Origin of the sequence: Bradyrhizobium sp. AUGA SZCCT0177, assembly GCF_018130125.1 — a bacterium.
In the GTDB taxonomy this organism is placed as follows: Bacteria; Pseudomonadota; Alphaproteobacteria; order Rhizobiales; family Xanthobacteraceae; genus Bradyrhizobium.
Map to the genome: position 1 here is coordinate 1 of NZ_JAFCMA010000021.1, position 56821 is coordinate 56821.

General features: G+C 62.9%; 52 protein-coding genes and 1 pseudogene. 31 read left to right on the forward strand and 22 right to left on the reverse strand.

The features are described 5' to 3' along the window. Positions 1-384: 384 nt before the first annotated feature. From maiA to metF, 3 genes are all read right to left on the reverse strand, one after another. A complete protein-coding gene (maiA, locus tag JQ597_RS23480) occupies positions 385-1047 on the reverse strand; it encodes a maleylacetoacetate isomerase (RefSeq protein ID WP_212267011.1) in 663 nt (220 codons plus the stop codon). Positions 1048-1206: 159 nt separating this feature from the next. Then, on the reverse strand, positions 1207-5061 hold the full coding sequence (gene metH / locus JQ597_RS23485) for a methionine synthase (RefSeq protein WP_212267273.1): 3855 nt from the start codon (positions 5059-5061) through the stop codon (positions 1207-1209). 4 nt (positions 5062-5065) lie between these two features. Further along, positions 5066-5980, reverse strand: coding sequence for a methylenetetrahydrofolate reductase [NAD(P)H] (metF, locus tag JQ597_RS23490; RefSeq protein ID WP_212267014.1), 915 nt, complete (start codon positions 5978-5980; stop codon positions 5066-5068). Between the two features lie 394 nt (positions 5981-6374). Here metF and JQ597_RS23495 point away from each other — a divergent pair, with 394 nt between their 5' ends. Continuing rightward, entirely contained in the window at positions 6375-7394 is a 1020-nt protein-coding gene (locus JQ597_RS23495) for an LLM class flavin-dependent oxidoreductase (protein ID WP_212267016.1), read from the forward strand. Positions 7395-7498: 104 nt separating this feature from the next. Here the strand turns inward: JQ597_RS23495 and JQ597_RS23500 are convergent, their stop codons facing one another. Then, positions 7499-8359, reverse strand: coding sequence for a prephenate dehydratase (locus JQ597_RS23500; RefSeq protein ID WP_212267019.1), 861 nt, complete (start codon positions 8357-8359; stop codon positions 7499-7501). A 31-nt stretch (positions 8360-8390) separates the two neighbouring features. Continuing rightward, positions 8391-9131 carry a 3-deoxy-manno-octulosonate cytidylyltransferase gene (locus JQ597_RS23505; RefSeq protein ID WP_212267021.1) on the reverse strand — a complete coding sequence of 247 codons (741 nt, stop codon included), beginning with the start codon at positions 9129-9131 and terminating at the stop codon, positions 8391-8393. 210 nt (positions 9132-9341) lie between these two features. On the opposite strand from JQ597_RS23505, the gene JQ597_RS23510 reads away from it, so the two are divergent. The 6 genes from JQ597_RS23510 (at position 9342) to JQ597_RS23535 (ending at position 17808) form a co-directional block, all read left to right on the forward strand. After that, complete coding sequence (locus tag JQ597_RS23510) at positions 9342-9890, forward strand: c-type cytochrome (RefSeq protein WP_212267023.1); 549 nt, start codon at positions 9342-9344, stop codon at positions 9888-9890. 212 nt (positions 9891-10102) lie between these two features. Continuing rightward, on the forward strand, positions 10103-12004 hold the full coding sequence (locus JQ597_RS23515; protein WP_212267025.1) for an extracellular solute-binding protein: 1902 nt from the start codon (positions 10103-10105) through the stop codon (positions 12002-12004). A gap of 8 nt (positions 12005-12012) precedes the next feature. Next, on the forward strand, positions 12013-13887 hold the full coding sequence (locus JQ597_RS23520) for an extracellular solute-binding protein (protein WP_212267275.1): 1875 nt from the start codon (positions 12013-12015) through the stop codon (positions 13885-13887). A 3-nt stretch (positions 13888-13890) separates the two neighbouring features. After that, positions 13891-14997, forward strand: a complete 1107-nt coding sequence (locus tag JQ597_RS23525; protein WP_212267027.1) for a microcin C ABC transporter permease YejB — start codon at positions 13891-13893, stop codon at positions 14995-14997. Continuing rightward, on the forward strand, positions 14997-16175 hold the full coding sequence (locus tag JQ597_RS23530) for an ABC transporter permease (protein WP_212267029.1): 1179 nt from the start codon (positions 14997-14999) through the stop codon (positions 16173-16175). The genes JQ597_RS23525 and JQ597_RS23530 overlap by 1 nt, the downstream gene beginning before the upstream one ends. A 7-nt stretch (positions 16176-16182) precedes the next feature. Continuing rightward, complete coding sequence (locus tag JQ597_RS23535) at positions 16183-17808, forward strand: ABC transporter ATP-binding protein (RefSeq protein WP_212267031.1); 1626 nt, start codon at positions 16183-16185, stop codon at positions 17806-17808. A 56-nt stretch (positions 17809-17864) separates the two neighbouring features. Here JQ597_RS23535 and JQ597_RS23540 read toward each other — a convergent pair whose 3' ends face one another. Together JQ597_RS23540 and JQ597_RS23545 are read right to left on the reverse strand one after the other, a co-directional pair. Beyond that, entirely contained in the window at positions 17865-18707 is an 843-nt protein-coding gene (locus tag JQ597_RS23540; RefSeq protein ID WP_212267033.1) for a C40 family peptidase, read from the reverse strand. After that, complete coding sequence (locus JQ597_RS23545) at positions 18700-20082, reverse strand: leucyl aminopeptidase family protein (RefSeq protein WP_212267034.1); 1383 nt, start codon at positions 20080-20082, stop codon at positions 18700-18702. Before JQ597_RS23545 ends, JQ597_RS23540 begins: the two co-directional genes overlap by 8 nt. A 212-nt stretch (positions 20083-20294) precedes the next feature. Between JQ597_RS23545 and JQ597_RS23550 the strand changes: the two genes are divergently transcribed. After that, the gene (locus JQ597_RS23550) at positions 20295-21122 is read left to right on the forward strand and encodes a tetratricopeptide repeat protein (RefSeq protein WP_212267036.1); all 828 of its coding nucleotides are present in this window, start codon (positions 20295-20297) and stop codon (positions 21120-21122) included. A gap of 235 nt (positions 21123-21357) precedes the next feature. Here the strand turns inward: JQ597_RS23550 and JQ597_RS23555 are convergent, their stop codons facing one another. From JQ597_RS23555 to JQ597_RS23595, 9 genes and pseudogenes are all read right to left on the reverse strand, one after another. Then, entirely contained in the window at positions 21358-22338 is a 981-nt protein-coding gene (locus tag JQ597_RS23555; protein WP_212267038.1) for a type II secretion system F family protein, read from the reverse strand. A gap of 9 nt (positions 22339-22347) precedes the next feature. Then, positions 22348-23325, reverse strand: a complete 978-nt coding sequence (locus tag JQ597_RS23560; RefSeq protein WP_212267041.1) for a type II secretion system F family protein — start codon at positions 23323-23325, stop codon at positions 22348-22350. Next, on the reverse strand, positions 23325-24794 hold the full coding sequence (locus tag JQ597_RS23565) for a TadA family conjugal transfer-associated ATPase (RefSeq protein ID WP_212267043.1): 1470 nt from the start codon (positions 24792-24794) through the stop codon (positions 23325-23327). The genes JQ597_RS23560 and JQ597_RS23565 overlap by 1 nt, the downstream gene beginning before the upstream one ends. 22 nt (positions 24795-24816) lie before the next feature. After that, on the reverse strand, positions 24817-26088 hold the full coding sequence (locus JQ597_RS23570) for a CpaE/TadZ family protein (protein ID WP_212267045.1): 1272 nt from the start codon (positions 26086-26088) through the stop codon (positions 24817-24819). Beyond that, positions 26085-26834 (reverse strand): CpaD family pilus assembly protein, encoded by a 750-nt coding sequence (locus JQ597_RS23575; protein WP_212267047.1) that lies wholly within the window; start codon positions 26832-26834, stop codon positions 26085-26087. Before JQ597_RS23575 ends, JQ597_RS23570 begins: the two co-directional genes overlap by 4 nt. Before the next feature lie 9 nt (positions 26835-26843). Then, the gene (locus JQ597_RS23580) at positions 26844-28328 is read right to left on the reverse strand and encodes a type II and III secretion system protein family protein (RefSeq protein ID WP_212267049.1); all 1485 of its coding nucleotides are present in this window, start codon (positions 28326-28328) and stop codon (positions 26844-26846) included. 158 nt (positions 28329-28486) lie between these two features. Continuing rightward, a pseudogene (locus JQ597_RS37745) lies at positions 28487-28684 on the reverse strand (Flp pilus assembly protein CpaB); the annotation flags it as partial. A 127-nt stretch (positions 28685-28811) separates the two neighbouring features. Beyond that, entirely contained in the window at positions 28812-29336 is a 525-nt protein-coding gene (locus tag JQ597_RS23590; protein WP_192737153.1) for an A24 family peptidase, read from the reverse strand. Between the two features lie 219 nt (positions 29337-29555). Beyond that, positions 29556-29720 (reverse strand): Flp family type IVb pilin, encoded by a 165-nt coding sequence (locus tag JQ597_RS23595; RefSeq protein ID WP_192737154.1) that lies wholly within the window; start codon positions 29718-29720, stop codon positions 29556-29558. 308 nt (positions 29721-30028) lie between these two features. Here JQ597_RS23595 and JQ597_RS23600 point away from each other — a divergent pair, with 308 nt between their 5' ends. The 5 genes from JQ597_RS23600 to JQ597_RS23620 all read left to right on the forward strand — a co-directional run bounded on the left by JQ597_RS23600 (position 30029) and on the right by JQ597_RS23620 (position 34116). Then, positions 30029-30856, forward strand: coding sequence for a sterol desaturase family protein (locus JQ597_RS23600; RefSeq protein WP_212267053.1), 828 nt, complete (start codon positions 30029-30031; stop codon positions 30854-30856). A gap of 207 nt (positions 30857-31063) precedes the next feature. Next, positions 31064-31891, forward strand: coding sequence for a sterol desaturase family protein (locus JQ597_RS23605; RefSeq protein ID WP_212267055.1), 828 nt, complete (start codon positions 31064-31066; stop codon positions 31889-31891). 156 nt (positions 31892-32047) lie between these two features. Further along, positions 32048-32863, forward strand: coding sequence for a Flp pilus assembly protein CpaB (gene cpaB / locus JQ597_RS23610; RefSeq protein ID WP_212267057.1), 816 nt, complete (start codon positions 32048-32050; stop codon positions 32861-32863). A gap of 115 nt (positions 32864-32978) precedes the next feature. Then, positions 32979-33512, forward strand: a complete 534-nt coding sequence (locus JQ597_RS23615; RefSeq protein WP_212267059.1) for a TadE/TadG family type IV pilus assembly protein — start codon at positions 32979-32981, stop codon at positions 33510-33512. Between the two features lie 19 nt (positions 33513-33531). Beyond that, positions 33532-34116, forward strand: coding sequence for a TadE/TadG family type IV pilus assembly protein (locus tag JQ597_RS23620; RefSeq protein WP_249133292.1), 585 nt, complete (start codon positions 33532-33534; stop codon positions 34114-34116). Positions 34117-34234: 118 nt separating this feature from the next. Here the strand turns inward: JQ597_RS23620 and JQ597_RS23625 are convergent, their stop codons facing one another. From JQ597_RS23625 to JQ597_RS23635, 3 genes are all read right to left on the reverse strand, one after another. Next, on the reverse strand, positions 34235-34447 hold the full coding sequence (locus JQ597_RS23625; protein WP_002714433.1) for a cold-shock protein: 213 nt from the start codon (positions 34445-34447) through the stop codon (positions 34235-34237). 267 nt (positions 34448-34714) lie between these two features. Further along, the gene (infA, locus tag JQ597_RS23630) at positions 34715-34999 is read right to left on the reverse strand and encodes a translation initiation factor IF-1 (protein ID WP_025588295.1); all 285 of its coding nucleotides are present in this window, start codon (positions 34997-34999) and stop codon (positions 34715-34717) included. A 23-nt stretch (positions 35000-35022) separates the two neighbouring features. Then, entirely contained in the window at positions 35023-36465 is a 1443-nt protein-coding gene (locus JQ597_RS23635; RefSeq protein WP_212267063.1) for a DEAD/DEAH box helicase, read from the reverse strand. Between the two features lie 573 nt (positions 36466-37038). On the opposite strand from JQ597_RS23635, the gene urtA reads away from it, so the two are divergent. From urtA to JQ597_RS23715, 16 genes are all read left to right on the forward strand, one after another. Next, the gene (gene urtA / locus JQ597_RS23640; RefSeq protein WP_212267066.1) at positions 37039-38358 is read left to right on the forward strand and encodes an urea ABC transporter substrate-binding protein; all 1320 of its coding nucleotides are present in this window, start codon (positions 37039-37041) and stop codon (positions 38356-38358) included. 110 nt (positions 38359-38468) lie between these two features. Beyond that, positions 38469-40082 carry an urea ABC transporter permease subunit UrtB gene (gene urtB / locus JQ597_RS23645; RefSeq protein WP_212267279.1) on the forward strand — a complete coding sequence of 538 codons (1614 nt, stop codon included), beginning with the start codon at positions 38469-38471 and terminating at the stop codon, positions 40080-40082. Then, positions 40079-41242, forward strand: coding sequence for an urea ABC transporter permease subunit UrtC (urtC, locus tag JQ597_RS23650; protein ID WP_212267069.1), 1164 nt, complete (start codon positions 40079-40081; stop codon positions 41240-41242). Before urtB ends, urtC begins: the two co-directional genes overlap by 4 nt. Before the next feature lie 4 nt (positions 41243-41246). Further along, positions 41247-42008: an urea ABC transporter ATP-binding protein UrtD gene (gene urtD, locus JQ597_RS23655; RefSeq protein WP_192737164.1), complete on the forward strand. Its 762-nt coding sequence runs from the start codon at positions 41247-41249 to the stop codon at positions 42006-42008. 4 nt (positions 42009-42012) lie between these two features. After that, entirely contained in the window at positions 42013-42708 is a 696-nt protein-coding gene (gene urtE, locus JQ597_RS23660; protein ID WP_192737165.1) for an urea ABC transporter ATP-binding subunit UrtE, read from the forward strand. Between the two features lie 43 nt (positions 42709-42751). Then, on the forward strand, positions 42752-43588 hold the full coding sequence (locus JQ597_RS23665) for an urease accessory protein UreD (RefSeq protein WP_212267072.1): 837 nt from the start codon (positions 42752-42754) through the stop codon (positions 43586-43588). Positions 43589-43632: 44 nt separating this feature from the next. Further along, the gene (locus tag JQ597_RS23670) at positions 43633-43935 is read left to right on the forward strand and encodes an urease subunit gamma (RefSeq protein ID WP_192737167.1); all 303 of its coding nucleotides are present in this window, start codon (positions 43633-43635) and stop codon (positions 43933-43935) included. 107 nt (positions 43936-44042) lie between these two features. After that, a complete protein-coding gene (locus tag JQ597_RS23675; RefSeq protein ID WP_212206313.1) occupies positions 44043-44348 on the forward strand; it encodes an urease subunit beta in 306 nt (101 codons plus the stop codon). An 11-nt stretch (positions 44349-44359) separates the two neighbouring features. Beyond that, on the forward strand, positions 44360-45487 hold the full coding sequence (locus JQ597_RS23680; RefSeq protein ID WP_212267075.1) for a patatin-like phospholipase family protein: 1128 nt from the start codon (positions 44360-44362) through the stop codon (positions 45485-45487). 13 nt (positions 45488-45500) lie between these two features. Continuing rightward, entirely contained in the window at positions 45501-47213 is a 1713-nt protein-coding gene (ureC, locus tag JQ597_RS23685) for an urease subunit alpha (protein ID WP_212267078.1), read from the forward strand. 50 nt (positions 47214-47263) lie between these two features. Beyond that, complete coding sequence (locus tag JQ597_RS23690; RefSeq protein ID WP_192737171.1) at positions 47264-47563, forward strand: putative quinol monooxygenase; 300 nt, start codon at positions 47264-47266, stop codon at positions 47561-47563. 26 nt (positions 47564-47589) lie between these two features. Then, positions 47590-47889 (forward strand): putative quinol monooxygenase, encoded by a 300-nt coding sequence (locus JQ597_RS23695; RefSeq protein ID WP_212267081.1) that lies wholly within the window; start codon positions 47590-47592, stop codon positions 47887-47889. A gap of 5 nt (positions 47890-47894) precedes the next feature. Beyond that, positions 47895-48479, forward strand: coding sequence for an urease accessory protein UreE (locus tag JQ597_RS23700; protein WP_212267085.1), 585 nt, complete (start codon positions 47895-47897; stop codon positions 48477-48479). Then, positions 48460-49188: an urease accessory protein UreF gene (locus JQ597_RS23705; protein ID WP_212267282.1), complete on the forward strand. Its 729-nt coding sequence runs from the start codon at positions 48460-48462 to the stop codon at positions 49186-49188. Before JQ597_RS23700 ends, JQ597_RS23705 begins: the two co-directional genes overlap by 20 nt. Before the next feature lie 239 nt (positions 49189-49427). After that, a complete protein-coding gene (gene ureG / locus JQ597_RS23710) occupies positions 49428-50066 on the forward strand; it encodes an urease accessory protein UreG (RefSeq protein WP_212206340.1) in 639 nt (212 codons plus the stop codon). 377 nt (positions 50067-50443) lie between these two features. Then, complete coding sequence (locus JQ597_RS23715) at positions 50444-52102, forward strand: CHASE domain-containing protein (RefSeq protein WP_212267088.1); 1659 nt, start codon at positions 50444-50446, stop codon at positions 52100-52102. Positions 52103-52483: 381 nt separating this feature from the next. On the opposite strand, the gene JQ597_RS23720 is transcribed toward JQ597_RS23715, so the two are convergent. Then, entirely contained in the window at positions 52484-53029 is a 546-nt protein-coding gene (locus tag JQ597_RS23720) for a sigma-70 family RNA polymerase sigma factor (RefSeq protein WP_211999750.1), read from the reverse strand. Then, complete coding sequence (locus JQ597_RS23725) at positions 53029-53232, reverse strand: NepR family anti-sigma factor (protein WP_212267284.1); 204 nt, start codon at positions 53230-53232, stop codon at positions 53029-53031. The genes JQ597_RS23720 and JQ597_RS23725 overlap by 1 nt, the downstream gene beginning before the upstream one ends. A 283-nt stretch (positions 53233-53515) precedes the next feature. Between JQ597_RS23725 and JQ597_RS23730 the strand changes: the two genes are divergently transcribed. Beyond that, the gene (locus JQ597_RS23730; protein WP_192737177.1) at positions 53516-54322 is read left to right on the forward strand and encodes a response regulator; all 807 of its coding nucleotides are present in this window, start codon (positions 53516-53518) and stop codon (positions 54320-54322) included. 220 nt (positions 54323-54542) lie between these two features. Here the strand turns inward: JQ597_RS23730 and JQ597_RS23735 are convergent, their stop codons facing one another. Next, positions 54543-55589 (reverse strand): threonine aldolase family protein, encoded by a 1047-nt coding sequence (locus JQ597_RS23735; protein ID WP_212267092.1) that lies wholly within the window; start codon positions 55587-55589, stop codon positions 54543-54545. Between the two features lie 188 nt (positions 55590-55777). Here JQ597_RS23735 and JQ597_RS23740 point away from each other — a divergent pair, with 188 nt between their 5' ends. Then, positions 55778-56731 carry a hypothetical protein gene (locus tag JQ597_RS23740; RefSeq protein ID WP_212267095.1) on the forward strand — a complete coding sequence of 318 codons (954 nt, stop codon included), beginning with the start codon at positions 55778-55780 and terminating at the stop codon, positions 56729-56731. Positions 56732-56821: the final 90 nt, after the last annotated feature.

Below are 56821 nucleotides of genomic sequence, written 5' to 3' on the forward strand. Positions count from 1 at the left end.
GATCACGGCATAAGCCGTAAAGCCATTGCGCAGGGAAGGCCGGGTGTTCTCCGCTGCCCTGTATGCTCGTGTGCAGCATTTCCTGTGCTAACCGCACACGAGACCGCGGGTGCAGCGCGCACCCGGTCTTCCCTGCGCCCTCTGTCTTCGAGGGCAAGGAACTTCTGGCAAAGCTCGGGCGTCGCAGGCCGCGAGATCGCGAAGGTGTGTTCAGTGCAGCAACAACAATGCTGTCGTCCCGGCCTTGAGCCGGGACCCATACGCCGCGGCCCATCGATTAGAGCGCTGGCGTTAGAGACCTTCTGCAAACCAACAGCCGCCGCGGCGTATGGGTCCCGGCGTTCGCCGGGACGACGAGTGGTGGTGATGAGACAGTGTGCCCGCTCACCCCTTCTTCCGCATCGCCTCCGGCGTATCGGGCTGCATCGATGGATGCGCGCTTGCAAATTCCGGCAGTGCCATCGCGGTCTCGAAGATGCGCTTCGCGGCCGGATAGGGCGCAAGGTCGATCTGCTGATTGACCGCGGCGGTGACGTGGGTGACCAGGCAGATGTCGGCCATGCCAGGCGCATCGCCGTGGCAGAAGCGCCCCGTGTCCTTGTGGCCGGCGAGATGGCCTTCCAGCGCCGCCAGCGTCTCGACCGTCCAGTGCCGCCGCCATGCCGCCTGCTGGGTGTCGCGCAAGTTCAGTTCGTGATCGAGATAGCGGCGTACCCGCGGCGTCAGCAGCGGATGGCCTTCGCAGGCGACCATTTGCGCCAGCCCGCGCACCCGGGCGCGGCCGCGCGGATCGGATGGCAGCAGCGGCGGGGCGGGGTGGGTCTCCTCGAGATATTCGAGGATCGCGAGCGACTGGAACAGCACGGTGCCGTCATCCAGCACCAGCGACGGCAGCGCCATCTGCGGATTGACGCGGCGATATTCTTCGCCGCGCTGCGCGTTGGCGTCGAGATCGATGAACACGACTTCGGCGGGGAGGTTCTTCAGATTGAGCGCGATGCGAACGCGAAAGCTCGCCAGCGATCGCCAGAAGGAGAAGAATTTCATGGGGCCTCGGCACACTCTGTCATGCCCGGACTTGATCCGGGCATCCATCAACCTTCGCAAGAGTCTCCTGAAGATGGATCACCGGGTCAAGCCCGGTGATGACGACGATGGTGAGGAGCTTTCTTACCCTCCCCTAGAGGGGGGAGGGTGAATAAACCGCTACGCCCCCACCGCCTTCTTGCGATACGCCAGATGCACCGCGCAGGTGCAGCCGGGCGGATGCGAGGCGACGTCGTTGGCGGGAACGGCTGCGATCGGCGCCGGCGCCGGTGCCGCCGGCTGGTCCTGCGACGGAATGTAATTCAACACCGGGGCCAGCCAGCGCTCGGTCTCGGCGACGCTCATGCCCTTGCGCGCGGCATAGTCCTCGACCTGGTCGCGCTCGATCTTGCCGACGCCGAAGTAAAAACTCTCGGCATGGCTGAAATAAAGCCCGGACACCGACGAGCCCGGCCACATCGCATAACTCTCGGTGAGCTTCACGCCCGCGGTATTCTCAGCGTCCAAGAGCCGGAACAGCGTCGCCTTCTCGGTGTGATCGGGCTGCGCGGGATAGCCGGGCGCCGGGCGAATGCCGGCATATTGTTCAAGGATCAGCTGATCCGGCGCCAGCGTCTCGTCCGGCGCGTAGCCCCAGAATTCCCGGCGCACGCGCGCATGCATGCGTTCGGCGAAGGCTTCGGCGAGGCGATCGGCCAGCGCCTTGCACAGGATCGAGGAGTAATCGTCATTGGCGTTCTTGAAGCGGTCGGCAACGACGTCCTCGCCGATCCCGGCGGTGACCACGAAGGCGCCGATATAGTCGGGCACGCCGGAAGAGGCCGGCGCGATGAAATCCGACAGCGCCGAATTGAAGCGGCCTTCGCGCTTCTCCAGCTGCTGGCGCAGCGTGTGGAAGGTCGCGATCTCGGTCTTGCGGGCATCGTCGGCGTACACCTTGATGTCGTCGCCGACAGCGTTGGCCGGCCAGAAGCCGATGGTGGCGCGCGCCGTGAACCATTTCTCCTTGACGATGAGATCGAGCATCTTGCGCGCGTCGTCATAGAGCGAGCGGGCGACTTCGCCGATCTTGGGATCGTCGAGAATAGCTGGAAAACGCCCGGTCAATTCCCAGGTCTGGAAGAACGGCGTCCAGTCGATGTATTCGGCGAGCTCCGCAAGGTCGTAAGCGTCAAAGCTACGGATGCCCAGGAATGCCGGCTTCTTCGGTGGCGTCTTGGCGAAGTCGATATTCACGGCGTTGGCGCGCGCATCCGCCAGCTTCAGCCGCTTCTTGTCGGCCTGGGCGCGGAAATGCGCCGCGGAAATCTTGGCGTATTCGGTCCTGATGTCGGCGGCATAGGCCTCGCGGCGGTCCGGCGACAGCAGCGACGACGCCACGCCGACAGCGCGGCTGGCGTCGTTGACATGCACCACCGGGCCGCCCTTGTAGTTCGGGTCGATCTTGACGGCGGTGTGGACGCGGCTGGTGGTGGCGCCGCCGATCAACAGCGGCATGTTCATGCCCTGCCGCTGCATCTCGCCGGCGAGAAAACTCATCTCGTCCAGCGAGGGCGTGATCAGGCCGGACAGCCCGATGATGTCGGCGCCCTCGGCCTTGGCCGTCTCGATGATCTTGGCCGCCGGCACCATGACGCCGAGGTCGATCACCTCGAAATTGTTACATTGCAGCACGATGCCGACGATGTTCTTGCCGATGTCGTGGACGTCGCCCTTCACGGTCGCGAGCACAATCTTGCCGGCGGCGTTGCGGCCGCCGCTGCTGGTGACGCCATTGGCGAGGTTGCGCGCCTTCTCCTCTTCCATGAACGGCATCAGATAGGCCACCGCCTGCTTCATCACGCGGGCGGACTTCACCACCTGCGGCAGGAACATCTTGCCGTCGCCGAAGAGGTCGCCGACGATGTTCATGCCGTCCATCAGCGGGCCTTCGATCACGTTGAGCGGCCGCTCGACGGTCTGCCGCACCGCTTCGGTGTCGGCCTCGATATATTCGGTGATGCCGTGCACCAGCGCGTGAGAAAGGCGCTTCTCGACCGGCCATTCGCGCCAGGCCAGATCCTGTTCCTTGGTCTGCTTCTCCTTGCCGCGGAATTTCTCCGCCAGCGCCAGCAGTTTTTCGGACGAACCGGGATCGCGGTTGAGGATGACGTCTTCGCACACCTGGCGCAGTTCGGGGTCGATGTCGTCATAGACGATCATCTGCCCGGCATTGACGATGCCCATGTCCATGCCGGCCTTGATGGCGTGATACAGGAACACCGAATGCATCGCCTCGCGCACCGGCTCATTGCCGCGGAACGAGAACGACAGGTTCGACACGCCGCCGGAAATATGCGCATGCGGCAGGTTCTGGCGGATCCAGCGCGTCGCCTCGATGAAGTCGACGCCGTAATTATTGTGCTCTTCCAGCCCGGTCGCGATCGCGAAGATGTTCGGGTCGAAGATGATGTCCTCGGGCGGGAAGCCGAGTTCGCCAACCAGGATGTCATAGGCGCGTTTGCAGATCTCGGTCTTGCGCGCAAACGTATCGGCCTGTCCCACCTCGTCGAACGCCATCACCACGACGGCGGCGCCATGGCGCTGCGCGATGCGGGCCTCGTGGATGAATTTCTCCACGCCCTCCTTCATCGAGATCGAATTCACCACCGGCTTGCCCTGAACGCATTTCAGGCCGGCCTCGATCACGCTGAATTTCGAGGAGTCCACCATCACAGGAACGCGGGCGATATCGGGCTCGGCGGCGACGAGGTTGAGGAACGTCACCATCGCGGCTTCGGAATCCAGCAAGCCTTCGTCCATGTTGACGTCGATGATCTGGGCGCCGTTCTCGACCTGGTCGCGCGCGACCTGAAGCGCGGCGGTGTAGTCACCGGCGGTGATCAGCTTGCGAAATTTCGCCGAACCCGTGACGTTGGTGCGCTCGCCGACGTTTACAAACGGGATCGCGGGCGTGAGCTCAAACGGCTCCAGGCCGGACAACCGCAGACGCGGCTCGATCTCGGGAACGATTCGGGGCTTGTGCGGGGCGACGGCCGCCGCAATCGCCGCGATGTGGGCGGGCGTGGTGCCGCAGCAGCCGCCGACGATATTGACGAGACCGGCAGCTGCGAACTCGCCGATCAGTCCGGCCATGAATTCCGGGCTCTCGTCATACTGGCCGAACTCATTGGGCAGGCCGGCGTTGGGATAGGCGCACACCAGCGCATCTGCGACGCGGCCGATGTCGGCGATATGGGCGCGCAGATCCTCGGCGCCGAGCGCGCAGTTGAAGCCGATCGTGATCGGCTTGGCGTGCCGCACCGAATTCCAGAATGCTTCCGGCAATTGCCCGGAGAGAAGACGGCCGGATTTATCGGTGATGGTGCCGGAGATCATCACGGGCACGTCGATGCCGCGTTGCTCGCAGATTTCCGAGATCGCGTAGAGCGCCGCCTTGGCGTTCAGTGTGTCAAAAATGGTTTCGACCAGCAGCAGGTCGGCGCCGCCGTCGAGCAAGCCGTTGATCTGTTCGCCATAGGACTTGCGCAGATCGTCAAAGGTGACGGCACGGTAGCCGGGGTTGGACACATCAGGCGAGATCGAGGCGGTGCGGTTGGTCGGGCCCAAGGCGCCTGCGACGAAACGCGGTTTGCCGTCCTCGGCGGTGACGCGTTCGGCCGCATTGCGGCAGAGCCGCGCGCCATCGCGGTTGAGTTCGTAGGCCAGGTCCGACATGTCGTAATCGGCCTGCGCGATCGAGGTCGAGGAGAAGGTGTTGGTCGCGACGATGTCGGCGCCGGCGCGCAAATAATCGGCGTGGATGTCCTCGATCGCCTGCGGCTGGGTCAGGATCAGCAGATCGTTGTTGCCGCGGACGTCGCGGTGGAAATCCTTGAAGCGTTCGCCGCGGAACGCCGCCTCGTCATATTGCAGGCCCTGGATCATGGTGCCCATGGCGCCGTCGAGCACCAGGATGCGTTCGCGGGCAGCCGCGAGCAGGGCGGTTCGCTTCGGGGACACAGCTACGGTCATCGGATCAGGCAGCTTTCTGTGCGCCATGGGGACGGATGCCCAGCAAATGGCTGATCGCGAACACAAGGTCCGCGCGGTTCATGGTGTAGAAGTGAAAGGTGTCGACGCCCTGTTTTGCCAGCTTCTGCACCTGCCCGGCGGCAACGGTAGCCGCGACGAGCTTTCGCGTCTCGGCGTCGTCGTCGAGCCCTTCGAATTTGTCCGCCAGCCAGGACGGCACCGTGGTGCCGGCGCGGGTCACGAAGTTGCGCGCCTGCTTGAAATTGTGCATCGGCATGATGCCGGGCACTACGGGGATGTTGATGCCGCGGGCGCGGACGCGATCGAGGTAACGCAGATAAAGGTCGTTATCGAAGAACACCTGGGTGATGGCGCGCGCCGCACCGGCATCGACCTTGGCCTGAAGCGTATCGATGTCGGCGTCGAGATCAGGGCTCTCCGGATGCTTCTCCGGATAGGCCGAGACCGAGATTTCAAAATCGGGGTAGCGCTTCTTGATGCCGGCGATCAGGTCGGGCGAGCTTTGATAGCCGTCGGGATGCGCGTTGTAGGCGGTGCCGATGCCGGTCGTGGGGTCGCCGCGCAGCGCCACGATGTGGCGAACGCCGATCTCGTGATAGCGCGCGACCACGTCGTCGATCTCGCCCTTCGGCGCGCCGACGCAGGTCAGATGCGCGGCCGGCGTCAAATTGGTCTCTTTCAGGATGCGGGCGATGGTCGCATGGGTGCGCTCCCGCGTGGATCCTCCGGCGCCATAGGTCACCGAGACGAAATTGGGGGCGAGCGGCGCCAGCCGGTTGATGGTTTCCCAGAGCGAGCGCTCCATCTCCTCGGTCTTCGGCGGAAAGAACTCAAAGGAAATTTTTGGCGATTGCAGCGCGCGGTGACTGTTGGACGCGGCGGACGTAACTTCGGTCATGGCACTCACAGGCTCCACAGGCGGACGGGCATCAGGCCTAGCGGCCATCAGCTAAAATAGGCCAAACGAGGCCATCCCAATAGCCCATCAAGGATGGGATTTTGCCCACTTATTGCGTGAGTAGTGAAATTTACGGCCATTATAATAGATTGGTGGGCAAAATGATCTTCGAACCAAATAACACAAAAATAGTTTATACTACAGTAGCTTGTGCTAGTTTCTAATTCCTGTGCGATCTTCAGCCAGTTGGTGGGCCGCGTCGATATCGAGGCGATGTATGTCATCATATCCCACGCTGCGAGTGTCGAGTTCTGGTCTCCGTCCCCGGAAGCGCGGGCCTGATCTGCGCACGCCAGGCCTTTGTCGCTTCCACCTGCCGCACTAGCTTAGTGCGATGATCCCGCTTTCAGTCCTCGACCTCTCCGTCGTCACCACAGGCACCAAACCCGCAGCGGCCTTGCGCAACAGCATCGATCTGGCACGCCATGTCGACGGGCTCGGCTATGTCAGGTACTGGCTCGCCGAGCATCACAACCTCGCCTCGGTCGCGAGCCCCGCGCCCGATCTGATGATCGGACAGATCGCGGCGGTGACGAAAAACATCCGCGTCGGCTCCGGCGGCGTGATGCTGCCCAATCACGCCCCGCTGGTGGTCGCCGAACGCTTCAAGATGCTGGAGGCGCTGTTCCCCGGCCGCATCGATCTCGGCCTTGGCCGCGCGCCGGGCACCGACGGCGCGACGGCGTATGCGCTGCGCAGCCGGCTCGATAAACGCGAGGGCGACGATTTCCTCGAACGGCTGCAGGAGCTGATCCTGTGGGAGACCCGCGATTTCCCGGCCGGCCATCCCTACAACAACGTGGTGGCGATGCCGGACGACTCGCCGCTGCCGCCGATCTGGCTGCTTGGCTCCAGCGATTACAGTTCGGAACTCGCCGCCCAGGTCGGCATGGGCTTCGCGTTCGCACATCACTTCGCTTCCTATGACGCGATCGAGGCGATGACGCATTACCGCGCGCGCTTCAAGCCATCGGGCTGGCGCCCGGCGCCGCACGGCATTCTGGCGATCGCAGCCGTTGCCGCCGAAACCGACGCGGAGGCCGAAAAGCTCGCCTCCTCGATGGATCTCAATCGCCTGCGCCGCGACCGCGGCCAGTATCTGCCACTGCCGAGCGTCGAGGAGGCGCTCGCCTATCCCTATTCGGACGCGGAGCGGGCCTCGATCACGCGCAACCGCTCGCGGCTGTTCGTCGGCAGCCCGGCGACGCTGATGGCCAAGCTGCGGCCGATGATCACGGCAAGCCAGCCGGATGAGCTGATGATCATCACCGCGGTCTACGACCACGACGCGCGCAAGAAATCGTATAGCCTGCTCGCGGATGCGTTCGGGCTCAGCAGCAAAGAGGCGGCGTAAAAAGTTTCCGTCGTCCCGGCCTAGTGCGCAATTGCGCACGGGGCCCGGGACCCAATGGGTCCCGGCGTGCGCCGGGACGACGCGTTGAGAGGCTGGGACCAATCCTAATCCGTCGCTTCGCTGAACGTCAGGCGGAACGGTTGCGCCGGGTAGACGCCGACGATGCGGAATTCGCGCGAGAAGAATTTCAGCTCCTCCAGCGCGAATGCGAGGCCCTTGTCCTCGGGATGGCCGTCGACATCAGCGTAGAATTGCGTGGCGGAGAATTCGCCGTCGACCATGTAGCTTTCCAGCTTGGTCATGTTGACGCCGTTGGTGGCAAAGCCGCCGAGCGCCTTGTAGAGCGCGGCGGGCAAATTGCGCACCCGGAAAACAAAAGTGGTGACCAGCGGCCCCGATCCCGCTTCAGCCCATTCGGCCTCGCGTGCCAGCACCACGAAGCGCGTGGTGTTATGGGTTTCGTCCTCGACGTCCTCGGCGAGGATATCGAGGCCGTAGATCTCGGCGGCGAGCCGGGACGCGATCGACGCGCAGCTCTTGTCGCCGCGTTCGGCGACGATGCGGGCTGAGCCTGCGGTGTCGCCCGAGACGATCGGCTTGATGCCGAGCTTGCGGATGATGCGCCGGCACTGGCCGAGTGCGTGGACGTGGCTCTCGACGGTCTTGATATCCGCGAGCTTGGCGCCGCGCGGCGCCATCATTTGGTGATGGATCGGCAAGAACCATTCGCCGACGATGACCAGTCCGGACTGCGGCAAGAGATGATGGACGTCAGCGACGCGGCCGGCGACCGAATTCTCGATCGGGATCATCCCCAGATCCGCATCCCCCGAGGCGATCGCGGCCAGCGCGTCCTCGAAGGTGGGGCACGGCAACGGCTCGGCGTCCGGATAGGCCTCGACAATGGCGATATGGGAGTTGGCGCCCGGTTCGCCCTGGAACGCGATTTTCAGCTTGCTTGTCATGTCGTCTTTCTGGGGGCCTTGTATCAGCCGTTCAGGTTTTGGCCAGTATCTGGCGGGCGGTTTCGAGGTCGGCCGGGGTATCGACGCCCCGCGGGACCGTGTCCACGATCATGACGTCGATGCGCATGCCGGCTTCCAGCGCCCGGAGCTGCTCGAGTTTCTCCTGCTGTTCGAGCGGCGAGGGCGGCAGCGCCACAAAACGCTCCAGCGCAGCGCGGCGGTAGGCGTAGAGGCCGATATGATGGTAGCGCGGCCCGACGCCGGTGGGCGCCGTTGCCCGTGTAAAATAAAGCGCGCGCAACCTTCGCGGGGCGATCGGCGAGCCGACCGCCTTCACCACATTCGGATTGTTGGCTTCTTCCTCGGTGTGAATCTCGGCCGCCAGCGTTGCGATATCGACCGCGGGGTCGGCAAGCGGCGGCAGCACGTCGCGGATGTTGTCGGTCGAAATGGTTGGAAAATCGCCCTGCAGATTGACCACGATCTCGACCTTGCCCTCGGGATCGAGGGTTCTCAGTGCCTCGTAAATCCGGTCCGATCCCGAAGGGTGTTCGGGGCGGGTCATGACGGCCAGGCCGCCATGGGACGTCACGGCGGCGGCGATTTCCGCCGTGTCGGTGGCGACCGCGACCCGGCCGATGTTGGCGGCTTCCGCCCGCCGCAGCACATGGACGATCATCGGCACCCCGCCGATGTCCAGCAGCGGCTTGCCGGGCAGCCTTGTGGCGGCCATGCGGGCGGGAATCAGCACCAGGTTGCGGGTTTCGGTCATCGGGCGCGAGGTCACGGGTTAGCGAAAACAGGCCGGAAATAATGGGGATTGGCGGAAAGTCGGGGCGTTTATACGGGTTGCCAGAGCCCGGGCAAACCGATATCTCAACCCTGCTGAGGGTGCGGCGCGAAAGCCTGATTCCTGAGGCTAAACCGCGGCCGTTTTGCCGGCCTTTAAGTCGATCCTTTAAGGCCTGGAGCCTGAGCCACTATGGACTCCTTCGAACTCAACAAGATCATCGGCGCCATTCTCGCCACCTGCATTCTCGTCCTGGTGACGAGCTTTGCCGCCAACGCGATTTTCGCGCCCCATCTGCCGGAAAAGCCGGGCTTCGAGATTGCCGTGAAGGAAGTGGCGCAGGGCGGGGCCAAGGAAGCCGCGGCGCCGTCCGAGCCGATCGAGAAATTGCTGCAGACCGCTTCGGTTGAAAAGGGCCTCGGCGCCGCCAAGAAGTGCGCGGCCTGCCACACCTTCGAAAAGGGCGGCCCCAACCGCGTCGGCCCGAACCTGTTCGGCGTCATCAATGAGAAGAAGGGCGAGGGGAAAGCCGGCTTCAACTTCTCGGCCGCGATGAAGGGCAAGGGCGGCACCTGGACCTTTGACGACCTCAACAAGTTCCTCGCCAATCCGAAGGCCTTTATTCCGGGCACCGCGATGGGCTTTGCCGGCATCAGCAAGGACAGCGAGCGCGCCGACGTGATTGCTTATCTGGCCACGCTGGCGGACAAGCCGGTCCCGCTGCCGACGGCGGCGAAATAACGTTTCGACAGTCCTGCACGGACTTCTGCGACACGACGGCCAGGCATTGCCTGGCCGTTTGCGTATGATGATCGCGTTGTTGTTATCGGGACGTTTCGCCGCACCGGCGTTGTTCCACGGTTGATATCATGAGGAAAAAGCAACGTAATTTGCCGAACCCTTGCCTTATATTGGGTCCTCAGTAGCGCTTCTCAGCAACAGGAATTCTGCCTTTGGCGATCACCCGACGACATCTCCTGCAAGGCGGCGCGGTCGCCGCGATGGCTCCGGCGCTGGGGCTCAACACAAATGTTTCCGCGATCGGAACGGCGCATGCGCAATCCGCGCCGGACGGACTGAAATGGCGGCACGGCGTATCGACCTTTGGCGACATCAAATACCCCGCCGATTTCAAACGTTACGACTACGTCAATCCCGACGCGCCCAAGGGCGGCGTCGTCCGCATGTTCGAACTCGGCACCTTCGACAACTTCAATCTTGTGGTCGATGGGCTGAAGGGATCACTGGCTGACGGGGTCAGGCTGATCTCCGAGACACTGACGACCCGGTCGCTCGATGAACCGTCGACCGCCTACGGATTGCTCGCGGAGGCTGCCGCCTACCCCGACGATTTTTCGTATGTCATCTACCGATTGCGCGCGACCGCGCGCTGGCACGATGGCAAGCCCGTGACGTCGGATGATGTCATCTACTCGTTCGAGGTGATGAAAAAGAACAGTCCGATGTACAGCGCGTACTACCAGCATATCGTCAAGGCCGAGCAGGTCGGCGACCGTGAGATCAAGTTTACCTTCGATGGTCCCGGGAATCGCGAGCTGCCAAGCATTGCCGGCGAACTTCCCGTGCTGCCCAAGCACTGGTGGGAAGGAAATGATCCCCAGGGACGCAAGCGCGACGTGACCGCGACCACGCTGGAGATTCCCCTGGGGTCGGGACCCTATCGCGTCAAGGAATTTGTCGCGAGCCGATCGGTCGTGCTGGAGCGCGTCCCCGACTATTGGGGCAAGGACGTTCCGGTATCGGTCGGAAAGAACAATTTCGAACAGATCCGGTATGAATTCTTTCGCGACGATACCGTCGGACGCGAGGCTTTCAAGGGCGACCAGCTGGACTGGTTTACCGAGCGTAGCGGCAAACAATGGTCGACCGCCTACGATTTTCCCGCGGTGAGCGACAAGCGGGTCATCAAGGAAAAATTCGTCAATTCGAGTTCGGGGGGGATGCAGGGTTACGCGTTCAACCTTCGCCGGCCGCTATTTGCCGATGTCAGGCTGCGCCGTGCTTTCAATTTTGCCTACGATTGGGAGACGTCGGACCGACTGCTCTCGAACGGGGAATACCACCGCGACAACAGCTATTTCGACGGTATCGCCGAATTCATGGCCACTGGTCTCCCGGAAGGCGCGGAACTGAAAATTCTCGAATCGCTGCGCGACAAGGTGCCTGCCGAACTGTTCACGACGCCGTACAAGAATCCGGTTGGCGGTAATGACGACGCGGCTCGCAACAATCTTCGTGAAGCCACGCGCCTCCTCAAGGAAGCAGGGTTTGAAACGCGCGATCGCAAGCTGGTCGATGCGGCAGGTCAGCCCGTCAGCGTCGAGTTCCTGAGCCAGGCCCAGGGTGACGAGCGCAGTATCCTCTTCTACAAGCCCTACCTTGAGCGGCTCGGCATCACCGTGAACATCCGCACGGTCGACAGCGTGCAATACCAGAACCGCTTGCGCAGTTTCGACTTCGACATCGTGACGACCGTTTGGGGACAGTCGCTGTCACCGGGCAACGAGCAGCGCGATTTCTTCGGGTCGGAATCCGCGGACCGGCCCGGTTCGCGCAATATTCCCGGCATCAAGAATCCCGCGGTCGATGCCCTGATCGAGCGCATTATCTTTGCAAAGGACCGCGCCGACCTGGTCGCGAGTTGCAAGGCGCTGGATCGGGTCTTGCTCTGGAACGCCTACGTCGTCCCGCAATTCGCCGGCGGATTTCAACGCGCCGCACGCTGGGACCGTTTCAGTCGTCCGGAGCCTTTGCCCAAATACGGGGTCACGGGCTTTCCTACGCTGTGGTGGTGGGACACAGCCAAGGCGGCCAAGACGGGTGGTCGATCTTGAACCGAATCATGCGCGGGCCGCTGTTGTCTCGCCGCCGGGCGCTCGGCCTCGGCGTTCTAGCCCTGAGTGCAGCAAAATTTCGTCCCGCGTCCGCCGACAATGGTGGCACCGAGATGCACGGCATGTCGGTCTTCGGCGACCTGAAATACCCGGCTGACTTCAAGCATTTCGACTACGTCAATCCGGATGCGCCGAAGGGTGGCTTGTTTTCCACGATCCCGTCCACCCGCGCCTACAATCAGTCCTTCCAGACGTTCAATTCGTTCAACGCCTTCGTCCTCAAGGGCGAAGGCGCCAAGGGCATGGAGCTGACCTTTGACGCGCTGATGGCGCGCGCCAATGATGAGCCCGACGCGATGTATGGCCTTGCGGCGAAGTCGGTGTGGATTTCATCCGACAAGCTCACCTACCGCTTCACCATGCGTCCCGAGGCTCGTTTTCGCGATGGCTCGAAGCTGACGGCGCATGACGTCGCCTTCTCGCTCAACACGCTGAAGGAAAAAGGCCATCCGCTGATTGTGGTCCAACTGCGCGACATGGTGAAGGCCGAGGCGCTCGACGATGCGACGGTGGCCGTGATGTTTGCACCAAACCGCGCGCGCGACGTACCGCTCTATGTCGCGAGCCTGCCGATCTTCTCCAAGGCCTATTACGCGACGCGGTCATTCGAGGAATCGACCACCGATATCCCGCTCGGCTCGGGACCGTACAAGGTCGGCAAATACGAGATCAACCGGTTCGTCGAGTACGAGCGCGTCAAGGATTGGTGGGCGGCCAATCTGGCCGTCAACCGCGGCAGCTACAATTTCGACGCCGTGCGCTATGAATTCTATCGCGACCGCGATGTCGCGTTCGAAGGCTTTACCGGCAAGAATTATCTCTACCGCGAGGAATTCACGGCGCGCATCTGGGCCACCCGTTACGATTTTCCCGCGATCAAGGACGGTCGGGTCAAGCGCGAGACCCTGCCGGATGAACTGCCCTCGGGTGGACAGGGCTGGTTCTTCAACACCCGTCGCGACAAGCTCAGGGATCCCAGGGTACGCGAAGCGGTCATCAACGCATTCGATTTCGAATGGACCAACAAGACCGTGATGTACGGCGCCTATGCGCGCACGGTTTCGCCGTTCCAGAATTCGGACATGGTGGCGACCGGGCTGCCGTCGCCTGAAGAGCTGAAGCTCCTCGAGCCGTTCCGCGGGCAGGTGCCCGACGAGGTGTTCGGTGAGCCGTTCGTGCCGCCCGTGTCGGATGGCTCCGGCCAGGACCGCACCTTGCTGCGCAAGGCCGGGCAGTTGCTGCAGGACGCGGGACTTGTAGTGAAGGACCGCAAGCGCCTGCTGCCGAACGGCGAGGTCTTGAAGATCGAGTTTCTGCTCGACGAGCCCTCGTTCAAGCCGCATCACGCGACCTTCATCAAGAACCTGGAACTGCTCGGGATCGAGGCAGAAATCCGGCTGATCGATGCCGTGCAGTATCGCGCTCGCGTGGAATCGTTCGACTTCGACATGACGACGATGCGCCTGAGCATGTCGCCGACGCCGGGCGACAGCCTGCGGCCTTACTTCACATCGCATGCGGCGGCCACCAAGGGATCGTACAATCTGGCGGGAGTAGCCAATCCTGCAATCGACGCGCTGGTCGACAAGGCCATCGGCGCCGAAACGCGTGCCGATCTGACGATCGCGTGCCGTGCGCTCGATCGGGTGTTTCGGGCCGGCCGCTATTGGGTGCCGCAGTGGTTTCGCACCAACCACCCGATCGCCTATTGGGATCAATTTGACCACCCGCTTAAGCCGGCACGCTACGCGCAAGGCACCGGGGCGCCGGAGAACTGGTGGTACGACCCCAACAAGGCTTTGAAACTCGAGCAGGCGAAATAATACATGGCCGCTTATATCGCCCGCCGTATTTTCCTGATGCTCCCGACGCTGCTCGGCATCCTGTTTGTGTCGTTCATCGTCGTGCAGTTCGCCCCCGGCGGTCCGGTCGAGCGCGTACTCGCGCAGCTCTCCGGCGCCGACACCGGTGGCACCTCCAGAATATCGGGCGGCGGCGGCGATATGGGCCCGCGCGGCCAGGTCGGCGCGTCGGCGGACGCGGTCAGCTCGAAATACCGCGGCGCGCAGGGGCTCGATCCGGAATTCATCAAGAAGCTGGAAGTGCAGTTCGGCTTCGACAAGCCGGCGTATGAGCGCTTCGCTCTGATGGTGTGGAATTTCGCGCGGTTCGATTTCGGCAAGAGCTATTTTCGCGATGTCAGCGTGATCCAGCTGATCAAGGAGAAACTGCCGGTCTCGATGTCGCTCGGGATCTGGATGATGCTGCTCACCTACCTGATCTCGATCCCGCTCGGCATCCGCAAGGCGGTGCAGGACGGTTCACGATTCGACACCTGGACCTCGGCGATCATCATCATAGGCTTTGCGATTCCCGGCTTCCTGTTCGCGATCCTGCTTATCATCCTGTTTGCCGGCGGCTCGTTCTTCAACATCTTTCCGCTGCGCGGCCTGACCTCGGACGGCTGGGCGCAGTTCCCCTGGTACTGGAAGATCATCGATTATTTCTGGCACATCACGCTGCCGTTGATCGCGATGGCACTCGGCGCCTTCGCCACCATGACGCTGCTGACCAAGAACTCGTTCCTCGACGAAATCCGCAAGCAATATGTGATGACGGCGCGCGCCAAGGGCTGCGGTGAACGGCAGGTGCTGTACAATCATATCTTCCGCAACGCCATGCTTATCGTGATCGCGGGTTTTCCGAGCGCGTTCATTCACGCCTTCTTCTCCGGCTCGCTGTTGATCGAGACCATTTTCTCGCTCGACGGGCTCGGCTTGCTCGGTTTCGAGAGCGTGCTGAACCGCGACTATCCCGTTGTGTTCGGTACGCTGTTCATCTTTTCGTTGGTCGGCCTCGTGGTCAACCTGATCTCCGACCTCGCCTATATGTGGGTCGACCCACGGATCGACTTCGAGGCGCGTGAAGTCTGATGACGATCACCGCGCCCCAGCCGGTCGAAGCCACGACGCAATCGCCGCTCGGCGAAGCCGTGCCGATGACGCGCCATGCCTTCACGCCGTCGCCGCTCAACCGCCGCCGCTGGCAGAATTTCAAGGCCAATCGCAGGGGTTACTGGTCGTTCTGGATCTTCATGGTCCTGTTCGTGATCTCGCTGTTTGCGGAGCTGATCGCCAACGACCGGCCGTTCCTGATCAAATATGAAGGCCATCTCTATTGGCCCGCCTTCTTCAGCTATTCGGAGACCACCTTTGGCGGCGATTTCGAGACCGCCGCCGACTACCGCGATCCGTACTTGCAGAAGCAGATCGCCGACAAGGGCGGCACCATCGTCTGGCCACTGATCCGCTACTCCTACACCACGCATAATCTCGACCTGCCGACGCCGGCGCCGTCGAAGCCGACCTGGATGCTTACCGAGGCCCAGTGCGCGGAGGTGGTGAAGAAGAAAGGCCTCAACGGCTGCAGCGACCTCGAATACAACTGGCTCGGCACCGACGACCAGGGCCGCGACGTGGTCGCACGTCTGATCTACGGCTTTCGCATCTCTGTCTTGTTCGGCCTGACCTTGACGATCTTCTCCTCGATCATCGGCATCGCCGCCGGCGGCGTGCAGGGTTATTTCGGCGGCATGACGGATCTGCTGTTTCAGCGCTTCATCGAGATCTGGAATGCGATTCCCTCGCTCTATCTGCTCCTGATCATCTCGGCGGTGCTGCCGCCGGGCTTCTTCATCCTGCTCGGCATTCTCCTGCTGTTCTCCTGGGTGTCGCTGGTGGGGCTGGTGCGCGCGGAGTTTTTGCGCGGCCGCAATTTCGAATACATCCAGGCCGCAAGGGCGCTCGGCGTCTCCAATGCCAGGATCATGTTCCGCCATCTGTTGCCGAATGCGATGGTGGCGACCATGACGTTCCTGCCGTTCATCGTGTCGTCGTCGGTGATGACGCTGACGGCGCTGGACTTTCTGGGCTTCGGCCTGCCGCCGGGCTCGGCGTCGCTGGGTGAAATGCTGTCGCAGGCAAAAGCCAATGTGCAGGCGCCCTGGCTCGGACTCACCGGATTCTTTTCGGTCGCGATCATGCTGACGCTGTTGATCTTCATCGGCGAGGCCGCACGCGACGCCTTCGATCCGCGCAAGACGTTCAGGTAAGGGCAGCATGGACGCCATCAACCAGCCTCTGCTCGATGTCCGCGATCTCTCGGTGGCGTTCGGCGACACCCTTGCGGTGGATCATGTCTCGTTTTCGATTCGGCGCGGCGAGTGCGTGGCCCTCGTCGGCGAATCCGGCTCCGGAAAATCCGTCAGTGCATTGTCGATCCTGAGGCTGCTGCCATACCCGACGGCCTCGCATCCTTCCGGCAGCATTCGCTTTCGCGGCCAGGATCTGTTGACGGCGCCCGAGAACGAGATGCGCGGAATCCGCGGCAACGACATCTCGATCATCTTCCAGGAGCCGATGACCTCGCTCAATCCGCTCCATACGATCGAGGCGCAGATCGGCGAGATACTGTCTCTCCACAACGGCGTCCGCGGCGCGATGGCGCGGGCGCGCACGCTCGAACTCCTGACCCAGGTCGGCATTCCTGATCCGGACCGGCGGCTGCAAAGCTATCCGCATCAATTGTCCGGCGGCCAGCGCCAGCGCGTCATGATCGCGATGGCGCTCGCCAACGAGCCGGACCTGTTGATCGCGGACGAACCGACCACGGCGCTGGATGTCACGGTGCAGGCCCAGATCCTGGCGCTGCTGGCCGAAATCCGCACGCGGCTCGGCATGAGCATGCTGTTCATCACCCACGATCTTGGCATCGTCCGCCGCATCGCCGACGTCGTCTGCGTCATGAATGGCGGCAAGATCGTCGAGCAGGGGCCGGTGGAACAGGTTTTTACGGCGCCGAAGCATTCATACACACGAGACTTGCTCGCGGCCGAACCAAAGCCCGACCCGGCGCCGCCGCGGCCCGATTCGCCGGTGGTGATGTCGGCGGATAATTTGAAGGTCTGGTTTCCGGTCAAGCGCGGCCTGCTGCGCCGAACGGTCGACCATATCAAGGCGGTGGATGGCGTCAGCCTTGCGGTGCGCAAGGGCGAGACGCTCGGCGTTGTCGGCGAGTCCGGTTCCGGCAAGACCACGCTCGGCCTCGCGCTGCTGCGGCTGATCTCGTCGGACGGGCCGATCGTGTTCCTCGGCAACAACATCCAGAGCCTGCGTTTCAAGGCGATGCTGCCGTTCCGCCGCGACATGCAGATCGTGTTTCAGGATCCGTTCGGCGCGCTCAGCCCGCGCATGTCGGTCGGCGATATCGTCGCCGAGGGTTTGAGCGTGCATCAGCCCAAGCTGACATATGAGGAGCGCGAGGCGCGCGTCATCAAGGCGCTCAGGGATGTCGGCCTCGACCCCAAGACCCGGTTTCGCTACCCGCATGAATTCTCCGGCGGGCAGCGCCAGCGCATTTCCATCGCGCGCGCGGTGGTGCTGGAGCCGGATTTCGTTGTGCTGGACGAGCCGACCAGCGCGCTCGACATGCTGTTCCAGGCCCAGATGGTCGACCTCTTGCGCGAGCTGCAGCGCAAGCGCGACCTCACCTACATGTTCATCTCGCATGATCTGCGCGTGGTCGCCTCATTGGCGAGCCATTTGATCGTGATGCGTCACGGCAAGGTGGTGGAAGAAGGGCCGGCGGCCGAGCTGTTCAAGAATCCGCAGAGCGACTACACCCGCGCGCTGTTCGCCGCCGCGTTCCGGATCGAAGCCGTGCCTGACGGGACGGTGGATATTTAGATAGCGTTTTCGAGCGAAGTGGACACCGGTTCGCGTAAAGAAAACGCGTCAAAGAACTAAAGCCGCTTGATCGCCGTGACTTCGCTGCCTGCCGCCTTGATGCGGGCGATGGCCTCCAGCGTATTTTCGATCGCCGTGGCCATGTGATGTGCATTGGCGTGCACCATGGTGTCGGCGTCGCGCACGATCGCGACATGGCCCTTCCAGAAGATCAAGTCGCCGCGTTGCAGCTTTTTGGTCTCGGAAGGATTCAAGGCGCGGCCGAGGCCGTCTTGCTGCATGTCGCTGTCGCGCGGGCAGCCGGTGCCGGCGGCGGTCAGCGCTATCTGCACCAGGCCGGAGCAATCGATGCCGAGGCTGCTCTTGCCGCCCCACAGATAGGGCGTGCCGACGAATTTTTCCGCGACCGCAACGAAATCCTTCTCCATCGTCGCCAGGCCGCCGACGTGGCGGCGCGGCAGGTACCAGCCTTCGCGCGTCACGGCGAACGCGTCGTCTTCGCGCGTCACCGTAAGCAGCGCGCCCATCGACAGCGTATCCACCGGCGGCAGCTTGATCGACGCAGCCGGAAACGCAAAGGTCCGCAACGCCGTGACCTTGTGGGTCGGTGCAGCGGATGGTTTGCCGAGCGCGGCGTCGGGGAGCCAGCCGACATAGCCGTCGCTGCCCAATTGGCCCCAGGCAAAACCTTCGCCGTTGCGGTCGTAGATCGTGACGCGTTCGCCTTTGAGCGCCTGCGTCAGCAACGCGGCATCGGCGGCCGGCGCCTCGCGCAGCGGGGCGATTGCATCGACCACACAGAATTCTTCGCCGGTCACAAAACGCGCCGCCTTGACCTTGCCTTCGAGATATTTGGCGGCCAGATCAGGGCGTGCCGGGGTCAGGCGTGGATCATCCATAGCGTTCACTCAGCAATTTGTAGATCGCGCGCGCGGCCTGGCATTCGCCGCCCTCGGGGCGCGCGGGTTTGGCCGAGGGGGTCCAGCCGTAGATATCGACATGCAGCCAGCTTGTGACGTCGGAGACGAAGCGCTGCAGGAACAGCGCGCATGTGATCGAACCGGCGAAACCGCCCGACGGCGCGTTGTTGATATCGGCGACTTTCGAATCCAGCCAGGAATCGTAAGCCGGCCACAGTGGCATGCGCCACAACGGATCCCGCTCCTCCACTGCGAAACGCGCAACGTCCTGCGCCAGCGTCTCATCATTGGTGTAAAAGGGCGGTAAATCCGGCCCCAATGCAACACGCGCCGCACCGGTCAGGGTTCCCAGATCGACCAGCAGATCCGGCTTCTCTTCGCAGGCAAAGGCCAGCGCGTCGGCGAGCACCAGCCGGCCCTCGGCGTCGGTGTTGCCGATTTCGACGTTAAGCCCCTTGCGCGACCTGAAGATGTCGAGCGGACGGAAGGCGTTGCCGGCGACCGCGTTTTCGACCGCGGGGATCAGCACCCGCAGCCGGACTTTCAGCTTGGCGTCCATCACCATCTGGGCCAGCGCCAGCACGTTGGCCGCACCTCCCATGTCCTTCTTCATGATCAACATGCCGCTGGAGGGTTTTAGGTCGAGCCCGCCGGTGTCGAAGCACACGCCCTTGCCGACCAGCGTCACCTTGGGATGCGCAGGATCGCCCCAGCTCATATCGATCAGCCGCGGCGCGCGCGTCGAGGCCATGCCGACGGCGTGGATCAGCGGGAAATTCTGCTCAATCAGTTCGTCGCCGACGATGGCCTTGAAGCTGGCGCCGAAGCGAGCCGCGAGGTGCCCGGCGGCTGCCGCCAGCTCCTCCGGTCCCATGTCGTTCGATGGCGTATTGATGAGGTCGCGCGCCAGCGAGGCCGCTTCTGCCATCCGCGCGATGTCTGATATGTCGACGCCATCGGGCGGCACCAGCCGAACATCGGGGCGGTCCGCCTTGCGATAGCGGCCGAAGCGATAGCTTCCGAGCGCGAAAGCGAGCGTGGCGAGGCGCGTGTCGTGCGGCGCATTGGCGAAGTGATAGACGCCCGGTGGCAGCAGGCCGGGCAGCGCGCCGGGCCGGAACAGGTCACGGGATTTGCTTGCCTCCTCTTCGAGACCGAAGATGACCTGCGCAATCTGTCCGTCGGGCGAGGGGAGCGTCAGGCACTTGCCGGGCTTGGCGGAAAAATCGTTGGCCAGAGCAAATTGCTGGGCGTGTGGAGGAAGCTCCTTGCTGACCGTGGCCCATGTCGCCTTGGTGGCAAAATAAATCGGAATGCTGGAGGCGGCGGGCGCGGTCTCGAACGGGGATTGCATGCTTGTCTCGCGGAATGGAGCGGGCTCGGTCAGCTGCCGAGGTTGCAGGATATTCGTGTGACTTCAATGGCGAAGCTGCAAAATTGTGGGTCAAAAGCCGTCGGGGGCCCAACGCAGAGCCGCAGCTCCCGCCTGCCGATTAACCAGCCGTTAGGGTTAACAGTCTATTGCTGGCGTGTTCGGCTCCACCCGAAATCGTGAGTTGAAGTGCCATGCGTCCATCATCCAGTCTTGTCCGGCCCAATGTGGCCCGGTTTCTCGCCTCCGCGGCCGTGACGGCGATTTTGGCCGCAGGCCTTGGCGGCTGCCAGACCATGTCCGATGTGACGGGCGCGCTGACCCAGAAGTCCAGCAGCGCCGCCGCTCCCGCCATTCCCGACGATCCGCGTCGTGCCGTCGAAGTCTATGGCGAGCGCTATCGCGCCAATCCCAAGGATGCCAACGCCGCCCTGGCCTATGGCCAGGCGCTGCGTGCCTCAGGCCAGCGTTCGCAGGCCGCCGCCGTTCTCGAACAGGCAACCATCGCCCATCCCGGCAACAAGGCGCTGCTCGCCGGCTATGGCCGCGCGCTCGCCGACAACGGCAATTCGCAAGCCGCCTTCGACGTCCTCAGCCGCGCCCATTCGCCCGACAATCCCGACTGGCGGATCCTCTCGGTGCAGGGCACCGTGCTCGACAAGCTGGCCAAGCACGACGAAGCCCGCCGCTATTACGCCAGCGCGCTGAAGATCGCGCCGGAAGAACCGTCGGTGCTGTCCAATCTCGGCCTGTCCTACATGCTGACGCGCGAATTGCCCGACGCCGAGGCGACGCTGCGGCGGGCCTATGGCAATCCGCGGGCGGACGCGCGGGTGCGGCAGAATCTGGCGCTGGTGGTCGGCCTGCAGGGTCGCTTCGCCGAGGCCGAGACCATCGCCAAGGGCGATCTGCCGTCCGAGGAGGCCGCGGCGAACGTGGCCTATTTGCGGGAAATGCTGAGCCGCAAGGATCCGCGCGGCGGCAAGACCGTCCCGGTGGCCGCGCTCAATCGGCCCGACTGACAGCCGCACGGCGGACCGATCGGCCCGGACCGCTCAATCCAGATTTTCCGCCGGACTAATCCCGATTTAGAACGCTTTCGAGCGGAGCATGCTCCCCGGACTTGATCCGGGGGTGGCTGCCGGTTCGCACCGCAATCGAGTTTACGCCGCTTGCGTAGGCTCATCTGCGGTAGAAAGCGCGCCAAAGCATCATCGGTTCTGATTCAATCAGAACCGATGATGCTTTAGAGAATCGTCAGAGGATCGTCGTCGTCTGCAGCTTGATGTAGGTCGGCCCGAGAATGACGATGAACAGGCACGGCAGGAAGAACAGGATCATCGGCACGGTCAGCTTCGGCGGCAAGGCGGCCGCCTTCTTCTCGGCCTCGTTCATGCGCATGTCGCGGTTTTCCTGCGCCATCACGCGCAAGCTCTGGCCGAGCGGCGTTCCGTAGCGTTCGGACTGCTGCAAGGCCAGACAGACCGATTTGACGCCGTCGAGGCCGGTACGCTTCGCCAGGTTCTCGTAGGCCACCTTGCGGTCCTGCAGATAGGACAGTTCGGCCGTGGTCAGCGCGAATTCTTCCGACAGCGCCACCGATTGCGAGACGATTTCGGTGGAGACCTTGCGAAAGGCGACTTCGACCGACATGCCGGACTCGATACAGATCAAGAGCAGGTCGAGCGCGTCGGGGAACGCGCGCTTGACGGAAAGCTGGCGCTTGGTGATCGCGTTCTGCAGGAACAGCATCGGCGCCTGCAGTCCGAAATAGGCCGCGCCGACGCAGATGCCGATCTTGACCGGCATCGATTTGTCCATGTGCGTGATCACGAAGACGTAGAGGACCGCGCCGATGAAAAGCACGATCGGCGTCACCGCGCGGGCGAACAGGAACGTGACGTAGGGCGCGTGGCCGCGGTAGCCGGCCATGATCAGCTTGTCGCGCGCGGCTTCCTGTGCCAGCCATTTGGTCAGGTTGAAGTCTTCCACCACCTTGGATACCAGCTGCTTCGGGCTCTGGCGCAGCGATACTTTTTCCGTTTTTGCAAGACGGTCGCGCTCGCGCTGCCGGATTCGTTCGCGCTCGCTGGCGACCGCTTTCATGCGCTTGGCGAGGCCTTCGCCGGCAAACAGCGGCGTGACCAGCGTGTAGGCGGTCAGGGTCGCGGCAATGGCGGCCAGGAACATGGTCATGAACCGGGCGTCGTGCATCTTGTTTATGAGGAACTCAACCATGTTACACCGTCAGAAGTCGAAGTTGATCATTTTCTTCATCACGAGAACGCCGATCGTCATCCAGCCAACGCAGCACACAAGCATGAATTGGCCGAGCCGGTCGGTCCACAGCAGCGAGATGTATTCGGGCGTCGTAATCCAGACCAGCACCATCACGACCGGCGGCAGAGAGCCGATGATGGCGGCGGAGGCCTTGGCTTCCATCGACATCGCCTGAATTTTCTCCGCCATCTTCTTGCGGTCGCGCAGCACCTTCGAGAGGTTGCCGAGCGCTTCCGACAGGTTGCCGCCCGATTTCTGCTGAATCGCGATCACGATGCCGAAGAAGTTGGCTTCCGGCACCGGCATCCTTTCATAAAGGCGCGCGCAGGCTTCGCCGAGCGGCATGCCGATGGTTTGGGTCTCGATGATGGCCAGGAACTCGCTCCTCAGCGGCTCCGGCGAGTCGGCCGCGACCACCTTGATCGATTCGAACAGCGGCAGTCCGGCCTTGATGCCGCGGACGATGACGTCGACGGCGTCCGGCAGCGCTTTCAAAAATGCCTTTTCGCGCTTTTTCTTGAGATAGCCCAGCAGCCAGCGCGGCAGCCCGAAGCCCGCGCCGAAGGCCATGCCGAGGGCGCCCAAAACGCCGCCGCCGACGCTGAACGCGGCGAAGCCGGCGACCGCGGCCAGGGCGCCGGAGATGATCCAGAATTTCTGCGTCGACCAGGAAAGTCCGGCCTGGGTGATGCGCGTGCTCAGGGGAATGGATTTTTCCTTCAGCCGGCGCGACTCGAGATCCTTCAGCGATCCCTCGACCTGTTCGCGGCGTGAGCGCTGGCTCTTGTCGGCCTGACGCGCTGCCGCGGGTTCGGACCGCGCGATCGAGGCGCGGCGCGATTCCGCTTTCTTCTCGCCGGACAGCATCGGGTAGACGAAGACCCAGGCGATGCCGCCGATCGCGGTGAATGCGAGAAAGGCCAGTGCGAGCGCTTGAATGGACATCAGCGTGCTCCGGGTTCAGCTGTGACTTCGGCGGCATCGAGCGCGGCCGCGAGCCGCTTCTCCTCGCCATAGTATCGCGCGCGTTCCCAGAACCGCGGGCGTCCGATGCCGGTCGAGCGATGCTTGCCGATGATCTTGCCGTTGGCGTCTTCGCCGATCATGTCATACAGGAACAGGTCCTGGGTGATGATGGTATCGCCTTCCATCCCCATCACCTCGGTGATGTGGGTGATGCGCCGCGAGCCGTCGCGCAGACGCGCGGCCTGCACGATGACGTCGATCGAGGCGCAGATCATCTCGCGAATGGTGCGGGACGGCAGCGAAAATCCGCCCATCGTGATCATCGATTCGCAGCGCGACAGGGCTTCACGCGGGTTGTTGGCGTGCAGCGTTCCCATCGAGCCGTCGTGGCCGGTGTTCATCGCCTGCAGCAGGTCGAACGCCTCGGGTCCGCGGACTTCGCCGACGATGATGCGTTCGGGCCGCATACGCAGGCAGTTGCGGACCAGTTCGCGCATCGTGACCTGGCCTTCGCCTTCGATGTTGGGTGGTCGGGTTTCCAGCCGCACAACGTGCGGTTGCTGCAGCTGAAGCTCGGCGGCGTCTTCGCAGGTGATGACGCGCTCGTCATGCTCGATGAACTGGGTCAGGCAGTTCAAGAGCGTGGTCTTGCCGGAGCCGGTGCCGCCGGAGATCAGCACGTTGCAGCGGACGCGGCCGATGATCTGGAGGATTTCCGCGCCTTCCGGCGAGATCGCGCCGAACTTGACCAGCTGCTCGAGGGTCAGCTTGTCCTTTTTGAATTTGCGGATGGTGAGCGCGGGCCCGTCGATTGCCAGCGGCGGCACGATGGCGTTGACGCGGGAGCCGTCGGCGAGACGCGCGTCGCAGATCGGCGATGATTCGTCGACGCGCCGGCCGACCTGGCTGACGATGCGCTGGCAGATGTTGAGTAGTTGCTGGTTGTCGCGAAACCGGATGCCGGTCTTCTGGATCTTGCCGGCGACTTCGATGAACACCGTGCCGGCGCCATTGACCATGATGTCGGCGATGTCGTCGCGCGACAATAGCGGCTCCAGCGGACCGTAACCGAGCACGTCGTTGCAGATGTCGTCGAGCAGCTCTTCCTGCTCGGCAATCGACATCACGATGTTCTTGATCGCGATGATCTCGTTGACGATGTCGCGGATTTCCTCGCGCGCCGACTCGCCGTCGAGTTTGGCGAGCTGGGCAAGGTCGATCGCCTCGATCAGGGCGCCGAAGATCGTGGCTTTGACCTGGTAATAATTGTCGGAGCGCCGCGCTTCCATGGCGGGCGCCGGCGGCGGTTTCGAGGGCGCGATCGGCGGGGAAGAGACGGTCGGCGCGGCCATTTCGCGCGAAACGGCCGCCACGCCGGAGGGTTCCGGCGCGTGAATGGCGGGCTTCGGCGCCCGCGTGTCGTTGTCTCCGCTACGCTTACCAAACACGATCGTACTCCACGCGGACGGCTTACTTCTTGGCCCGCAACTTCTCGATCAGGGGCGACAGGAACGACCCCTTCGGCTTCTTGGTCTCGCCGCGGCCTGTCAACCGCTGCGCAATCTGCAGGAACATCTCGGTGGTCCGGTGATTGGCGGAGATTTCCGCAATCATCTGGCCGTTGTTGGCGGCCGAGCCGAACATCTGCGGCTCGAACGGGATCGTGGCGATCGGCTGGCTCTCGATGGCCTTGGCGAATTCGCTGGCGGGGATCTCGGGGCGCTTCGGAATGCCGACCTGGTTGAGGCAGTAGAGCGGCGCGCGGTCGTTCGGCCGCGACGCCTTCAAGAGGTCGTAGATGTTCTTGGTGTTGCGCAGATTGGCCAGATCGGGGGCCGCCACGATCAGAATATCGTCGGCTGCGATCAGCGCGCGTTTGGTCCATCCCGACCATTGATGGGGAACATCGAGCACGATGCAGGGCATCGTGGTGCGAAGCGTATCGAAGATCGCATCGAAAGCGTCGGCGCCGAAATCATAGACCCGGTCGAGCGTCGCTGGCGCCGCGAGCAGGCTGAGATGGTCGGTACATTTCGACAGCAGGCGGTCGATGAAGGCGGTATCGACCCGGTCGGGCGAGAACACCGCGTCCGCGATGCCCTGCGGCGGGTCCTGGTTGTAGTCGAGGCCGGCGGTGCCGAAGGCGAGGTCGAGATCGGCGACCACCGAATCCAGCGCCAGATCGCGGGCGATCGCCCAGGCGACGTTATGCGCGACGGTGGACGAGCCGACGCCGCCCTTGGCGCCGACCACGGCAATGATGCGGCCGACTGCCTTGGCTTCGGGCGCCGAGAACAGGTTGCAGACCGCCCGGACGACGTCGATGGCGGTGACCGGGGCGATCACATAGTCGCTGACGCCGCGGCGCACCAGCTCGCGGTACAGCGTGACGTCGTTGATGCGGCCGATCACGATCACGCGCGTTCCGGCGTCGCACACGGTGGCCAACTGATCGAGGCCGAGCAGGATATCGTTGCGGCCTTCGGTTTCCAGGATGATCACGTTCGGTGTCGGCGCGGAGCGATAGGCCTCGATGGCGGCGGCCATGCCGCCCATCTGGATCTTCAAATGAGCCTTGCCGAGGCGGCGGTCTTCGCCGGCCGATTGCACGGCGGCAGCGGTTTCCACCGTCTCGCAGAATGCCTGGACGGACACCCGCGGCGCCGGCGCGATATGATCTTCCGTCGACGGCGGCTGGCCGTCCGGCTGCTGTTCGGGGGTCTGGCGCGAGTAGCTGATCATTTGCCTGTATCGCTGAGTTTGGCCTTGTCGGCTTCGGGATAGGTGGTCGTGGTTGACGTACCCTTGCGATATTTGTCGAAGGCGATGTTGCGCCGCGGCGTATAAGCGGGCGTCTCCTCACGCGGCTGCACGAGATCCGACGGATTATCGACCATCGCGGCAAGATTGCGCTGATTGGAGCAACCGAGATTGTAATAGGGCTTGTTTTCGAAATAGCCCCGGTTGTTGACGGACGGTCCGAGGTCGTCGGGCCACAGGCCGCAGGGCCCGGCGGTGGCCGAGATCTTCGGATAGGTCAGCCGGATCGCCGCCATGTGCCTGGGGTCCTCGGGACGATACTGGCGTATGGCGACCGCGCGCGGCGGGACGCCGGCAGCGGCGAACGTCGCCTGGATCTCGCGCAATGATTCGCTGGCAGCGCGCGCGTTCGGCGTATCGGTGGGCATGTCGATGGTGATGCCGCCGGTACCCTCCTTGAGCCAGGTCTGGGCCATTCCCATCACATCGGAGCGCTGGTTCGCGGAGAGTCCGCCGCGGCCACGGCCGACGAATACGATCACCGTGCGATCGGCTTCCTGAATCGCGATCGGATGGCGCAGGCGATAATCGTCCGGCACGCTTGCCGTCGCCACCGGGTCGGTGTGCTTGCAGGCGCCCAGCACCACGGCCAGACCGATCAGCGCTCCCGCGAGGCGGAGAGCGCGCTTGCGGTCGGCGGTTATTGCGGATGTGCTTTGTCGTGTCATCGTCCCGCCTCAGTCCGTAATAAAGCCGTAGGTGCCGCGATATTTCCGTCCCGGCTCATTGCTGCGGCCCGGAACGCCGTAGACGCGATTGATGCTGCCGAGCAGATCGGTCTGCGGATCGGAGGCGTTGGCGAACCCGTCATCGGGGCGCGAAAGATCCTTCTGCGCCACCGCGCGAACCACGTAGGGCGTCACCAGGACCATCAACTCGGTCTGGCTGTTGACGAAGTCGCGGCTGCGGAACAGCGTGCCGAGCACCGGCAATTGCGCCAGACCCGGAAAGCCATTGATGGCCTGCTTGGTCTGTTCCTGGATCAGGCCGGCCATCGCCATCGCGCCGCCCGAGGGAATTTCAAGCGTTGTCTCCGCGCGGCGGGTCTTGATCGAGGGAATGGTCAGCGAGTTGGTGCTCGTGGAACTCACCGACTGGGTCAGCGTGATCGAGTTCTCGTTCGACAGTTCGGATACCTCAGTCATCACCCGCAGGCTGATACGGCCTTCGGTCAGCACGACCGGCGTGAAATTGAGCGAAATGCCGAACTTCTTGAACTGGATCTGGGTCGTACAGACGCGCGTGACCGGGTCGCAGGAATAGCCTGCGGGAACGGGAAACTCGCCGCCGGCGATGAAGGTGGCGGACTCACCGGAAATAGCGGTCAAATTGGGTTCGGCCAGCGTCCGCACCACGCCGGCGCTTTCCATGGCGCGAAGGGTAGCCGTCACCGACGGGACGTTGCCGCCGCCGAACGTTCCCGATGCGGCGTTAGCTGCGACCAGCGGGCGGCCATAGGCGGTAAACGGGTTGGCGTTGCTGAAGTTCACCACCGCCGTGCCGTAGGTCATGCTGGCCGTAAGGTCGATGCCCATCTGCTTGATGATGTTGCGCGCGACTTCGGCAACCGTCACCTTCAGCATCACCTGGTCGCGGCCGCGGACGGCGATCGAATTGACGACCTTGTCGGTGCCGCCGGCGAGGCGGGAGGCCAGATCGAAGGCCTGCTGCGCGTCGATCGGGCTTGCCGCCGTGCCGGTCAGCACCACGCCGTCGCCGACGCCGTCGATACGGATGTCCGAGTTCGGAAGCGTCTGTTTCAGTGCGGCGCGCACGCCGTTGAGGTCGCGCGTGACCGCAATGTCATAGGCCGCGATCTGCTGGCCCGCCGAATCGAAGAATATGATGTTGGTCTGGCCCACCGCCGCGCCGATGATGTAGGCGCGCTGGGAGGAGCGGACGACGGCGTTGGCGATCTTCGGATCGGCCACCAACACGTCCTTGATGTCGCGCGGCAGGTCGATCACGATCGACTTTCCGATCCCGAGCGAAACCGCGCGCGCGTTCATCTGGCCGTCCATGGCGGCGGGCGCCGCGGCGCGATAGTCGCTTGCCTTGACCGGCGTCAGGGCCGGATTGAGCGTCAGCGCTGCGACCGCCGAAAATGACAGGGCGCGGACGATAAATGTCCGCAGCATCGGCTGATTTCCCCTGCACTTCATAACGAGCGTCCTTTCGGTCACTTCTGCATCGACTGCTGGCTGGCCACGCCGTATCTGACGACGCTGATGCTGTCGCCGCGCCGGATGGGTTGGCCGTCCGTCTTGTTCTCGACCATGTTGATGTCCGCGATGCTGCGCAGCGCCAGCGAAAGCGTGCCACTCTGCCATTGCATATCCTCGGGCTTGAGCGACTGGCCGAGGCCGATGTCGCCCCTGGCGACCAGAATATCGAGGGTCTGCAGCTGCGCGACCGGCTCGGACGCGGCTGGCTGGTGGTCGGATCCGCTGGCCGGATTTGCGGCAGTGCCGCCAGCGCCCATGGCGATGGTCAAAACGACAATGCGAGCGGTATTCATACGCTTCACTTTCCACATTACGCCGCGACGCTTCCGCCGCCGTGATGGGAGTTGACCAGCTATTCGTCAAAGCATGGTTAATGAGGCGTGAGTAAATTGCCTTAACGGTGCGTTACCGTTCGAAGGATCAACGCATTGCGAGGTGCGTGACGTCGATCGACTTGATCCACTCGGTCTCCGGATAGACCATCAACGCGCCGATCGCGAGCGCGATGCCGTAGGGGATTCCGGTCTGTTTGTCGTGGAGGCGGAGCAGCCAGGCCTGGCCCGTGAGCGGCCGGGGGAGCGGCCATTGCCTGGCATAGAGCAGCAGCAGCGTCAGGGCGCCGCCGAGCAGCGACGCATAGAGCAGATAGTTGAGCAGGTGATCGAAGCCGAACCAGAGCGCTACCCCAGCCGCGACCTTGGCATCGCCGCCGCCGACCCAGCCCATCGCGAAACAGCCAAAGGCCACGACGAGGACAGTGGCGCCGGCGCCGAGATGCATCAGGAAATCGTGCAGGCCCATTCCGCCCAGCGGCGCCAGAACCAGAAAGCCGGCCACCAGGGCCAGCGATATCCGGTTCGAAATCGTCATGGTGAAAAGGTCGCTCGCGGCCGCGAATGCCATCAGGGCCGGAAACAGCATGAGGCGGGCAATATCGAGGATCATGGATTCACACAGCCCGTGCTGCCAACGCGAAGGCCGGGAAGACCTGAAAGAAGACGTTCCAGCATCCGGCGAACCTATCGGCGAGAAGTGAACAATCGGAAAACGGCCCGCACGAGACGGATCCCGCAAAAACCGCGAGTCTCGGAAACGACCCTAAGTCGCGCAAACGACAAAGGCCCCGGGTGACCCGGGGCCTTTGAAGCAGATTGCGACGATCGCTTATTTCAGCGAGGTCGAGATCGTGCCGAAGTTGGTCGACAGCTTGCCGCCGACGCCCTGAACGGCGGTGATGATCGCGATCGCAATACCGGCGGCAATCAGGCCGTATTCGATGGCAGTCGCGCCGGACTCATCCTTGACGAAACGCGAAACGAGATTCTTCATAATAGATAACTCCTGTGTACACGTGGCTGGTCGAACTATCATTTGGTCTCGCCGGCGTTCTCAGCACCGTGACCATGACGTCACCCTAAAAGCCGACCATTGCGGCGCAGTTAATTCGGTTGCGTAAAACCGCGGGGAACTCGCTGTTCTCACTCAGAGTAAACGCGGAATTAAGCCAGTTGATAAAATGCGCGTATTATTGCGGGCCTTGCTGTCGCAGCCGCGTACGGCCTGAATCATTGCCGAATTCACCGCTCCTTAAGCGCGAGGGTGATACCCCTTGGGTCTCCCCATCAAGCGAGGCCGTCATGTCGGGTATGCCGTTGGAAGTCATCGAGATGATGGGCCAGACCATGGCGAAGGTAGTGCCGGTTACGATCGGCCTCGCCCTGGTGTTCACGGTGCTCTCGCATTTCTGGGCCTGCAATCCCGGCAAGCCGTGGTGGCGCAAGCGCGAACTCATCACCGACATCTGCTACTGGTTCTTCGTTCCCGTGTTCGCCCGTGTGTTCCGCATCGGGCTGTTGGTGCTCGGCGCCGGTGTCGTCTTCAACATTCATGATGTCGACGCCCTGATCGCATTCTACGACAATGGCCACGGGCCGCTGGCCGCGCTTCCGCTCTGGGTGCAGGCGCTGCTGTTCCTGGTTGCCTCCGACTTCATGCTGTATTGGCTGCACCGGATGTTTCACAGCGGCGGCTTCTGGAAGTACCACGCGATCCATCATTCTTCGGAAGATCTCGAGTGGATTTCCGCGGCGCGGTTTCACCCCGTCAACCTGTTCATCGGAACGATCATGGTGGACGTCATCCTTCTGATGGCGGGCATCTCGCCCAACATCATGCTCTGGGTCGGTCCGTTCACGACCTTCCACTCGGCGTTCGTCCACGCCAATCTGAACTGGACGCTCGGCCCGTTCAAATATGTGCTGGCGACGCCGGTGTTCCACCGCTGGCATCACACCTCGCAGGAAGAGGGCGGCAATACCAATTTTGCCGGCACCTTCCCGCTCTGGGATATTCTGTTCGGAACGTTCCGGATGCCGGAAAACAAGCTGCCGGACAATTACGGCGTCGACGATCGGTCGGTGCCGGTCGAAATCGGCGGACAACTGGCCTATCCGTTTCGCCAGTAGCGCATTCGAGGAAAGCATGCCCTCGGACTTGATCCGGGAGTGAGATGCTGGCCGGAAGATCCAGCGCGGTGGCCCGGCAGATTTCTCGGAAGTCTTCCTCACGGCGGAATTGACCGCCCAATCCGATCGCGGCACGCTGCGCGTCTGAGCCTTGCAGAAATCGAGTTCTGGGGGGCGCTTTATCGCGCAAGGTGCTAAGAAGCGGCAATGTTCCTGGGCCTGGAAATCGTCGAGATGCTTGGCCAGACGATGGCCATCGTGGTGCCGGTCACGATCGCCCTGGCGCTGGTGTTCTCGGTGCTGGCGCATTTCTGGGCCTGCAATCCCGGCCGGCCGTGGTGGCGCAAGCGCGAGCTGGTGACCGATCTCGCCTACTGGTTCCTGGTGCCACTGTTCGCCCGCGTGTTCCGGATCGGGCTATTGGTGCTCGGCGCCGCCCTGGTGTTTCAAATTCATGACGCCGACGAACTGATCGCCTTCTATGACAATGGTCATGGGCCGCTGTCGACGCTGCCGCTGTGGCTGCAGGCGGTGCTGTTCCTGGTGCTCGCCGATTTCATGATGTACTGGCTGCACCGCATGTTCCATGGCGGCGGCTTCTGGAAATACCACGCCATCCATCATTCCTCCGAGGATGTGGACTGGATTTCGGCGGCGCGCTTTCACCCCGTCAACCTGTTGCTCGGCACCATCGGGATCGACGTCGCGCTGCTGATGGCGGGTATTTCGCCGAACGTGATGCTGTGGCTTGGCCCCTTCAACATTTTCCATTCGGCGTTCGTTCACGCCAATCTGAACTGGACGCTCGGCCCGTTCAAATACGTGCTTGCCACTCCGGTATTCCACCGCTGGCATCACACCGCGCAGGAAGAGGGCGGCAATACCAATTTCGCGGGCACCTTTCCGCTCTGGGACATCCTGTTCGGAACCTTCCGGATGCCCGAAGGCCGTTTGCCGGACAATTACGGTGTCGACGATCAGTCGACCTTCCCGCGCGAGATCGCAGGGCAACTGGCCTATCCATTCCGGAAATAGGCTCGGAACGCGAAGCGTCGGGCGTCAGTCCGGTTCCCGACAGCGGGGTTTGTTAACGCGACTTCGATGCGCTCCCTTAACCTTGCTTTGACCTATATCCGGCTAGACTCGCTTCAGCGCCGGAAGCGTCGCTGCGTCATGTATGAGTAAAAGCGTATGAACACCGCCCGAATTATTGTTCTGGCCATCGCAATCAGTGCTGGCGGTGTTGCCGCATACCTTGCGAGCGGTATCGACAAAGAAGCCCCCGCACCGGTCGCAGCAGTACCACAACTGCCGACGGTGGACGTGCTCGTAGCCAAAGATGACATCGGCCTTGGCCAGACTGTCGCCGCCGAAAACCTGCAGTGGCAGACCTGGACCGAGTCGTCTTCAAGCGGCAGCTTCATTCGCAAGAAGGACCGGCCCGAGGCCATCACCCAAATCGTTGGCTCCATCGCCCGCATGCCGTTCATCGCGGGAGAACCGATTCGCGAGCAAAAGTTGGTCAAGGCGAACGGTTCAGGGTTCATGGCGGCGATCCTGCCGACGGGAATGCGGGCCGTCTCGACTGAAATCTCGGCCGAAACCGGGGCAGGCGGCTTTATTCTGCCGAACGACCGCGTCGACGTGATTCTGTCGAAGCGCGAGAAGCAGCAGAGTGTCGATGGCGGGGGGCAGCCGCCCGATATCATCTCCTCCCAGACCGTTCTGACCAATGTCCGGGTTCTCGCCATCGACCAGGCCCCCAAGGAAAAAGAGGGCCAAAACGCGGTGCTGGGAAAGACGGCGACGCTGGAAATGACGCCTGATGAAGTCGAGATTCTTGGAAAAGCGCGCCTGAGCGGGAGTTTATCACTGGCGTTGCGCAGCATCACGGACAGCAAAACGGCGGCCGTTGCTCCAACCGGCAACAGCAAACTGGTCACGGTTTACCGCGGAAGCACCAGCGCCGACGTGCTGAGTTGCACGCCGCTTTGCGCCCGGCGGTAGAGAGTTAACGGCGGCTTAACGGCGCGGGTCGTTCTGCTTCTATCCGCCGAAACACTTCGACAATCTGTTTCGGCTACTTATGACGGCAGTTCCGCACGCGCCTGAGGTCGCTTCGATGCCGTCGCATATCCGCTCTTTCAGCCAGTTGCTGCGCCGTTTTCGCCGCAATCGCGGTGGCTCGGTCGTCGTCGAGTTCGCGTTTGTCGCGCCGATATTCTTTGCGCTGCTGTTTGCGATCATCGAGACGGCGTTGATGTTCTTTGCCAGCCAGGTGCTCGAGACGGTGACGCAGGATTCGGCGCGCATGATCATGACCGGTCAGGCGCAGAACCAGCAGCTCACTCCGGCAGAGTTCAAGACGGTCGTCTGCGGCAAGGTCGCCGCGCTGTTCGAATGCAACAAAATTGAAGTCGACGTACAGAGCTATCCGCAGTTCAGCGACGTCGACGTCGGTAACCCGATCACCAAGAAGGCATTCACCAATCCGAACAATTACAAACCCGGCGGCCCCGGCGACATCGTCGTGGTGCGGCTGTTCTATCGATGGCCGATCCTGGTCACCAAGTTCGGTTATGACATTTCGAATCTCTCCGACGGCACGCGGCTGTTGACCGCAACTGCTGCGTTCCAGAACGAACCTTTCAATTAAGGGCAGGGCGATGAGTCTGATGACCAGAGTTTGGCTTCGCATGCGGCGTTCGGCGCGCGCTCTGCCCGGTGACACAAGGGGTATCGCGGCGGTCGAATTCGCCATGGTCGTGCCGGTGATGCTGGTGTTGTTTTTCGGTACGGTCGAGTACTCGACGGCCGTCGCGGTCGACCGCAAGGTGACGTTGATGGCGCGAACGCTGTCCGATCTGACGTCGCAGAACGTCTCGGTGACGACTGGTCAATTGAGTAACATATTCAATGCCAGCACCGGCATCATGACGCCGTATCCGTCATCGGAGGTGAATGCCAGGATCGTGGAGCTCTACATCGACAAGGATCTTGTCGTGCGTCAGATCTGGACCGCTACGTCGGGATCAACGCCGCCGGCGGGTACCGTGACTGTACCTGCCGCACTCAAGGTCGCCGGCTCGTATCTGATCTATAGCGAGGTCACGTACCAGCATAAACCGATCATCGGCTATCTGATGCCGAAGGCCGGGAAAAATTTGAGCGACGTCACCTATACCCGTCCGCGTCAGTCACTGTGCGTTTTCAATCCGCCGCCTGCGGTTGGCGCCACTGGTAGCTGTCCCACTACTTAGGTCGCGCGGCGCAAGGGTAGCGCCTCTGCGACGCATAAAAAAAGGCCGCGCCATGGGCGCGGCCTTTCGTTATTTCGAAGCAATTTTCAAGGGCGCGCCGGGCGTCCTGAAAAATCACTCATCCAGCGGCGCGCAGATTGTCGGCCGAAGATTTGCCAGAGCGACGATCGGCCACGATTTCGTAGCTGATCTTCTGGCCTTCACGCAGCGTACCAAGACCGGCACGTTCGACAGCGCTGATGTGCACGAACACGTCATTGCCGCCGTCATCCGGCTGGATGAAGCCATAGCCCTTGGTTGCGTTAAACCACTTCACGGTTCCCATGCTCACGGGGGTAGTCCCTTCTCAGATATACTAGTCGTAGCCCACCTCTCGATGGGCTGGTGAGATCGAATTTTTGGAAGGGTCGTCAGCGTCTAAACCGGCTGTACCGGTGGATAGCTAATGTCGTCCGGCCGAAAATCGATGCTCAATATTATTCGATCAAGGGGTCCAAAACAATCCTGAGGTGCACGATTTTTTGAACAGGGCATGCCCGGTCCATCGCGCACCGACATCAGCTGTCGGGCACGATGGCAATCGGTCGTGGGAAGCCCGTTACCGGCGGCGGAACTGGCCGCCACGCGGCGGTGCACCACGCGGGGCACCGGTCGAGGGACGCTCATCCTTGTGACGGAAAATCAGCCGGCCCTTCTCCAGATCATAGGGCGACATTTCGATCGTGACCCGATCGCCTGCCAGCGTCTTGATCCGGTTCTTCTTCATTTTACCGGCGGTGTAGGCAACAATTTCGTGTCCTGCGTCGAGCTGCACGCGGTAGCGCGCGTCGGGGAGGATTTCGGTCACCAGTCCTTCGAACTGGATCAGCTCTTCTTTAGCCATATTTGTCTCCAGATCGATCGAGGCTAGCGCTGCGGCCGATGGGTACGGTTGGGTTGGGTATTCGGGCGGCTCTCGCGATGCAAGAAGGCGACGCCTTGAATGCCTTCGCTGTTGCCACCCTGCGCCGGACGCGGCGACTCATGCCGGGTCGGCTGCGACGCGGCATTATTACCACCTCCGCGGCGGGGACGGCGAGGGCCTTTTGAGCCCGGCGATTGCTCATGGGAACGGCCGCCATGGCTATGGCCGTTGGCGGCGTGGCCACGCGGTGCGGAGCGTGCGCCCCGGTTCTGGGACGGCTTCTGGGACGGCGCAGGCGCGGTATCGCGCGTGCCGGGCGTGCGGCGGTCTTCGCGGGGCAGCGCCACGCGGATCAGCCGCTCGATGTCGCGCAGATAACCCATTTCCTCGGCGCCTGCGATCAGCGAGATCGCAACGCCTTCGGCGCCGGCGCGCGCGGTGCGGCCGATGCGGTGGACATAGGTTTCCGGCACGTTGGGCAGGTCGAAATTGAACACATGGCTGATGCCGTCGACGTCGATGCCGCGGGCGGCAATGTCGGTGGCGACCAGGGTGCGGATCTCGCCGGAGCGGAACGCTGCCAGCGCCCGCTCGCGGTTGTTCTGCGACTTGTTGCCGTGGATGGCGTCGGCCCGAATGCCGACCTTGGCGAGGCCCTTTACCACCTTGTCGGCGCCATGCTTGGTGCGGGTGAAGATCAGCGCGCGGTCGACCGGCTCCTGCTTCAGGAGCTGGGCCAGGATCCCCGCTTTGGCGGCGAAATCGACCTGGATGATGCGCTGGGTGATGCGTTCCACGGTGGAGGCCACCGGCGTCACCGCCACGCGGGCGGGATCGCGCAGCATCGCTTCGGCGAGCTCGGCGATGTCCTTGGGCATGGTGGCCGAGAAGAACAGGGTCTGCCGCTTGATCGGCAGTTTGCCGACGATTTTGCGGATGTCGTTGATGAAGCCCATGTCGAGCATGCGGTCGGCTTCGTCGAGCACCAGGAACTCGACCTGGCCCAGCTTGAGGCCGTTGCTCTGCACGAGATCGAGCAGGCGGCCGGGGGTGGCGACCAGGACTTCGACGCCCTGCATGAGGGAGCGGACCTGACGGCCCATCGGCACGCCGCCGATCGCCAGCGTCGAGGTCAGGCGGATGTGGCGGCCATAGGCGTTGAAGCTGTCGAGGATCTGACCCGACAATTCGCGGGTCGGCGAGAGCACCAGCACGCGGCAGCTCTTGGGCTGCACCCGGACGCGGTTCTCCAGAATGCGGTGCAGGATCGGCAGCGCAAAGGCCGCGGTCTTGCCGGTGCCGGTCTGGGCGATGCCGACGACGTCACGGCCGGTCATTGCGAGGGGGACGGTCTGGGCCTGGATGGGTGTGGGGGTGAGGTAATTTTCTTCCTTGAGCGCACGCGAAATGGGATCGGCAAGGCCGAAATCCTGAAAGGAGGTCAAAAGGTGGTTCTTTCCATTAAAAAGGCAGGCGCCCGGCCGATACAGCCAGGAGCGCGCGAGGGGGTGTCTGAGACACCCGCGTGTTTGGGGCGTCGGTTTTGCTAGGCTGAAGGGGCAAGCCAGAAACCGTTGAACGGGATCAGAACACGCGGCTCGCAAGGACCTGATGATTCTCTAGGTCACGGGGCTCATATGGAACATGAACGCGGCGCTTTCAAGGTAAATCGCCGGATATGCTTGGCGCGGTTAAGAAACAGCCGGAAATTCGCTCGTCCCACCGGGCCAGGCGCACACTCGTTGGCCCCTGCATCGCCAAATTTTCGTGCCGTAAAATTAGACAAATGGCCTATTTTGCTTAAAATATAGACTGTTTGCCGCAAAAGAATACATTTACTGGGTCCAAAAAATAGGCAGATTTCTTGCCGTTTTCTCCGCAAGCGGAAGATTCTACTGCAGTTCTATAGACTTACCCTGTGCTCAGACCGTGGCATGGTTCTTGCGATTCCGGTAACGCAGGCGGCCGTTGGGGCCGTTTCGCAACGTTTCACGCCTGCGTCAGGGAGATGACATTTCATGCTTGCACAACTTACCCACGATATAGCGACGCTGAGCCGCCGCCGCTGGCTGGCGGCGACCGCTGGTCTGGTTTTGGGCCTCGCTGCGTTCACCAATGCCAAAGCGGCCGACGACACCATTAAGGTCGGCGTGCTGCATTCACTTTCCGGCACCATGGCCATCAGCGAAACCACGCTGAAGGATACCGTCCTCTTTCTGATCGACGAGCAGAACAAGAAGGGCGGCATACTCGGCAAGAAGCTCGAGGCCGTCGTGGTCGATCCGGCGTCGAACTGGCCGCTGTTTGCGGAAAAGGCCCGCGAGCTGATCACCAAGAACAAGGTCTCCGTCGTATTCGGCTGCTGGACCTCGGTGTCGCGCAAATCCGTGCTCCCGGTGTTCAAGGAACTGAACTCGATCCTGTTCTACCCCGTGCAGTACGAGGGTGAAGAGAGCGAGCGCAACGTGTTCTACACCGGTGCGGCGCCGAACCAGCAGGCGATCCCCGCGGTCGACTACCTGATGAAGGACGAGAAGGTGAAGCGCTGGGTGCTGGCCGGCACCGACTACGTCTATCCGCGCACCACCAACAAGATCCTCGAAGCCTACTTGAAGTCGAAGGGCGTCAAGCAGGAAGACATCATGATCAACTACACGCCGTTCGGTCACAGTGACTGGCAGACGATCGTGGCCGACATCAAGAAGTTCGGCTCGGCCGGCAAGAAGACCGCTGTTGTCTCCACCATCAACGGCGACGCCAACGTTCCCTTCTACAAGGAACTCGGCAACCAGGGCATCAAGGCGACCGACATTCCGGTTGTCGCGTTCTCGGTCGGTGAAGAAGAACTCGCCGGCATCGACACCAAGCCGCTGCTCGGCCATCTGGCCGCCTGGAACTACTTCCAGTCGATCAAGGATCCGGGCAACGAGAAGTTCATCAAGGCCTGGCAGGCCTACACCAAGAATCCGAAGCGCGTGACCAACGATCCGATGGAAGCACACGTCATCGGTTTCGAAATGTGGGTCAAGGCGGTCGAGAAGGTGAAGTCGACCGACGCCGACAAGGTGATCGACGCGCTGCCCGGTATCGAAGCCAAGAACCTGACCGGCGGCACCTCGAAGATGCTTCCGAACCATCACATCACCAAGCCGGTGTTCATTGGCGAAATCAAAGCCAACGGCCAGTTCGACGTGGTGTGGAAGACCCCGGGCCTGGTGGCCGGCGATGCATGGTCGAAGGAGCTCGACGGCTCCAAGGACCTGATCGGCGACTGGGTTGGCAAGAAATGCGGCAACTACAACACCAAGACCAACAAGTGCGGCGGTCAGGGCTCCTGATCTCGATCTGATCCGAAGGATCATGGTCTGACGTCCATAAGAAACTTCCAAGAGAAGACCGGAAGGCGGCGATGTCGCCGCCTTCCTTTTACTTCCGCCGGGGTCGTACAGTGCCTGCCAATGTCTTTGACCGCCTTCGCGCGCTTGTTCTTTCCGTATTCCTGATTGCTGCCTTCGCTGTGCCGGCGCTGGCGGGTCCGTTCGAGGACGCGGTCGCCAAATTCGCCAATGACGAATTCTCCGACACCGACGAGGCGATTGGCCTGATCGCTTCGTCAGGCAACGCGCTGGCCTTTCCGATCATCAGTGCCCTCCAGGATGGCCGGCTGTCGGCCGATCCGGAATCCAAGAAAGTTTTCGTCACGCAGGCCGACGGCAAGATCATCGAGGCCGCGACCGGGGCTGCGGTGGCCAGCCTGCCTGCCGGCGCGTCCGCCGTTCGCCTCAACAACCGCCTGCGCCGCACCGTGGAGGCCGCCCTTGGCAGCCTGACCCTGTTGTCCCCCGATCCCGCCAAGCGGATCGCGGCGGCGCAATCGGTGTTCAAGAGCCATGACGAGGCTGCGCTTCCGGTCATCGACGGCGCGCTGGCGAAAGAGACCAACAAGGCTGCGAAATCGGCTTTTGCCGAGGCCCGCGCCGCCATCCTGCTCTACAAGTCGGATGCGTCAGACGCCGAGAAGCTGGAGTCCATCGCCATCATCAAGGCGCGCGGCGATCAGGAAGCGCTCGCGCTGTTGACGGGCCTTGGCAGCGACGCGCCGCCGCTGGTGGCGCAGGCCGCGGCCGGCGCGATCTCCGCGATCCAGAGCAATCTTGCGCTGTGGTCGATGGTGCAGAACGCCTGGTACGGCCTGTCGCTGGGCTCGGTGCTGCTGCTCGCCGCGATCGGGCTTGCGATCACCTTCGGCGTGATGGGCGTCATCAACATGGCCCATGGCGAAATGGTGATGATCGGCGCCTACACCACCTTCGTGGTGCAGGAGGTCATCCGCACCCGCTATCCCGGATTGTTCGATTATTCGCTGCTGATGGCGGTCCCGCTGGCCTTCCTTGTTGCCGGCGCACTCGGCGTGGTGATCGAGCGCAGCATCATCCGCTTCCTCTACGGCCGCCCGCTGGAAACCCTGCTCGCGACCTGGGGCCTCTCGCTGGTGCTGCAGCAGGCGGTGCGAACCGCGTTCGGCCCCACCAACCGCGAAGTCGGCAATCCCAGCTGGATGAGCGGCGCGTTCGAACTCGGCCAGATCACCATCACCTATAACCGGCTCTGGATCCTCTGCTTCACGCTGGCGGTGTTCGCGATCCTGCTCGCGATGCTGCGCTACACCGCGCTCGGGCTCGAGATGCGCGCGGTGACGCAGAACCGCCGGATGGCGGCGTCGATGGGCATCGCCACCTCGCGCGTCGACGCGCTTACCTTCGGCCTCGGCTCCGGCATCGCCGGGATCGCCGGCGTGGCGCTGTCGCAGATCGACAATGTCAGCCCCAACCTCGGCCAGAGCTACATCATCGACAGCTTCATGGTGGTGGTGTTCGGCGGCGTCGGTAATCTCTGGGGCACGCTGGTCGGCGCCTTCACGCTCGGCATCGCCAACAAGTTCCTGGAGCCGGTGGCGGGGGCCGTGCTCGGCAAGATCGCGATCCTGGTGCTGATCATCCTGTTCATCCAGAAGCGGCCGCGCGGCCTGTTCGCGCTCAAGGGACGGGCGATCGAAGCATGACGCCGCATGTCCTCACCCGCTCGCTGGATCGCAGCGCAACCGTCTTCCTGTTGATCGTCGCCGGTCTCGGCGTGCTGATCCCGCTGTCGAACCTGCTGCTGCCATCAGGTTCGATGTTCCAGGTGCCGACCTATCTGGTGGCGCTGTTCGGCAAATATGTCTGCTATGCCATTCTGGCGCTCTCGATCGATCTGATCTGGGGCTATTGCGGCATTCTCTCGCTCGGCCATGGCGCGTTCTTCGCGCTCGGCGGTTACGCGATGGGCATGTACCTGATGCGACAGATCGGCAGCCGCGGCGTTTACGGCAATCCGGTCCTGCCCGACTTCATGGTGTTCCTGAACTATCCGTCGCTGCCCTGGTACTGGTACGGCTTCGACATGTTCTGGTTCGCGGCGCTGATGGTCTTGGTCGTGCCGGGCCTGCTCGCCTTCTGCTTCGGCTGGCTGGCGTTCCGCTCCCGCGTCACCGGCGTTTATCTGTCGATCATCACGCAGGCGATGACCTACGCGCTGCTGCTGGCGTTCTTCCGCAACGATTTCGGTTTTGGGGGCAATAACGGCCTGACCGACTTCAAGGACATTCTGGGCTTCAACGTCCAGGCCGACGGCACCCGCGCCGCCTTGTTCATTCTGAGCTGCCTGGCGCTGATCATTGCCTTCCTGATCTGCCGCGCGGTGGTGACGTCGAAACTCGGCAAGGTGCTGATCGCGATCCGCGACGCCGAGTCGCGCACGCGATTTCTGGGCTACCGCGTCGAATCCTACAAGCTGTTCGTGTTCACGCTGTCGGCCTGCATGGCCGGCGTCGCCGGTGCGCTCTATGTGCCGCAGGTCGGCATCATCAATCCCGGCGAGTTCGCGCCGGGCAATTCGATCGAGGCGGTGATCTGGGTGGCGGTCGGCGGCCGCGGCACGCTGATCGGGGCTGCGCTCGGCGCCATCGTGGTCAATTACGCCAAGACCGTGTTCACCTCGGGTCCCCTGGCGCCGTATTGGCTGTTCATGCTGGGCGCGCTGTTCATCCTGGTGACGCTGCTGCTGCCGAAGGGCATCATCGGCACCTTCAACGCCTGGTATGAGCCGTGGAGCGCGAAACGGCTGATGGCCGAAAGTGCGGCGCGCGAAGACGGCGTCAACGAACCGAACCCGGCGGAGTGAGCGCATGAACGTCATCGGTACAAGGACGACGTCCGCGCTGCTCTATCTCGACGGCGTGCACGTCTCGTTCGACGGCTTCCACGCCATCAACAATCTGTCGCTGACTCTGGAGCCGGGCGAGATGCGCGCCATCATCGGCCCCAACGGCGCCGGCAAGACCACGATGATGGACATCATCACCGGCAAGACCAAGCCGGACGAGGGGGTGGTGCTGTTCGACGGTGTCACCGACCTGACGCGCCTCGATGAAACCCGCATTGCCGAACTCGGCATCGGCCGCAAATTCCAGAAGCCGACGGTGTTCGAGAGCCAGACCATCGAGGACAATCTGCTGCTGGCGCTCAATGTCGATCACAGCGTCAAGGGCACGCTGTTCTGGCGCGGCAGCAAGCCCGACGCCGAGCGCATCGAGCGCGTACTGGAAACCATCCGCTTGAAGGATTCGCGGACCAAGCTCGCCGGAAGCCTGTCGCACGGCCAGAAACAATGGCTCGAGATCGGCATGCTGCTGGCGCAGGATCCGAAACTGCTGCTGGTCGACGAACCCGTTGCCGGCATGACCGACGTCGAGACCCATCAGACCGCCGAGCTGCTCAAGGAAATCAACAAGGACAAGACCATCATGGTGGTCGAGCACGACATGACCTTCGTGCGCGAGCTTGGCGTCAAGGTGACTTGCCTCCACGAAGGCACCGTGCTGGCCGAAGGATCGATCGACCAGGTTTCAACCAATGACCGCGTGGTCGAAGTGTATCTGGGGCGGTGATCCAATGCTGAACGTCGATAATATCAGCCTCTATTACGGCGCGGCGCAGGCGCTGCGCGGCGTCTCGATCAAGGCCGAGCCCGGCAAGGTAACCTGTGTGCTCGGCCGCAACGGCGTCGGCAAGACCTCGCTGCTGCGCGCCATGGTCGGCCAATACCCGATTGCCTCGGGTTCGATCACGCTGAATGGCGACGATATCACCGGCCTCAAGCCGTATGAACGGGCCCGAAAAGGCATCGGCTTCGTGCCGCAGGGCCGCGAGATTTTTCCGCTGCTGACGGTGGAGGAAAATCTCAAGACCGGCTTTGGCCCGCTGAAGCGTGACGACCGCAATATTCCCGACGACGTGTTCTCGCTGTTTCCGGTGCTGAATTCGATGCTCGGCCGGCGCGGCGGCGACCTCTCCGGCGGCCAGCAGCAGCAGCTCGCGATCGGCCGGGCGCTGGTGATGCGGCCGAAACTGCTGCTGCTCGACGAGCCGACCGAGGGGATCCAGCCCTCGATCATCAAGGATATCGGCCGCGCCATCTCCTATCTGCGCAGCCTTGGCACCATGGCGATCGTGCTGGTCGAACAATATCTCGACTTTGCCTGCGAGCTCGGCGACAATTTCGCCGTCATGGACCGGGGCGCGGTGAAGTATGCGTGCGACCGGAGTGCGATGGATCCCGCCGAGATCAGCCGCCAGATGGCGCTGTAACTTTAAAGCGGATTGAGGCGCGGCGGCCGGTTTTGGGGAACGGATGCGGACCGAAACGACGGGCGCAGCTTCATCGACTTTCGCTGACAACCGGGCCCGGGGCGCGGTGAAGTTCGACGTGCGGCTGCAGGATGGTGTCACCCGCCGCGGCGTCTTGCATGAATCCGGCTCGCTCCGCGTAAGGTTTCCCTCACCCGAGGACGACGGCCTGTCCGGCGTGTTCGTCAACACGGCGGGCGGCATCGCCGGCGGCGACCGTTTCGACATCGACATTGTGGCCGGTGAGGGCGCGCGGCTGACGTTGACGACGGCGGCGGCCGAGAAGGTCTATCGCGCGCCGGGGCCTGCGGCCCAGCTCAACATTGCGCTCAAGGCCGAGGCGGGCGCGCACCTTTCCTGGCTGCCGCAGGAGACCATCCTGTTCGACCGCGCGCGGATCTTGCGGCGCATCGATATCGACCTAGCTGATGACGCCTCACTTTTGCTGTGCGAGATCGTGGTGTTCGGCCGCGCGGCGATGGGCGAGCGGATGCTGCACGGCGAATTCATCGATCGCTGGCGGCTGCGCCGTGGTGGCCGGCTGGTGTTTGCCGAAACCATCCGGCTCGACGGCGATATCGGCGCAAAGCTCGCGCAACCTGCCATCGCCAAAGGCGGCGTCGCCATCGGCACCGCGCTGATCGTGCCCGGCGACGAAGCCGTGGTGGAGCGGATCCGCGAAGCATCAGACGCGTTCGGCGGCGAGGTCGGAATCTCCGCATGGAATGGATTTGCAATGGCGCGCTTCTGTGCCCAAGATGCAGCGCGGCTCCGCGCCGACATGATGACCGTGCTCGGCCGCGCCTCAGGCGTGCCGCTGCCAAGACTCTGGCTCAACTAACGTCTCTGGCTCAATTAGATCGATCCAATTACTCGAGTGCCCGCATGAATCTCTCCCCCCGCGAAAAAGACAAGCTCCTGATCTCGATGGCCGCGATGGTGGCGCGCCGCAGGCTGGAGCGCGGCGTCAAGCTCAACCACCCCGAGGCGATCGCGATCATTTCCGATTTCATCGTCGAGGGCGCGCGCGACGGCCGCACGGTGGCCGACCTGATGCAGGCCGGGGCGCAGGTGATTACGCGGGCGCAGTGCATGGACGGGATTCCCGAGATGATCCACGACATCCAGGTCGAGGCGACGTTTCCGGACGGGACAAAGCTCGTCACCGTGCACGAGCCGATACGCTAAACGCACGTCATTCCGGGGCGGCCGCAAGGCCGAACCCGGAATCCAGAGATTATCGATCGAGATTCCGGGTTCACGCTTCGCGTGCCCCGGAATGACAGGAGAGAGAAATGATCCCCGGTGAACGCTTCATCCAGGACGGCGAGATCGAACTCAATGCCGGCCGCAAGACCGTGACGTTGACGGTCGCCAATACCGGCGACCGGCCGATCCAGGTCGGCTCGCACTACCATTTCTTCGAGACCAATCCGGCGCTGAAGTTCGACCGCAAGAAAGCCCGTGGCATGCGCCTCGACATCGCCGCCGGTACCGCGGTCCGTTTCGAGCCCGGCCAGACCCGCGACGTGCAACTCGTCGCGCTCGCCGGCAAGCGTGTTGTTTATGGCTTTCGTGGCGAAGTGCAGGGAAAGCTCTAAGCAAGGCTGCCATGGGACAGGTTGCAAAGGACACGGTCGAAATTGGAGTCGTACTCCAGGGCGGCGGCGCGCTCGGAGCTTACGAGTTCGGCGCGATGATAGCGCTACTCGAATTGATGGATGCCATCGAAGCTCGAGGCAGGACCTTGCGGTTGGTAGCGGTAACCGGAGTATCGATTGGTGCGATCAATGCGGCTTGCGTGGTCGGCGCCAAAGACCGAGCCGACGCGCGCAAGCGCCTGCGTTCGCTTTGGTCCGAGCTGGCGCTGGAGACACCAAAACATTGGTGGGCTGCCGCAGGCCGCAATCTGGCATTGTTTGGTGTACCCGGCTTTTATTCACCTCGCCGGGATATCTGGAATTTCTTCAACTGGACCAACTTCTACGACACCAATCCGATGCTCGGAACGCTGAAGAAGCACGTGGATTTCGATTCGCTGAACAGCAGTCCGACCGCCTTTGTAGTCACGGCGGTCAATTTATCCTCCGGCGAACTGATCCGCTTCCGCAATCATCCACACAAGACGGAAGCAAAGACCGAGATCGGTCCGAGCCATGTACTGGCGAGCGGCAGTCTGCCGCCGGGATTTCCAGCAACCGCGGTCAACGATGCGAGTTTCTGGGACGGCGGTGTTGTCGATAACACGCCGCTCGGCGACGCCATCCATGCTTTTTCCGGATCGGCCGACGTCGATCGTATCCTGATCGTGATGAATCTGTTTCGGAAGAACCGCGCGGCGCCGACAAACATGATCGAGGTCAATGATCGGCTGGCCGAGCTGCGCTACGGCAATCGGCTTCGGCAGGATGGCGTGAACGCGCGCACCATAAACATGCTGCTGCGGATTATCGACGATCTGGCGGCCGCGGTCCCCGAAGGACAGCTCGATCACAAGCTCAAGGACCGGGTTCTTGATGCGGGACGCTTCAAGGTGCTCGACGAGATCACCGACATCGATCTGACGGACCCCGCACTCATGGCGGAAGCCGGCTTGCCGCTTTCGTCCGAAGAGTCCGGATCCTTCCGCGATTTTTCTGCCGCAGGCATCAGGCGCCGTCATGATATCGGATACAAACTTGCCCAACTGAAGCTGCAAAAATTGTTCGAAGCACACGGCTTGCTGCCGGCTTCCCACTGACCAGGAGTTCTTCATGTCGATCAAGATGCGACGTTCCGTCTATGCCGACATGTTCGGGCCCACCACCGGCGACCGGGTGCGGCTGGCCGATACCGATCTCATCATCGAGGTGGAAAAGGATTTCACCGTCTACGGCGAGGAGGTGAAGTTCGGCGGCGGCAAGGTGATCCGCGACGGCATGGGCCAGTCGCAGGTCACCAACCGGCAGGGCGCGGCGGATACTGTCATCACCAACGCGCTGATCGTCGATCACTGGGGCATCGTCAAAGCCGACGTCGCGATCAAGGAGGGTATGATCGCCGCGATCGGCAAGGCCGGCAATCCCGACATCCAGCCGGGGGTCACCATCGTGATCGGCCCCGGCACCGACATCATCGCGGGCGAAGGCAAGATCCTCACCGCAGGCGGTTTTGACAGCCACATCCATTTCATCTGCCCACAGCAGATCGAACATGCGCTGATGAGTGGCGTCACCTCGATGCTGGGTGGCGGCACCGGCCCGTCGCACGGCACCTTTGCCACCACCTGCACGCCCGGCCCGTGGCACATGGGGCGGATGATCCAGTCGTTCGACGCGTTCCCGGTCAATCTCGGCATATCGGGCAAGGGCAACGCGGCGCGCCCGGCGGCGCTGGTGGAGATGATCAAGGGCGGCGCCTGTGCGCTCAAGCTGCACGAGGATTGGGGCACCACGCCGGCCGCGATCGACAACTGCCTGTCGGTGGCCGACGATTACGACGTCCAGGTGATGCTGCATTCCGACACGCTGAACGAGTCCGGCTTTGTCGAAGACACGGTGAAGGCCTTCAAGGGCCGCACCATCCACGCCTTCCACACCGAAGGCGCCGGCGGCGGCCACGCGCCGGATATCATAAAAATTGCCGGCCTGAAGAACGTGCTGCCATCCTCGACCAATCCGACGCGGCCGTTCACGCGCAACACCATCGACGAGCATCTCGACATGCTGATGGTGTGCCACCATCTCGACCCGTCGATCGCGGAAGATCTCGCGTTTGCCGAAAGCCGGATCCGGAAAGAAACCATCGCGGCGGAAGACATTCTGCACGATCTCGGCGCGCTCTCGATGATGTCGTCGGACTCGCAGGCCATGGGCCGGCTCGGTGAAGTCATCATCCGCACCTGGCAGACCGCCGACAAGATGAAGAAGCAGCGCGGCTCGCTGCCCGAGGACAAGGGCAACAACGACAATTTCCGCGTCAAGCGCTACATCGCCAAATACACCATCAATCCCGCGATCGCCCATGGCGTGTCGAAGCTGATCGGCTCGGTGGAGAAGGGCAAGATGGCGGATCTGGTGCTGTGGTCGCCGGCGTTCTTCGGCGTCAAGCCGGATTGCATCATCAAGGGCGGCTCGATCGTGGCAGCTCCGATGGGCGATCCCAATGCGTCGATTCCAACGCCGCAGCCCGTGCATTACCGGCCGATGTTCGCGGCCTACGGCAAGGCGCTGACCGCCTCATCCGTCGTGTTCACGTCCAAGGCAGCAATTACAGGCGGGCTTGCGCGCAAGCTCGGCATCGCCAAAAAACTCTATCCGGTCAAGAATACCCGGGATGGTATCTCCAAGAAGAGCATGATCCACAACGGCGCCACCCCCAAGATCGAGGTCGATTCCGAGACCTATGAGGTACGCGCAGACGGCGAGCTTCTGACCTGCGCGCCGGCCGAGGTACTGCCCATGGCGCAGCGCTATTTCATGTACTAGGCTTTCGCCCGGGCGATCAAAGCCAGAACAAAAAGTCCGGGAGAATTCACGTGATTTACGTCGTTGCCACGCTGACCATCAAGCCTGAAACACGCGCCGATTTCATTGCGGCGGCCACCGCCTGCATCATGGAAACCCGCAAGGAGCCGGGCAACATCGCCTATGATCTGCATGAAAGCGTCACCGACCATTCCAAGATGGTGTTCGTGGAGCAGTGGGAGAACATGGAGGCGCTGGGGCCGCACCGGACCGCCGAGCACATGAAAACCTTCGGCCGCGTCGCGGTCAAATGCATGAGCGCGCCGCCGAAGATCGAGTACATCACCCCCGAAAAAGTCGAAACCCGCTAATCAAGAAAAACGAGGGAGAGAAATCCATGATCTACGTCATCGCCACCACGCCGATGAAGCCGGAAAACAAGGACGACTTCATCAAGGGGCACAAGGCCTGCACCGCCGAGACGCTAAAGGAGAAGGGCTGCATTTCCTATGACGGCAATGTCAGCGTCAACGATCCCAATCTTTATGTGGTGGTGGAGCGCTGGGAGACCCGCGACGACCTCAACGCGCATGGCCGTGCGCCGCATATGAAGGTGTGGCGGGAATATTCGTCGCAGATGAAGACGGCGCCGACGGTGATCGAGATCATCAGCGACGGCAAGGTGGAGAAGTTCTGACTCCAATGATTAGGGCAACACGCGTTCAGGGCCAGCATCGCTGGACGGAAGCCGCCGCCGATACCGTGGTGCTCGATTTCGACGATCGGCACCGGCGGCGGATGGCGATGACGGGCACCCGCGGGCTCGAATTCCTGCTCGACCTGGAACACGCGATCGCGCTTCGCGGCGGTGACGCGCTGGTGCTGGAAGACGGTCGCCTGATCGAGGTGGTCGCCGCCCCCGAGCCGCTGATCGAGATCCGCGGCGCCGATCCGCTGCATCTGGTTCGCGTCGCCTGGCATCTCGGCAACCGCCATCTGCCGACCCAGATCATGCCGAAGGGCCTTCGCATTCGCCGGGATCATGTGATCGAGGCGATGGTGAAGGGCTTGGGCGCGCGCATCATCGAGATCGAGGCGCCGTTCGATCCCGAAGGCGGCGCCTATGCGGGCCACGCGCTTGCGCCGGAAGCCGCGCATGGGCATGCCGGCCACGACCATTCCTCGCACGGTCACTCACACGATCACGACCACCACCATCATCATGATGAGCATTGCGACCACGATCACCACCACCACGATCATTCCCATGCTCATGACCACAAGTGAGCCCGTCCCGGCTGACGGGATGACGGCAGACGAGGGAGCGGCGCTGTACCGGCTGATGACGTGGCTGTCGCCGGCCTTTCCCGTCGGCGCGTTCTCCTATTCCAGCGGCATCGAATGGGCGGTGGAGGCCGGCGACATCACCGATGCCGCCTCGTTGCGCGAGTGGCTGACGGCGATGCTGGCCGACGGCTCGGGCTTTTGCGACGGCGTGTTTCTGGCGCAGGCGCACCGGGCGGCGACTGCAAACGACAAAGCCGCGCTGCGCGAGATCGCGGAGCTTGCCGCGGCCTTCGTGCCATCGCGCGAGCGCCAGCTCGAAACCTCGACCCAGGGCCGCGCCTTCATCGACATCGCGCGCTCGGCCTGGACCTGCGACGGCCTCGACGGGCTGGTTTCAGCCTGCGGCGGCGTCACCATCTATCCCGTCGCGGTCGGTCTCGTCAGCGCCGCGCACAAGATTCCCCTGGCGCCGGCGATGCATGCGTTCCTGCATGCGGTGGTCTCGAACTGGATTTCCGCAGGCGCGCGGCTGGTACCATTGGGGCAGACCGACAGCCAGCGCATCCTGGCCGCGCTGGAGCCGGTGGTGGTCGCGACCGCGTCGCGCGCGCTGCAGGCCTCGCTCGACGATCTCGGCAGCGCGACGTTTCGCGCCGATCTCGCCAGCCTCCGGCATGAGACGCAGTATACGAGGCTGTTCCGGTCATGATGTACGACCGCTCTTCGCATCCGTCGTCCCCGCGACCCGTCTCCGCCAAGGCTTCGCCGGGGTTGTGGTATGAGGCTCGCCGAAGCTTTAGCGAAGGCGGCAGGCGGGGACCCATAACCACAAATGTTCGCGGTTATGCCGGGCTGGAGCTCCAGCTTGATACAAAAACTGAATTCGGTGGTTATGGGTCCCGGCTCGCGCTTCGCTTGGCCGGGACGACAATTGAGGGAATTTTTTAAATGTCCAAATCTCACGGCCCGCTGCGTGTCGGCGTCGGCGGTCCCGTCGGCTCCGGCAAGACCGCGCTGATGGACCTGCTCTGCAAATCGATGCGCGAGCGTTACGACATCGCCGCGATCACCAACGACATCTACACCAAATGGGACGCCGAGTTCCTGGTGCGCTCGGGCTCGCTGACGGCGGACCGCATCGCCGGCGTCGAGACCGGCGGTTGCCCGCACACCGCGATCCGCGAGGACGCCTCGATGAATCTCGCGGCCGTGGCCGACATGCGCGCGAAATTCCCCAATCTCGATCTGGTGCTGATCGAGTCGGGCGGCGACAATCTGGCCGCCACGTTCTCGCCCGAACTCGCCGATCTCACGATTTACGTCATCGACGTCGCCGCCGGCGACAAGATCCCGTCCAAGGGCGGGCCGGGCATCACCCGCTCGGACCTGCTGGTCATCAACAAGATCGACCTCGCGCCGCATGTCGGCGCGTCCCTGGAAAAGATGGATACCGATGCAAAAAGGATGCGGGGTGAGCGCCCCTTCGTGATGACCAATCTGAAGAAGAGCGAGGGGCTCGAGCGCATCATCGGCTTCATCGAGACCAAGGGCGGCCTGCGCCCGGCGCCGAAGGCCAAGGCAGGTTAGAGGCAGGGTAGCGGCAGGTTAGAGGCGGGTTAACGCCGCCGGATTTGGTTAACGGCCGCGGCCCACGGCCCTGCGTCGGCGCGCCTTCTTAAATCCGCCATCACGGGGCGCGACGGTGGCGGGATGTCGCTTCTTGGATATTGCTGGGATGCCTGGAACCAAATTGGTCCGACTTCATTAGCATCTTCTGGCCCCGCGAAATCAGCGTTAACGGCGGCCACGTGTTGCCCGCTGCCAACCAGTTAGTTGCGTGCTGATGATCGCTCATTCATATTCGCCCGCGATCGGCCGTCGTCCGGTTTCTATTTGTTGCCGCCCCGGCAGACCTCGAATGCTTCCTTCACGTTTACGCCAACACTTCATTCCCGAGTAAGCGAGTGGTCCGGCTGGGTTTCATTATCGGCTTCATCGCGCTGATTGGAGGTCTGCTCTCCGGTCTTGCGGCCTATCGCGTCCATGAACAGGAAGTGACCCTTGACGGCATCGCGCTGGCGCGCGCCATCGACGTCCACGCCAGCCTGGTGCAGGACCGGCTGACCGAACGCGAGCTGCTGGCGCGCGTCGCCTCCGGCCTGTTTCGCGCGCCGTCGGTGCTCAAGGCCAACATGCTGCAGCCGCTGCGCGCGTCGATCTACGCCTTCAAGACCGATTTCGTGGTCGCCAACTGGATCGCGCGGCTCAAGCCGGATGAGTTGGAAGCGGCACGTGCGGTGCTGAAGAGCTCAGGGTTCACCGATCCGACGATTCGCGATTTCGACGACCGGCCGCTGGATATGAAGGCGATCGACAAGCCGATCAACGTGCTGATGGATCTCGAGCCGCGCAGCGCGGATACGCTGAGCTTTCCGGGCCGCGCTTACGACCGCCACTCGATTATCGGGCCGGTGCTGACGCAGGTGATGGAGGGCGGCAAGCCGGTGGCGTCGGACCCGATCCCGCTGTTGCGCAAGGATGGTCCGGTCGGAATCGTGCTCGCCGCGCCGGTCTATCAGGAAGGCTCCAGCGAGGCCGCAGGCTTCGTCACGTTCTCCTACGAACTCGCGACGCTGATGCTGACCAATGACGACCGGTCGCTGTTTGCGGTGGTGCTGAAGGACCCGAGTGACGCCAATGACGAATTCGTCGCCAACGACCAGGGTGCGGTCACATTGCAGCCGGTCAGGCCGGAGGGCCCGGCGCCGTCGATGGTTCGCACCGTGACCTTCGGCGGCCGCGACTGGTCGCTCGGCTATTACGCCAAGACCAACGTGGCCGTGCGGGCGCAGCAGACGGCGGTGATCGTGGCGGCGATCGGGCTGGCGCTGACCGGCATCGTGTGCGGCCTGTTCGGTTATGTCGCCTACAACAATTTGCGGCTCAGCCGCGAGATCCAGGTGCGGATCGGCTTCGAGCGGCGGCTGACGGCCGTGATCGACGAGCTCAACCACCGGGTCAAGAACATCCTCGCGGTGATCCAGTCGATCGTGACGCGAACGCTGCGCCACGGCTCCGACATCGACGTCTCGCGCGAACTTTTGATCGGGCGCATCCATGCGATGTCGAACGTGGTCACGCTGCTGAGCGAGAGCCAGTGGCAGGGCGTCAAGCTGAAGGGGCTGTTCGAGGCGCGCGCGATACCGCATGCCGATCGCATCGCGGTCAACGGCCCGGACATCGCGGTGAGCGCGCGCGCCGCGCAATCGCTGTCGCTGTTGTTCTTCGAACTGGCGTCGCATTCCGACGAGGGCCTGTCGCTGGTCGGCAAGCATCCGCATATCGTCGCGAACTGGGAAATATCGGGCGAGGAGCCGGATACGGTTTTCCATTTCCGCTGGGAGGAGTTCAACACGTCAGCGGCGACCCGGCGCGAGGACAGTGATTTCGGCCTGATCCTGCTCGACCGCGTGGCGCCGGAAGCGCTCGGCGGCACCGCCAAGCGCTTCTTCACCGATGTCAGCTACGTCTATGAGCTGACCGCGCCCATGGTCACCGTCGTCGACATGACCGAACGCGACCGCACCGAACAGCTCTCCGCCCCGGTGCGGCCGGTGAAGTAAGCGCTCCCTTTTGCGTTCGTGTACGCAAGAATTCTCCCCGTCATTGCGAGCGAAGCGAAGCAATCCATCTCGCCGCGGAAAAGCAAGAGTGGATTGCTTCGTCGCTGCGCTCCTCGCAATGACGGTGAATGTTGTCTCGTTCCAACGCGTCATCCGGAACCACTCCCGTCCCCCACGCATTTATTCGTATCAATCAGATGACGGACGGAGACCATCCATGGGACGCTATCTGCTGTTATGGGTGCTCGGCATACCTCTGCCGATTCTCGTGCTGATCTACGCCTTCGGCGGCCTGAATTAGACTGGAAACCCGGAACTTCCCGACAACAAAAAAAGGCGGCCCGGTCGGGCCGCCTTTTGCGTCATGCGAACCGATGCATGTCAGCTGTTGCCGCCGATCACCGCGCGCACCGTGTTGTCGGGGCCGAAATCCTCGGCGCCGTCGACATAGAGCAGGGCGGAAAGCTTCGAGCGCGCGCGGTTGACGCGGCTCTTGATGGTGCCGACTGCGCAGCCGCAGATGGCCGCGGCGTCCTCATAGGAGAAGCCGGAGGCGCCGACCAGGATCAACGCTTCGCGCTGGTCTTGCGGCAGCTTGTCGAGCGCGACGCGAAACTCCTCGAACTCCAGATGCGCGTTCTGCGCCGGCTGGGTCTTCAGGGTTTTGGCGTAATTGCCCTCGGCGTCCTCGACCTCACGCCGCCGCTTGCGATAGTCGGAGCGGAACAGGTTGCGCAGGATCGTGAACAGCCATGCCGGCAGGTTCGATCCGGGCTGGAACGAATCGATGTTGGCGATCGCGCGCAGCAACGTTTCCTGCACCAGATCGTCCGCACGGTCGCCATTACCACTGAGCGAGATGGCGAACGCGCGCAAGGACGGTACCGACGCCAGGATGTCGTCGCGAAGTGAATCTGTGAGAGGCATTAGCTACCTCCATTGTTTTTGTCAGGTTCGCCGCCGCCCTGAGCGGCGGTCGCCGCCTCGGGCCCGTCGAGCTTCCGGATCAGCTCCGCAAAGCGGTCTGGTACCCCTTGGCGCACCACGTCGTCATACATGGCGCGCAGCTGGTGGCCGATTCTAGACTGGATCTCGGCATTGAGACCGCCCTGCTTCTTTACTTCTTTCATGATGTCATCCACGCTTCCCCGAGTGTTAAGTACCTTGTATTTCAAGACTTTTCCTCGAAATTAGGCCTTGGCCGCCCGCGCTCTTGGTCAAACCTAATGCGATGGGTTCAGAAAAGTTCCGAAATTAGGGAACTGTTTGAAGGAACTTTTTTGCCCCTCAGGCGTATTCGGGGATGACAGGGGAACCGGGTCGCCCCGTTTCAGGATAGGTTACGCCGGACCAGGCGTTCAGGTTCGACCCAGATGTGGCCCGCACAGGGCCTCAGACAAGGATGGAGTGGGGATGTCCCGATCACAGCTCGTTGCTGAACATTTGCCGCTGTTGCGGCGCTACGCCCGCGCGCTGACCGGAAACCAGTCGTCAGGTGACGCTTATGTCGGGGCCATGCTGGAGGCCTTGCTGCAGGATGGCTCGCTGCTCGACGAAAAGCACGGTCCGCGCGCCGGACTGTTCCGGCTGTTCACGCAGATCTGGAATTCAGTCTCGGTCAACGAGAACCCTGATGTTGCGACGCTGGCTCTGCCGTCGGAGCGCCGGCTCTCGAACATCACGCCGTTGCCGCGCCAGGCGTTCCTGCTGCTGTCGCTGGAGGGCTTTTCCGAAGAGGAAGTGGGTTACATTCTCGGCACCGATATCGCCGAGACCCGTAAGCTTGCCGACGCCGCCGGCCGCGAGATGGCGGCGGAAATCGCCACCGACGTGCTCATCATCGAGGACGAGACCTTCATCGCGATGGACCTCGAGAGCCTGGTGAAGAATCTCGGCCACAACGTCATCGGCGTCGCGCGCACCCATGCCGATGCGGTCGCGCTGGCCAAGAACAAGAAGCCGGGCCTGATCCTCGCCGACATCCAGCTCGCCGACGGCTCTTCCGGCCTCGATGCGGTCAACGAGCTGTTGAAGGTGTTCGAGGTCCCCGTGGTGTTCATCACCGCCTATCCCGAGCGCTTCCTCACCGGCGAGCGCCCCGAGCCGGCGTTCCTGATCTCAAAACCGTTCCAGCCCGCGATGGTTTCGGCGGTGGCGAGCCAGGCGCTGTTCTTCCAGCGCAACTCCCGCAACCGCGCGCCACGGGCGGCGACGGGTTAGGTAGCAAAGCTATCGCTTGAATCGAAAACGGCGCGCTTCGCGCGCCGTTTTTCTTTGCGTCGTCCCGGCTTTCTTTCGTCGTCCCGGCGAAGGCCGGGACCCATACGCCGCGGCCCGAATTGGTGGAAAGAAAGATAACGACTAGCGCGCGAGACAATTGTCGCCGGTGGTTATGGGTCCCGGCCTTCGCCGGGACGACAATAATTGTGAGCCGCGCGCCTCAACGACGCGCCCCGCTCACCTCCCTGATATCGCGCTCCAGCGCATCGACCCGTGCCGGATCGGCGTCCCAGGCGAACATGAAACGCGCGCCGCCGCCGATGAACGTATAAAACTGCCAGCCGCGCTGGCGCAGCGCTTCCAGCCGGTCGGCGGAGGCGCGCAGGAAGACCGCGTTGGCCTCCACGGGAAACATCAAATTGAAATCCGGCAAGTCGGCCACCGCGGCGGCGAGCCGCGCGGCGCCGGCGTTGGCATGCTGCGCATTGCGCAGCCACGCGCCGTCCTGCAGCAGCCCGACCCAGGGGGCCGCGAGGAAGCGCATCTTCGAGGCAAGCTGCCCCGCCTGCTTGCAGCGATAGTCAAAATCCTCGGCCAGACGCGGATCGAAAAACAGGATCGCTTCGCCGACCGCCATGCCGTTCTTGGTGCCGCCGAAACACAGCAGATCGACTCCGGCCTTCCAGGTCATCTCCGCCGGCGAACAGTTCAGCGACGCGCAGGCGTTGGCAAAGCGGGCGCCGTCCATGTGCAGCCGCAGGCCGATTTCGCGGCAGGTCGCCGCCAGCGCCCGGATTTCACCCAGCGAATACACCTGGCCGGTCTCGGTCGGCTGCGTGATCGTGACCACGCGCGGTTTCGGGAAATGGATGTCGGATCGGCCGGTGGCCAGAGAGCGCACCTGCTCCGGCGTCAGCTTGCCGTCCTCGCTCGCCGCGATCAGAAGTTTTGAGCCGTTGGAAAAGAATTCCGGCGCGCCGCATTCGTCGGTCTCCACATGCGCCGACGAGGAGCAGATCACGCTGTGATAGGACTGGCACAGCGACGCCAGCGCCAGCGAATTGGCGGCGGTGCCGTTGAAGGCAAAAAACACTTCGGCGTCCGGCTTTTCGAACAACTCCCGGAACGCGTCCGACGCGCGCTGGGTCCAGGGATCGTCGCCATAGGCGGTCGCGTGCCCCTGATTGGCCTCCGCCATCGCCGCCCACGCCTCCGGGCAAATGCCGGCATAATTGTCGCTCGCAAACTGCTGGGGATTGGGGGGCATGGCGGGTCGATTTCCTGATGTCATGGGCGCCATCGCTAGCATGAGGCCGCAACAGGCGCGAGGTTTGCCCCCCGAAAATCGCCAGAGAAAACAACGACTCGCAGGCGATGAACGCTTTGCACGGCTGGCGCCACTAAGCTCAGGACGGGCACTTGAGCCCAGCCCTCTCAACACCGGAAATCCATCCAATGAAGCGTCGAACGAAAGTTGTTTTGCTGGTCAGCGGCCTGCTGGTTGCGGCGGCCGCTTCCACGGTAGGCGTGCTGACGGTGGCGCTCGCGAAAGTGCTGGATCCCTATGATTATTGCGCGACCGGCTATTCACCGCTGGTCGTCCCGTGCGCCCTTCATTGGTCATCGCGGACCACCACTCAGGGGACTCCGGCAATCCCGTCGAACACGCCGCCCAAATTCCAGGGGAGCTATACCGACAAGACGGCATGGGCCATTGCTGACTGTCCGCAGAATGCCATCGGCAGGCGGCTGCTCTGCAGCGTCAGTTCGGACGCCAAGCCCGCAGAGGCCGCGAGCGACGATCTAGTCTCCGGCTTGCCGCGGCCGAAGCCCTGGGTTGTCACGACGGGCAAGAGTTCACGGTTCATTGACGCGGTTCACGTCGAAACGCCGCTCGATCTCGCAGGCACACTCCGCTTCTATCGCGAGGCACTCGCCAAGCGCGGCTGGACGGAAAATGAAGGCGCGGTCATCGAGCGAGACAAGGCCACGATCACGTTCGCCACCAAGGATGGACCGGCGCAGCTTCGGCTCACCCGCCAGGGCGACAGGACGATCGCCGATTTGTCGCAGCGCAAGCCTGCGGACGCGGATGGCGACATCCTGCCGATGCCAGGGCAAATGCGGCTGCGGCTTGGCAACGGCGCGAAGGAAGCGGCCGTCATCACCGTCAACCAGCAGACCATCAATTTGGGCGCTGGCGCCGGAGAAAGTTTGACTGACGATGCCCATAGCGGACGCAAATCGCCCAATGGTCAGGAAGTCAATCTGCCGCCCGGCAAATACAAGGTCAGCCTCAAGCTCGCGAGCGGCACGGCGCACAACCGGGAGTTCGAGTTCGCTGCCGGCGAGACCTGGGGCCTCGTGGTCGGCAAGGACGGCACCCCGCTCCCTGTGCAGCTTTATTGACGTGGGTGGCTCGGCTCGCGCCGATGTTCCTGAATTTTCAAAAAAAAGCGGGGCGCGACCGGCATCACCACGGTCGCGCCCCACATCACC

What these genes read in the sequence shown, in the direction of transcription:
- maiA (WP_212267011.1), bottom strand. Translation starts at nt 1,047, where the DNA reads ATGAAATTCTTCTCCTTCTGGCGATCGCTGGCGAGCTTTCGCGTTCGC.
- metH (WP_212267273.1), bottom strand. Translation starts at nt 5,061, where the DNA reads ATGACCGTAGCTGTGTCCCCGAAGCGAACCGCCCTGCTCGCGGCTGCC.
- metF (WP_212267014.1), bottom strand. Translation starts at nt 5,980, where the DNA reads ATGACCGAAGTTACGTCCGCCGCGTCCAACAGTCACCGCGCGCTGCAA.
- JQ597_RS23495 (WP_212267016.1), top strand. Translation starts at nt 6,375, where the DNA reads ATGATCCCGCTTTCAGTCCTCGACCTCTCCGTCGTCACCACAGGCACC.
- JQ597_RS23500 (WP_212267019.1), bottom strand. Translation starts at nt 8,359, where the DNA reads ATGACAAGCAAGCTGAAAATCGCGTTCCAGGGCGAACCGGGCGCCAAC.
- JQ597_RS23505 (WP_212267021.1), bottom strand. Translation starts at nt 9,131, where the DNA reads ATGACCGAAACCCGCAACCTGGTGCTGATTCCCGCCCGCATGGCCGCC.
- JQ597_RS23510 (WP_212267023.1), top strand. Translation starts at nt 9,342, where the DNA reads ATGGACTCCTTCGAACTCAACAAGATCATCGGCGCCATTCTCGCCACC.
- JQ597_RS23520 (WP_212267275.1), top strand. Translation starts at nt 12,013, where the DNA reads ATGCGCGGGCCGCTGTTGTCTCGCCGCCGGGCGCTCGGCCTCGGCGTT.
- JQ597_RS23525 (WP_212267027.1), top strand. Translation starts at nt 13,891, where the DNA reads ATGGCCGCTTATATCGCCCGCCGTATTTTCCTGATGCTCCCGACGCTG.
- JQ597_RS23530 (WP_212267029.1), top strand. Translation starts at nt 14,997, where the DNA reads ATGACGATCACCGCGCCCCAGCCGGTCGAAGCCACGACGCAATCGCCG.
- JQ597_RS23535 (WP_212267031.1), top strand. Translation starts at nt 16,183, where the DNA reads ATGGACGCCATCAACCAGCCTCTGCTCGATGTCCGCGATCTCTCGGTG.
- JQ597_RS23540 (WP_212267033.1), bottom strand. Translation starts at nt 18,707, where the DNA reads ATGGATGATCCACGCCTGACCCCGGCACGCCCTGATCTGGCCGCCAAA.
- JQ597_RS23545 (WP_212267034.1), bottom strand. Translation starts at nt 20,082, where the DNA reads ATGCAATCCCCGTTCGAGACCGCGCCCGCCGCCTCCAGCATTCCGATT.
- JQ597_RS23550 (WP_212267036.1), top strand. Translation starts at nt 20,295, where the DNA reads ATGCGTCCATCATCCAGTCTTGTCCGGCCCAATGTGGCCCGGTTTCTC.
- JQ597_RS23555 (WP_212267038.1), bottom strand. Translation starts at nt 22,338, where the DNA reads ATGGTTGAGTTCCTCATAAACAAGATGCACGACGCCCGGTTCATGACC.
- JQ597_RS23560 (WP_212267041.1), bottom strand. Translation starts at nt 23,325, where the DNA reads ATGTCCATTCAAGCGCTCGCACTGGCCTTTCTCGCATTCACCGCGATC.
- JQ597_RS23570 (WP_212267045.1), bottom strand. Translation starts at nt 26,088, where the DNA reads ATGATCAGCTACTCGCGCCAGACCCCCGAACAGCAGCCGGACGGCCAG.
- JQ597_RS23575 (WP_212267047.1), bottom strand. Translation starts at nt 26,834, where the DNA reads ATGACACGACAAAGCACATCCGCAATAACCGCCGACCGCAAGCGCGCT.
- JQ597_RS23580 (WP_212267049.1), bottom strand. Translation starts at nt 28,328, where the DNA reads ATGAAGTGCAGGGGAAATCAGCCGATGCTGCGGACATTTATCGTCCGC.
- JQ597_RS23590 (WP_192737153.1), bottom strand. Translation starts at nt 29,336, where the DNA reads ATGATCCTCGATATTGCCCGCCTCATGCTGTTTCCGGCCCTGATGGCA.
- JQ597_RS23595 (WP_192737154.1), bottom strand. Translation starts at nt 29,720, where the DNA reads ATGAAGAATCTCGTTTCGCGTTTCGTCAAGGATGAGTCCGGCGCGACT.
- JQ597_RS23600 (WP_212267053.1), top strand. Translation starts at nt 30,029, where the DNA reads ATGTCGGGTATGCCGTTGGAAGTCATCGAGATGATGGGCCAGACCATG.
- JQ597_RS23605 (WP_212267055.1), top strand. Translation starts at nt 31,064, where the DNA reads ATGTTCCTGGGCCTGGAAATCGTCGAGATGCTTGGCCAGACGATGGCC.
- cpaB (WP_212267057.1), top strand. Translation starts at nt 32,048, where the DNA reads ATGAACACCGCCCGAATTATTGTTCTGGCCATCGCAATCAGTGCTGGC.
- JQ597_RS23615 (WP_212267059.1), top strand. Translation starts at nt 32,979, where the DNA reads ATGCCGTCGCATATCCGCTCTTTCAGCCAGTTGCTGCGCCGTTTTCGC.
- JQ597_RS23620 (WP_249133292.1), top strand. Translation starts at nt 33,532, where the DNA reads ATGACCAGAGTTTGGCTTCGCATGCGGCGTTCGGCGCGCGCTCTGCCC.
- infA (WP_025588295.1), bottom strand. Translation starts at nt 34,999, where the DNA reads ATGGCTAAAGAAGAGCTGATCCAGTTCGAAGGACTGGTGACCGAAATC.
- urtA (WP_212267066.1), top strand. Translation starts at nt 37,039, where the DNA reads ATGCTTGCACAACTTACCCACGATATAGCGACGCTGAGCCGCCGCCGC.
- urtC (WP_212267069.1), top strand. Translation starts at nt 40,079, where the DNA reads ATGACGCCGCATGTCCTCACCCGCTCGCTGGATCGCAGCGCAACCGTC.
- urtD (WP_192737164.1), top strand. Translation starts at nt 41,247, where the DNA reads ATGAACGTCATCGGTACAAGGACGACGTCCGCGCTGCTCTATCTCGAC.
- urtE (WP_192737165.1), top strand. Translation starts at nt 42,013, where the DNA reads ATGCTGAACGTCGATAATATCAGCCTCTATTACGGCGCGGCGCAGGCG.
- JQ597_RS23665 (WP_212267072.1), top strand. Translation starts at nt 42,752, where the DNA reads ATGCGGACCGAAACGACGGGCGCAGCTTCATCGACTTTCGCTGACAAC.
- JQ597_RS23670 (WP_192737167.1), top strand. Translation starts at nt 43,633, where the DNA reads ATGAATCTCTCCCCCCGCGAAAAAGACAAGCTCCTGATCTCGATGGCC.
- JQ597_RS23675 (WP_212206313.1), top strand. Translation starts at nt 44,043, where the DNA reads ATGATCCCCGGTGAACGCTTCATCCAGGACGGCGAGATCGAACTCAAT.
- JQ597_RS23680 (WP_212267075.1), top strand. Translation starts at nt 44,360, where the DNA reads ATGGGACAGGTTGCAAAGGACACGGTCGAAATTGGAGTCGTACTCCAG.
- ureC (WP_212267078.1), top strand. Translation starts at nt 45,501, where the DNA reads ATGTCGATCAAGATGCGACGTTCCGTCTATGCCGACATGTTCGGGCCC.
- JQ597_RS23695 (WP_212267081.1), top strand. Translation starts at nt 47,590, where the DNA reads ATGATCTACGTCATCGCCACCACGCCGATGAAGCCGGAAAACAAGGAC.
- JQ597_RS23700 (WP_212267085.1), top strand. Translation starts at nt 47,895, where the DNA reads ATGATTAGGGCAACACGCGTTCAGGGCCAGCATCGCTGGACGGAAGCC.
- JQ597_RS23705 (WP_212267282.1), top strand. Translation starts at nt 48,460, where the DNA reads ATGCTCATGACCACAAGTGAGCCCGTCCCGGCTGACGGGATGACGGCA.
- ureG (WP_212206340.1), top strand. Translation starts at nt 49,428, where the DNA reads ATGTCCAAATCTCACGGCCCGCTGCGTGTCGGCGTCGGCGGTCCCGTC.
- JQ597_RS23720 (WP_211999750.1), bottom strand. Translation starts at nt 53,029, where the DNA reads ATGCCTCTCACAGATTCACTTCGCGACGACATCCTGGCGTCGGTACCG.
- JQ597_RS23725 (WP_212267284.1), bottom strand. Translation starts at nt 53,232, where the DNA reads ATGAAAGAAGTAAAGAAGCAGGGCGGTCTCAATGCCGAGATCCAGTCT.
- JQ597_RS23730 (WP_192737177.1), top strand. Translation starts at nt 53,516, where the DNA reads ATGTCCCGATCACAGCTCGTTGCTGAACATTTGCCGCTGTTGCGGCGC.
- JQ597_RS23735 (WP_212267092.1), bottom strand. Translation starts at nt 55,589, where the DNA reads ATGCCCCCCAATCCCCAGCAGTTTGCGAGCGACAATTATGCCGGCATT.
- JQ597_RS23740 (WP_212267095.1), top strand. Translation starts at nt 55,778, where the DNA reads ATGAAGCGTCGAACGAAAGTTGTTTTGCTGGTCAGCGGCCTGCTGGTT.